Origin of the sequence: Pedobacter sp. WC2423, from assembly GCF_040822065.1 — a bacterium.
Taxonomy (GTDB): domain Bacteria; phylum Bacteroidota; class Bacteroidia; order Sphingobacteriales; family Sphingobacteriaceae; genus Pedobacter.
Genome location: NZ_CP162005.1, coordinates 4,208,737 through 4,266,407, shown reverse-complemented (window position 1 = coordinate 4,266,407; position 57,671 = coordinate 4,208,737). Strand labels below are relative to the sequence as shown.

Here is a 57,671-nt window from a genome sequence, read left to right as displayed (position 1 = left end):
CAATTACGCCTTCAGTCATGGTATCGCTTAACAATGGCATACGTACTACCGTTACTCCTTGTTTTTCCAGATCAGCATCAGTTACCGCAGCACCTTTTGCTTCAGCTTTCGGAGCTTCTTCAACAGGTTTTTCTTCAGCAGCTTTTTCCTCTTTTGCCGGTGCAGCAGCACCTTCTGCGTCAAGAGCAGCTTTATAATCTTCGCCTTCTTTACCAATAACTGCAATTACAGCATCAACAGGAACAGCTTTACCTTCTTCTACACCAATAAAAAGGATGGTGCCATCCCAGTAGGATTCCAGATCCATAGTCGCCTTATCGGTTTCTACTTCTGCCAGAACATCTCCACTTTTAACTTTATCGCCAACTTTTTTATGCCACTTCGCCATTACCCCTTCGGTCATGGTGTCGCTCATTTTGGGCATCTTAACTACTTCAGCCATTCTATAATATCAATTGAAAATAGGTTGTAAAATTAATCTTGGATATATGGATAGTCTTGTTGCACATAAACATCAGTATATAGTTCTGATGCTTCAGGCCATGGTGACTCTTCAGCAAATTTCACAGACTCATCCACGATCTGTTTCACTTTAGCTTCAATTTCTTCAATCCAAGCCTGATCAGCATACTTTTCGTTCAGAATAGTTTCTCTTACTGATTCAATCGGATCTTTAGCTTTATATTCTTCTAATTCGTCTTTAGTACGATATTTAGCAGGGTCAGACATCGAATGTCCACGGTAACGGTAAGTTCTCATTTCTAAGAATGTTGGTCCTTCACCATTACGTGCACGCTGAGCTGCTTCATCCATTGCGTTGTGAACAGCAACAGGGTCCATTCCGTCAACCGGAGCACATGGCATATCAAATCCTAAACCGATTTTGTAAAGATCTAACATGTTAGTCGTACGTTCTACAGAAGTTCCCATTGCATAACCATTGTTCTCACAAACAAAGATTACAGGAAGTTTCCATAACATGGCCATATTGAAGGCTTCATTTAATGCGCCCTGACGAACAGCACCATCACCCATATAGCAAACGTTAACATTTTTAGTCCCTTTATATTTTTCAGCAAATGCAATACCTGCACCTAATGGAATCTGACCACCCACGATTCCGTGACCACCATAAAAATTATGTTCTTTGCTAAACATGTGCATTGAACCACCTTTACCTTTGGAACAGCCGGTAGCTTTACCGTACATCTCTGCCATTATACTGTTTGCACTTACACCTTTCGCCAAAGCATGAGCGTGATCACGATAAGCGGTAATCATAGAATCTTCAGGTTGTAATGCAGAAATCGCTCCGGCAACAACAGCTTCCTGACCGATGTATAGATGACAAAAACCACGGATTTTCTGTTGTCCGTAAAGTTGACCAGTTTTCTCTTCGAATTTACGCATTAGTAACATCGACTCAAACCACTTCAGATAGGTATCCTTATTAATTTCTACTGCACTCATTTTTGGCTATTGATTTTTATTTATGAGAGCAAATCTACTTTTTTATTGTAATATATCGAAGGATTAGTGTAAAATGCATGTGAGCAATGACCGTAAAATGTTAATAACTCATACATTTCATCAAAATACATTTGGATAACATATCTTATTTACATAGTTTTGACAACCTGACAATAAGCCTTAGCTGGTGTACGTTTAAGTGCAAGTGCCTATTACCCAAACTTAACAGTGTAACATGATAAAAAAATTTTTGTTTTCTGCCCTTATTGCTTTGTGCAGCGTGACTGCTTTAAACGCGCAAACTAAAACAAAAGAAACCAACAAATTAGAGGATCCTGATAACTTAGCTTCCCAATATTTCTCCCAGGTTATGGGTATCGCAGTCGACGCGACATCTAACGTTAAGCTCTACAAATTCATTTATGAATGGATAGGAACACCTTACCGGTTTGGAGGAAATACCAAGAAAGGAATTGATTGTTCAGCGTTTACCAAGGCGATTTACGACAAAGTTTTCAACACTACATTGTTAAGAAATTCAAGAGACATCTTCAGCATGGTAGACCCGCTACCTAAAGATGAACTCAAAGAAGGAGACCTGGTATTCTTTAAAATCAGAAGTACAAGAATCACACATATCGGAATTTATTTAGGTGACAACCGCTTTGCTCATGCCTCTTCTTCAAGAGGAGTTGTAATCAGCAATTTAAACGAGCCTTATTATTCACGCTTCTTTTATAAGGGCGGCAGGATTCTTGAATCTGCTAAAAAAGATTTAATCGAAGAATAATATCTTCCATATTAATAGCTATACGATCCTTCTAAATTATTTTAGAAGGATTTTTTTATGAATGACAAGATGAACATAAAAATAACCGGCTTTATTCTGCTTGCTGTAATGACCAGCCTGATTTTACTGAGCTGCACAGGAAATGTGAATATGGCTGCTGAACAACACACAGCTGTTCAAAGAGATACGGCTTTAAGCTCAAAAAAGGATACACTGACCATTACCGCAGTTGGCGATATGATGCTGGGCTCTGCTTATCCCTCGAAATCTAATCTGCCTGCAGATGATGCAGTTGGAAGTTTTAAAAATGTAGCTTCTTTTTTAAAGGGAGATATTGTATTCGGGAATCTGGAAGGTTGTTTTCTGAACAGCGGGAAATCCACTAAGTGTAAGGATACCATTGGCAATAGCTGTTTTGCTTTCAGAATGCCGGAACGTTATGCAGGAATTTATAAGGAAGCGGGCTTTAATTTACTCAGTGTGGCTAATAACCATGTAGGGGATTTTGGCTGGAAAGGAAGAAAACGCAGTGCTGCAATTCTGGATTCACTGGGAATTAAGTATGCGGGCTTAACTTCTCATCCGTATACAATTTTTGAAAAGGACAGTGTTAAATATGGTTTCTGTGCTTTTGCGCCTAATGAAAATACAGTATCTATCAATCAGACAGATAGCGCAAAACAATTGGTTGCTTTCCTCAAGAAACAGGTCGATATTGTAATTGTTTCTTTCCATGGTGGTGGCGAAGGTGCAAGATTTGAACATGTACCAAGAGCAAATGAGATCTTTTACAAGGAAAACCGGGGAAATGTTTATGCGTTCGCACATGCCGTAATTGATGCCGGTGCCGATATTGTACTGGGACAAGGGCCTCATGTTACACGCGCAGTTGAGGTTTACAAAAATAAGTTTATTGCCTATAGTCTTGGAAACTTCTGTACTTATGGAATGTTCAGTTTAAAAGGCCCCAATGGATTTGCTCCGCTTTTACAGGTTAAGATCAATGGCAAGGGAGACTTTCTATATGCTGATGTAATTTCTGTAAAACAGGACAAAGTTCACCGTCTTACTTTAGATACAGCACAAACTGCTTTTAAGAAAATTGTTTCTTTAACAGCTGCTGATTTCCCTGGCCATCGTCTGAAGTTTACTGACCAGCAGATCCGGATGGAGGACTAAGCCTCATCTTTTGTATTTTTAATCAGCCCGATACCTGAGAAAAAGAAGATTATGCTAATTACCGCAGAAACTACAAGTTCACGTGTCATCATTGTATGTTTTACAAATCCAATACCCGCGTAGATCAGGCCAATAATGCCAAGGATAGTTAAGATTGTACCGAAAGTTCTTTTTACGTTCATGATGATTAAGTTAATTCAAATCTTCTTATACAATATCTGTGCCCGGAGTCTTTAAGTACAGGAAGATTCGCATATGATAGTTATTCCGTATCTTGAAAAAGTTTAACTTATTTAATTATTAATCATGAATTACGCCATGTACATTTTTTTCTTCTTTGTCCTGATCGTGCTCTTTAGCTCTTTTGTAACGGTAAAGCAAGGTACAATTGCAGTTGTTACGGTCTTTGGAAAGTATAGACGCCAGTTAAGACCAGGACTGAATTTTAAAATTCCGCTTATTGAGGTTATCCATTCCAGGATCTCTATACAGAACCGTTCAGTGGAGTTATCTTTCCAGGCAGTGACGCAAGATCAGGCCAATGTATATTTTAAGGCCATGCTGCTTTATTCGGTATTGAATCACGATGAAGAAACGATTAAGAACGTCGCTTTTAAGTTCGTAGATGCAACCAATCTGATGCAGGCACTGATTCGTACCATTGAAGGTTCGATCAGAGCTTATGTAGCGACTCAAAAACAGGCTAATGTTTTAGCGCAGCGAAATGAAATTGTAATGCATGTAAAGGAACAGATTGATATTGTTTTGGAATCATGGGGTTATCATTTACAGGATCTGCAATTAAATGATATTACTTTCGACGATGAAATTATGCGCTCGATGAGTCGTGTAGTAGCTTCGAATAACCTTAAAGCTGCTGCCGAGAATGAAGGACAAGCTTTATTAATTACAAAAACCAAGGGTGCTGAGGCTGATGGTAATGCCATTAAAATCGCTGCAGCAGCCGAACGTGAGGCTGCGCAATTGCGCGGGCAAGGTATTGCTTTATTCAGGGCTGAAGTTGCTCATGGGATGACTAAAGCAGCACAGGAAATGGAACAGGCCAACCTGGATATCTCCGTGATCCTGTTTACCATGTGGACTGAATCTATCAAGCATTTTGCAGAAAATAGTGATGGTAATGTGATTTTCCTTGATGGTTCTACTGATGGGATGAACAAAACCATGAAAGAAATGATGGCTATGCAAGTACAGAAGCCCAAAAATTAAGATCCATAAAAAAGGGCTGCTCAGATTGGACTGCCCCCAAAAGTTTAGACAAATTTAGTTATTAGATTTGTTATAATGAGCCCGATATTCCATCGGGCTCATTCCGTTTAAGTTCAATTTTATTCGTTCCTTGTTGTAGTACCAGATATAGTCATTTATATCTTTTTTGAGCTGATCTGTCGATTCATATTCATTTAAGTAGAAGAGTTCCGATTTTAAGGTTCCGAAAAAGTTTTCAATTATAGCATTATCTAAGCAATTACCTTTTCTGGACATACTTTGGATAATCCCATTTGCTTTTAGCAGTTGCTGATACTTTGGCATCTGGTATTGCCATCCCTGGTCAGAATGCAAGACTAACTGAGAAGTATTCCTAGCTTGTGGTAATACTTTTTTGAGCATGTCCAATACTCCCTTGAAAACCGGCCTGTCAGTGAGTTCATAGCTGATAATCTCCTGATTGAACAGGTCTATTATTGGAGAGAGGTACAATTTCTTTCCCTTGACTTTGAATTCTGTAACATCTGTGGCCCATTTTTGCATAGGTTGGTTAGCCTTGAAATTCCTATTAAGGATATTTGGAGCTATTTTCCCTAGCTTGCCCCTATAAGACCTGTATTTTTTTATCCTGATCAGGCTCTTCAACCTCATTTCTCCCATCAATCTAAATACAGTCTTATGGTTAATAGCCATTCCGACCCGTTTCAGTTGCAAGGTAATGCGCCGATAGCCGAAGCGACCTTTATGGGCATGATAGACCTTGTTGATCTGGATCTTGACCTGTTCGTATTTATCAGGCAAACTGGCCTTCTTAGAATAATAATAAAATGTACTTCTTGCCATGCTAATACAATTCAACAGGGTATCCAGGTCGAACTGATGCCTTAGTTCCATTATGGCTTGCGCTTGTTTTCGGCTTGAACTAAGGCCTGGAGCTTTTTTAGCAGGGCATTCTCTGCACGTAAATATTCATTTTCCCGTAAAAGCTCTTCCTCACGGGTAAGTGGCCTATCCGATTTTCTCGGTTTTCGCTTGTTTGCTGGATTCTCCTTATATGCCATCGGTAGTCTTCCTTTAGGTCGCGGTTCTAGTCCAGATGATCCAAACTTCTCAAATCGTTTCTGCCATTCGATAATTCCCGCATCACTTGAAAGCCCAAAACGTAGCACCGCCGCTCTCAAAGATAACTTTTCTTCACGAATTGACTTCAGGACTGCTAGCTTAAAGGATGGACTAAAAACTCTTTTCCCCTTTCTGGGAAGTAATCCAGGAGCTCCCAGATGCTCGTATATCCTAAACCAATCTTCGAAAAGAGAATAAGTAATCCCGTATTCCTCACCCAGAGATTTTGCAGAACGATAATGTTCCGACATCTGCTTCACACAGTATAACTTCAATTCAAAACTGTGTCTGTTTTTCTTTTTCATAATAATGCCCCCAGAAAGTGTCTAACTTTTTGGGGGCATTGCAGATTAATCTGAGCAGCCCTTTTTTATATTTATACCTTAAGCTTATGGCTTAAGCTGAATAAAATCTCCCATCACTCTCAGACTTTCATCCTGGAAAAAGTCAAAATCTTCATTCTTCTTGATCTTGTCTCCTTTTTTAACTGGTGGCAGACCTCTTGAAGCTCTCAGTTTATTGGTTTTTTCCAGCGATTTAGCTTCCAGGCTATCTCTTTCTGCTTTCAGTTTACCTTCATTTAAAGTAACAGAGGTTTCCTGATCACGTTTCTTCATATCAGCAATTCCCTGAATCAGCACCTTATAATCCAGCGATTTTTCCATTCTTGCCTCATGCAGTTTAATCAGTTCTGGTTTCACAGTGGCTAAGTTAGCAACTGCTATAAAGTTAGATTTTTGAACCTCATCCCATGGCAATGCCGATGTTTCAGTGTCTTCTCCTATTTTATCCATTGGATAGAAAGATGGCAGTGTAATATCAGGCATTACTCCTTTATGCTGTGTACTGCTACCGTTTACACGATAGAATTTAGCCATAGTCAGATTAATCTGTCCAAGCTGAGGAGTATCTTTTCCTCCTTTGATAGTTAAACCAGAACCTGGAGCACCTTTCTGTACTAAACTTGCCAGGCGTTGCAGAATAGAAGGATTAACCAGTTTGTTTAAGTCAATAGAAGATTGAACAGTACCTTTACCATAGGTTTGTGTACCAATAATAATTCCTCTTCCGTAGTCCTGAATCGCTCCTGCAAAGATCTCTGATGCCGAAGCACTCAAACGATCTACCATCACTCCAAAAGGACCAGACCAGGCAACCCCCGGATGTTCGTCATTGCTAACCTCTACATTTCCTTTTAAATCTTTCACCTGAACTACAGGGCCTTTATCTATAAATAATCCGGTTAAATCAATTGCTTCTAATAATGATCCGCCTCCATTTGCACGAAGATCCATCACAATCGCATCAACTTTATCCTTATTTTTCAGGGTATCAATTAATAGTTTTACGTCACGTGTTGTACTTTTATAATTCGGATCACCTGCATTAGCTGCTTTAAAATCTGCATAGAATGCCGGAACACTGATAATCCCTATTTTGTAAGATTTACCATTGGACTCAATAGTTTTGACTTCTTTTTTAGCAGACTGATCTTCCATCACGATTTTCTCTCTGGTCAGTTCCACGATTACTGGTTTAGAAGACATATCCTGACCTACAGGAATAATTTTCAACCTTACTTTAGTGCCTTTAGGTCCTTTTATTTTGGCGACAGAGTTATCAATTCTCCATCCGATAATATCTTCGAATTCTCCTGTCGCCTGTCCTACGGCAACAATTCTGTCACCAGAGTTTAGTAGTTTACTTTTAAAAGCCGGGCCGCCAGGAATGACCTCAGAAATTTTCAGTATATCATTTTCCAATTGCAGACGTGCACCGATTCCTTCAAAAGAACGTGCCATATCTTCATTAAACTGAACAGCTTTAGCCGGATTAAAATAATTAGTGTGCGGATCAATGGTTTCTGTAAAAGCATCCATGATCATCTGAAATACATCCTGATTATTCAATTTAGAGGACTGTGATTTCAGATTCTGATATCTTTTGGTCAGTGTTTCTACATTTTTAGCTTCAGCAGTACCTGCAATCTTTAAATTAATCAGTTCATATTTAACTCTCTTTTTCCAGATATCATTTAAGGCCGCTGTAGAAGTTACCCATGGCATTTTCTCTCTGTCAAATACATAAGTATCATTCTGGTTGAAATCATATTTGTCTTTGATATGTGCCATTGCATAATTCAGCGTCTCATTATATCTTTTAGAATAAACGTTGAAAATATAGAATGGAGCACTCAGGTCCCCTGCTCTGAAAGCGTCGTCCAATGTAGTACGGAATTGCTCAAAATCTTTAATGTCTGAAGCCAGAAAATAACTTCTGTATGGATCCAGTGCCTTGATATATTTATCAAGCACAAGAGAGGAAATAGAATCGTTTACTGTTAGTTTCTTATAGTTATAGTTCTCTATAAGTGCCACGATTTCCTTGCATACCAAACTCTGCTGCTCATCAGGCTTAATATTAGGGATACCTTCAACCAACTGTTGTGGTTTCGGAGCGGCCGAGCAGGCAAGTACAGCGGCGGTGAAGGTTACCAGTAATATTCTTTTTAACATCTCTTTAAATAATTTAAAATCCATTTTTTATAATAACAACCAATATGATACCAATTTCTCAAATAAACAGAAAAGAGACAGCATTATACTGTCTCTTTTCTGTAATCTTTACCAAAGATAATTAAATAGTATTCAATAAAATCTATATCAGCGTTTAATTATAAACACTAACACACACATAAACAGCATTTTTAACGGAAAGAAAATAAGAAGTGATTTTATTTTAATGTCGTCTTCTTTTCTGCAATAGAAGTTCTGGCCTGTTTAAATTGTCCTTTAAACTGATTTAAATTGGTCGTTTTAGCAAATAATTCTGCACGGTTGATATCTTTTAGTGCCAGAGAATATTCTTTTTTCTTCATTTTAACCTGTACAAGACCAAGTATAGAGTCAATATAAGCAGGGTTATTATTGACTTGCCTGGCTAAAATACCCTGTTGGGTAAAAAACCACATGGATTGTGTCAGCTTATTTGCCGCCAGATAAATTTTACCTAACTGGTTATAAGAAGCCATTTGTCCAACTCTGTTTCCAAAGCGCGAATAGGTTTTAAGTGCTACATTTAAAGTTACTTGTTCCGCTTCGGTATAGTGCTCCATCAGGTAATGAACATTGCTCAACCTTAACAGAGAAGCACCGTAACGGGAAAAATTCTTAGCATTATTATACTCAAAGGCAGCCTTTCCAAATAAGGTTATCGCCTCATTTAAATCACCGTTCTTTTCATTCTTCTCAGCCTGTTCAAAGTAGAAATCACCGTCTGCTCCAGATACAGCAATAGTGATCGAACCATTGTTTGAGAGTGGTTCTTGCTGAATAAAGGTATTTGTTTGTGCCATTGCTGACCCTGAGAATCCCAGACATAGCAAAGCGAAACAGAGTTTATACATATTACAAATATATATATATTTAGTTAAACACCTGTAAACTAACATCAAAAGAAGCCCATACCATATAAGGATGTGAATCAGTGTGGTAGACTTCTCCGGCTGCGGTAATACCAATTACTCCTGCAAAACCATTTATAGCTTTCAATTCCCGGAAAGATTTATCACAAGCTTCCTTTAAAGTAAAGCCGTCAGTAACCCTGGTTACAATCCTGGCTGATAGTGCTACACTCACAATATCTTCTCCTACTCCTGTACAGGAGATCCCGGCATATTCATTTGCATAGTTCCCGGCTACAGTTGCAGAATCACTAACCCTGCATGGAATTTCAAATCCTTTCCCTCCGGTAGAGGTCGCGGCTGCAAGATTACCAGCAGCATCCAGTGCTACACAACCCACGGTTCCTTTGTTATTCTGCTGATTAAGTTTTAATTCAAATTCGGCTAAGCGCTGAGGTATAATTGGATCAAAATAGGGGAATTTATGATTTCTGGCAAAATCTATTGCACCTTCTCCACTTAATACACTGTCTTCATAATTTAAGAGCAATGAAGCAATCCGGATAGGGTTCTGCACATCCTGAATATTAATTACTCCGGCAAATTTCTGCGTTTTTCCATCCATAATAGAGGCACTAAGTCTCACTTTACCATCACTCTGGATCTGTGAACCTGAACCTGCATTAAACAATATATTATCCTCCAGCAAATTAACTGCATAGGCTACTGTTTCCAGTGCGGTATGAGATTGCAGGTAGGTATGAGATAGTGAAGCAATTTCGGACAATGCGTCTTGCTTCGCTTTTTTAGTTTCCTGATTGGTGGAAGATTCACTAAAAAAACCACCGTGGATGATTAACTTCATACGAATTAAGGTGTAGGTATAACTTTTGGATGATGAATAGTTAACTGGTGCGCTGTCAGATCATAAATATCCCCGTCGCACATCACGTGTACTACCAAATTTTTGATGGAAACTGGCTGCCCCATTTCTACATCTGTCAAATTTGTATCCGACATGCTTCTTCCGTCAACAAGAATAACCATTCCTGAACCAATTGCTTCCATAGTATTGCCATTGGAGATATACAACCCTGTATCTTCTCCAAGCCCAATTCCAAGGATCCCCGGGCTGCTTGCTGTTGCATAAAGTAAACGCCCGATTCTACCGCGTTGCACAAAATGGGTGTCAACGATCACACCATCAATAAAACCCAGTCCGGCAGTAATTTTAACTTCTCCTTTTAACAGCGCGTCTTTACTATTACCCTGATAGATCATATTTTTAGAACTTGCCGCAGCTCCCGCTGAGGTACCTGCAATTACAACTTTCTCATTTGCATATTTATCAAGTAAGATTTCATGTATGGCTGTACCGCCAAAAATAGAGGATAACCGGAGCTGATCTCCGCCAGTGAATACCAATACATCAGCCGCTTTAACACGCTCACAATTGAGAAGATCATTCGCTTGTTCTCTATTGACAATATTAAGTACGCCAACATCATGTACATCAAGTTGAGCGAAAGCTTTAATATATTCTTCTCCAACTTTTTCAGGAACCAGCGATGCCGTTGTAATAATTTCGAAACGGGATGAAGTGTCTTTAACAGATTCAGTAGTAATACGTTTTAGAATACCACGCTCAAAGAAATTCATATTCTGAGGTAGTCCGAATTGTGTTTCAGTAAAACTTCCGGTATTTATTGCACCACCAATAATTATCAATTTACCTTTTGGAGCCATTTTATTTGTTTTCTTAGCCTAAAATCTCAAATATATATTCATTAGTTTAAATATTACCATATTTAATCAATAATCTGTGTGGAAACAACAAATATTCCTTTATTATTCAATTCTTTGATTAAATTTATACACGTTTATATTTTAAGTGTTTTTAAGCGGATAACTTCGGCTATTATTAAAAAACATTCATATATTGATTAACCGTTTAATAGCGTTTTTAACAAAAAACCTAAATTAAACAACAACGGAATTATCCATACACAACCTTTATTGAAACTTAAATTGAAATAATCCTGAAGTCAGGACAGTCCTCAGGGGCAACAGATTCATTGTTAAGGAAATATTACTAAAAAACAAATGAAGTATGAAAGTGGTTATATCATTGGGTTAAACCAAACCGAACGATTTAGCGCGCATAATTTATCAACTTAAAAAAACAATAAATAACATATGAAACCTGCCGGGGCTCTTCAGCCTGGCAAGCTTCATCACCTTAAAAAAACAATAAATAACATATGAAAATACTCGGCATTCAAGTGCTAAGGGGACCAAATATCTGGTCGGTCAACAGGAAAAAACTAATACAAATGAGATTAGATCTGGAGGACATGGAACAACGTCCAACAAATCTGATTGATGGGTTTGGTGATCGTCTGGAAAAAATGATGCCAAGCTTATTTACGCACAGATGCTCGAAAGGTGAACCCGGAGGCTTCTTTGCCCGTATTAAAGAAGGAACATGGATGGGTCATGTCATTGAACATATTGCCCTGGAAATTCAGACCCTGGCAGGTATGGATACAGGCTTTGGAAGAACAAGACAAACCAAAACAGAAGGCATCTATAATGTAGTATTCAGCTATCTGGAAGAAAAAGCAGGTATTTATGCCGCTGAGGCCAGTGTAAGAATCGCCGAAGCCCTGATCGATAACCTTGATTACGACCTTGAATTTGATATTCACCGGTTAAGGGAATTAAGACAGATGGAACGTCTTGGTCCAAGTACAGGGTCTATCGTAGATGAAGCGATAGCAAGGGACATCCCATGGATAAGATTGAACAAAAGCTCTTTAATTCAGTTAGGCTATGGTAAAAATCAGGTGCGCTTCAGAGCAACCATGACTGAAAAAACAAACAGTATCGCTGTCGATATTGCCGGAGATAAAGACGAAACCAAACGAATTTTAAAGGATTCTGCTATCCCTGTTGCTAATGGGGTCACCATCTCTGACATCAGTGAACTCGATGATGCCATTCAAAGAATTGGCTTTCCATTGGTCTTTAAACCATTGGATGGCAATCACGGTAAAGGTGCTTCCATAAACGTTAAAACACCGGAAGCCGCTAAACTTGCATTTGAACACGCAAAACAATATTCCAGAAGAATAATCATTGAAAGCTTTATTACAGGCTACGATTTCAGAATTCTGGTTATCGATAATAAAATGGTTGCAGCAGCTTTACGCGTACCAGCCCATGTTACCGGAAATGGAACCGCTACTGTTCAGCAGCTGATTGATAAAGAAAACGAAGATCCACGACGTGGTTACGGACATGAAAATGTTTTAACAGAAATACTTGTAGACCGGGACACGCTTGATTTGTTATCTAAAAAGAATTATACACTGGAAACCGTTGTGCCAAACGGAGAGCTTGTTTATTTAAAATCAACAGCTAACCTGAGTACAGGCGGGACTTCTATTGACGTGACCGACCTGGTTCACCCGCAAAACATTTTCATCAGTGAACGTATCTCCCGCATCATCGGTTTAGATATCTGTGGAATTGATGTCATGGCACAAAACCTGACGCAACCACTTACAGAAAATGGCGGTGTAATCCTGGAAGTTAACGCTGCGCCTGGATTCCGGATGCACCTTGCTCCAAGTGAAGGTTTACCAAGAAATGTTGCTGCGCCAGTGATTGATATGTTATACCCTCCTGGTAAAGCTAATAGAATTCCAATTATCGCAGTAACTGGTACCAATGGAAAAACAACGACAACAAGGCTGATTGCACATATCGTAAAAAGCAATGGAACAAGGGTTGGTTTCACGACTTCCGATGGTATCTACGTTCAGAATACAATGCTCATGAAAGGAGATACAACCGGACCAGTGAGTGCAGAATTTATACTGAGAGATCCTACTGTTGAGTTTGCCGTATTAGAAACTGCCAGAGGAGGTATTCTGAGGGCCGGACTTGGATTTAAACGTTGTGACATCGGGGTAGTAACCAATATACAGGAAGATCACCTTGGAATTGCAGATATCCATAGTTTAAAGGACCTGACCAGAGTAAAGGCGGTTGTTATTGGAGCGGTTAAAAGAGATGGATGGGCAGTACTGAATGCAGATAATAAATACTGCGTTAAAATAGCTGAAACTGCTGACTGTAAAGTAGCTTACTTTAGTATGGATGAGAACAATCCGGTTATTGTGGAGCATTGCAAAAAAGGCGGTTCAGCAGCAATCTATGAAAATGGATATATTACGATCAAAAAAGGAGACTGGAAGATCAGAGTAGATAAGGTAACCCATATCCCGCTAACTTTTGGTGGTAGTGTTGATTTCATGATCCAGAACGTTCTGGCAGCAACGCTGTCCACTTTCCTTTGGGGATATAAGATCGAAGATATACGTATGTCTCTGGAAACCTTTATTCCTTCTGCGGCACAGACTCCAGGCAGAATGAACATCTTTAAATTTAAAGAGTTTAAAATCCTGGTAGATTTTGCACATAATGCGAATGGATTTAATGGAATCAAAGACTATCTGAAAACGATTGAAGCGACAGAACATATCGGAGTAATTTCAGGAACGGGGGACAGACGTGATGAAGACATCAGAGAAACAGCGCGTATTTCTGCACAAATGTTTGATAAGATTATCATTTGTCAGGAAAAATATCTTCGCGGCCGTCAGCAGCAGGATATCATAGATATTCTGATCTCAGGCATAAGAGAAGTTAAACCTGATATGGAAGTCATCATTAATAATGACGCTTCAGACTGCTTGAAGTTTCTGATAGCTACAGCTAAATCAGGCTCTTTCATTACGATTCTGAGTGATACTATTGATAATGCAATAGAAAAGGTAACAGAATATCTGGATAAGGAATTTGGCATCTAACCAGCTCTTATCAAACAAAAAACCTGAGCATATGCTCAGGTTTTTTGTTTATATACTAAGATGGGGTCTGATCTCTTAGCCCTTTAATCTGATCATGAGATGCACGCAGCTCCGATTTTTGCTCAGTAATCAAGCTTCTTGTATCCGCAGAAAGACCTTCCTCTTCTAAAGCAGACTTATAGGCTCTTTGAGCTGCATCTTCTCCCGCTTCACAATTATTTAAGATTGTTTTACGGTCATGTCCTGTAAATACTGCCTTTACGTCCATCCAGGCACGATATATTTTACCTGATGTTGTAGTGCCAGTTTCCATATCAGTACCTGTACCCTGAACAGCCGAAGCTAATGCCAGTTTATGTTTATGACTTTCTGCTACCATTTTCACAAATAAATCTTTCAGATCACTGTCTTCTGGTGATAATTCCTGAATAGCTTTTTCATAACCAGCAATACGGTCATTATTAATTTGAATCAGGTCGTTCAGTGTTTCTGGGTTTACTTTAGTATTTTCCATATCTCTAAAAAATTAGTGTCAGGGAAGTAACGTGTACCCTACAGAAAAGTTTTACAAATTTTTCAAAGGAAGAGACCGCACTAATATTTGGTGTAATTTCAGCGGCTCCATTCTTTATTTCTTTAATTCTTCTATCAGCTTTTTTGCTCTCTCTTCGATCGTCAAAAAAACCGGATCAAATAGCTGATCATCAAAATAAGGGTCAGTAACTTCCTTTTCATCAGTTAAAAACAAGCTTACTTTTTGACGATGCTCCTCATTTGAGGCCAGTTTCAGTACGTCACGCAAGTTGTTTTTATCCATCACCAGAATATGATCAAATTCGTCAAACAGCTTCTGCTCAAAAAGCCGGGCGCGTTGTCTGGAAATATCATATCCATAATTTTTAGCTATAGATATACTTCTTTTATCTGCAGGCTGACCAGTATGCCAGTTCCCTGTTCCGGCAGAAGCGACTTCCCAGTCCAGGTTTTCATCGGCAATTAATTGCCTTACAATCCCTTCTGCAAGTGGAGAACGACAGATATTACCTAAACAAACCATCAGAATCTTCATCGGCCTATGAATAAATATCGTTAATGATCTGTGCTAAACGTACACCACCCTTTAATAACTGCTCATTCAGCAGGTCAATAAAATCAAAGTTATAACGGTAGCTTAATTTATCATCAGCTTTAGTCTTATCATATATTTTATTACAAGCTACATAAGATTCATAAACAGTTTCCTTTAAAGAATCATGACTCCATTTCATAAATTGCTCTTTCGAAGGATGATTAATTGCTGTTGCATACTCAGTATAACTTAACTGCTGTCTGTCAATCAGATCTTCATCCCATACGCGGTGAAGGTTTGAACGCTGACCAAACCACATTACACTGACCTTATTACCACCAAGATCTTCTTTTCTTGCCGTATGCATTGGCTGATGTACATCGCCTACCATATGTATCAATAAACGCATAGCCATTTGCTGCTGATCATGGGTACTTTGTTTATTCTTAAGAATTCTGATCATCTCAGGAATCTTGTTATAAACATTAGGCTCCTTACTTGTTTCCAGAAAGTTAAATACACCATTCTGATCCAGATCACCAGGAATATTTACATAATGCCAGCTGGTCAGGTAGTTATATGCCGTATCTGACTTGATAAAATCCGGCCAGTTACTTGCAATCGCCATACTTTCATTTCCCAACACCTGTTTTACAGCCTTGCGGGCTTTTGCTGTCAGATAATAGTCAGCAATCTGTCCGACAATCCTGTGTCCTGTTTGTCCCCAGGCTGCTGCATTCAACGGCAGGTAAGCAATCAATGCGACTGCAATACAAACCTTCTTTATATTTACTACTGAAATCATTGTTTTATTTTATAATTCTTGCGGTACACATTTGATTTTTTGTTTCAGGACAAGATTAACATCCCTTTGATCACTCAGGCTTTGTAAAGAAAGGTGAGTGGAATCCTTTGACTTGATCAGAAAACTTTTCCTGTATATTCCAACGGTATAACAACCGGAAACCTTTTGCTTATAGTTAGCTTTAGTATATGTTCCCTCTAAGAACAAACTATCTTTTCTTACCTGGTATACACCCTTTGCATACTCTTTCCAAACGCCATTATTGTAACAGGGATCTTCATAATAGTTAACTTTTGAATGTGTAGTCAGGTCAACATAAAATGAATCACAGGTAATTTTCACCTGATGGTGTGTATAGTTCATCAGTTTAGCCGCATTGGCAATGCTATCCTGACTCCAGACGCCCTGTAAAAAAGTTTCTCCATTCCCCTGAACGTTTGGGCGTCTCTCGCAACCGGGAAACGCCATCAAACAAAACAGGATAATTAGATAATGGTATCTATTCATGTTATTTTAAACTACCTACCATATCTTCTGGTCTCACCCACTCATCAAACTGTTCACTAGTCAATAACCCCAGTTCTACAGCAGCTTCACGAAGTGTTTTATTTTCTTTATGTGCTTTTTTAGCAATTTTAGCCGCATTCTCATAACCGATATGCGGATTAAGTGCTGTAACCAGCATTAAAGAATTTTCCAGATGTTTTTTAATTTCAGGTAAATTTGGCAAAATACCTACTGCGCAGTTATCATTGAATGAGACACATGCATCACCAATTAATCTTCCTGACTGCAATACATTCGCTGCAATAACTGGTTTAAAAACATTCAGTTCAAAATGTCCGTTGCTGCCACCAATACCTACAGTTACATCATTTCCCATTACTTGTGCACAAACCATAGTTAAAGCTTCTGGCTGCGTAGGATTAACTTTTCCAGGCATAATAGAAGATCCTGGCTCATTGTCAGGAATGATGATCTCACCAATACCCGAACGCGGACCTGAGCTCAGCATTCTTACATCATTACCTACTTTCATTAAAGCTACCGCTGTACGTTTGTAAGCAGCCGATAATTCAACCATGGCATCATGTGCAGCCAATGCTTCAAACTTGTTTGGCGCAGTTACAAATGGTAAACCTGTCAGTTCTGCAATTTTGCGTGCAACCAGTACATCATACCCATTTGGCGTATTCAGTCCTGTTCCTACGGCAGTACCACCTAAAGCTAATTCAGTAATCATCACCAAAGCATTTTTAACCGCTCTGATACTATTCGTGATTTGCTGCGCGTAACCTGAAAACTCCTGACCCAGGGTTAACGGAGTTGCGTCCATAAAGTGAGTTCTTCCTGTTTTCACGATCTGTGCAAACTCAACTGCTTTAGCTTTTAAGGTTTTTTCCAGTTTTTCTAAACCTGGTATAGTAATTTCCACAGCTTGTTTATATGCCGCAATATGCATAGCTGTAGGATAAGTATCATTGGAAGATTGTGATTTATTGACATCATCATTTGGATGAAGAATTTTCTTCTCATCTGTCAGGCTGCCACCGTTCATCACGTGTGCACGGTTTGCAATCACTTCATTGGAGTTCATGTTACTCTGGGTTCCAGAACCTGTTTGCCAGATTACCAGAGGGAACTGATCGTCTAAAGTTCCGGCGATTACTTCGTCGCATGCCTTAGCAATCCATTCTGCTTTATCACTTGCAAGCACACCAAGTTCCTGATTGGCCAGTGCTGCAGCTTTTTTGAGATAACCAAAAGCATGGATAATCTCTTTTGGCATTGAAGCCTCAGGACCAATTTTAAAATTATTACGTGAACGTTCAGTTTGTGCTCCCCAATACTTATCAGCAGGGACCTGCACTTCGCCCATGGTGTCGTGTTCGGTTCTAAAATTCATTTCTTTTGTTTTTTTTCAAAAATAAGCTTTTATCTCTATAGAAGAATGTAAAGTATATGATAATGTTTAAAACTCTTTTACGTTTAAAGGCTTAATATTGTTTATTTTTCAGCCTTCAAAAAAGACTAATCTAATTCATGACTTACCGTACCTTTTTCCCTGTGGCTTTACTGGCCACTTTTCTCATCAGTGCCTGTTCACATCCTAACAAAAAACATCCTGATCCGAAGATCAGAACCGTAAATGATGATAAAGCGGATAGCCTCCTCATTTCATATGACCCGGCTAAAGGAGACAAATGGATCGCTAATTTTGTAGACAACCTGCATAAGAAATTTGGATTTAATGGAAACATGCTCGTTGCCAAAGACGGCAAAATACTTTATGAAAAAGCTATCGGATGGGCCGATTACCTTCACCGTGACAGTTTAAAGATCAATTCGGAGTTTGAACTGGCCTCTATTACTAAAACATTTACGGGAGTTGCCATCATGCAGCTGGTGGAGCAGGGTAAACTTAAATTAACAGATAACGTTAAAAAGTTCTACCCCGATTTCCCTTACGAAGACATCACTGTAAAACTCTTGCTTACCCACCGCAGCGGAATGATGAATTATGTATATTTCAGCGATGGCGTATGGAAAGATAAAAAGAAACCAATGAGTAACCTGGATGTCATGAACCTCATTGCACAATACAAGCCGAACCGTTACGCTAAACCAGACACAAGATTCCATTACAACAACTCCAATTTCATGGTGCTTGGTGCTATTATTGAGAAAGTAACTGGCAAAAAATACTCAGATTATATGATGGAGTATGTTTTCAAACCTGCGGGCATGAAACATACACACGTATATTCTACCACTGCATATTCCAAAATACCTGTTGATGTTGTCGGCCATGACCGCACCTGGAAATATTCAGTAGTACAAAATTTCCTGGATGGACCTGTAGGTGACAAAGGGATATACAGCACTATTCATGACCTTGTTTTATATGACAACGCCTTAAAAAAAGGCAGATTATTAAAGCAATCCAGTCTTGATTCTGCTTATACAGGTCATAATAAAGCTGTCAACGGCCACTTTAACTATGGTTACGGCTGGAGAATGTATGATGGAGAAAATGGACGTAAAGTAGTTTATCATACAGGTTGGTGGCATGGTTTCCGCCACATCTATGTGCGCGATATACAAAAGAATATTGTAATTATTTTCCTGGGCAACCTGACTAATGGAAGTCTGATGCACCTAGATGACCTTTATAAACATCTGGGTGTTCCTGTCATCAGAAAAGGCGCCTATACAGGAACTGGCTCTATGCCGGGTAGTGACGAAGATTAAGAAAATCTGATTTTAAGATATTTTATCCAAAGCGATCCCTCTGCTTTTTTTATCGACAAAGCGCTTTAGTAAAGCATTTTCAGGTAAAGAAAGCGTAGGGTCTTGCTGAAAAACCTCAATCACCGTATTTCTGGCTTCATGTAAGATCTGCTGATCTTTCACTAAATCTGCCAGCTTCAGATCCAGCACTCCACTTTGCATGGTACCTGACAAGTCTCCGGGCCCGCGCAACTCCAGATCAATCTCTGAGATTTCAAATCCGTTATTGGTCATCACCATCGTTTCTAATCTCTTTCTGCCTTCTCTGCTTAGTTTTTCACCAGACATCAGGATACAAAAAGATTGCTCTGCACCTCTGCCCACTCTTCCACGCAGCTGATGCAACTGTGACAACCCAAACCGCTCTGCATTTTCTATAATCATCACAGAAGCATTAGGAACATTTACACCAACCTCTATAACTGTTGTCGCTACCATGATTTGCGTTTTACCATCTATAAACCGCTGCATTTCGTATTGCTTATCCTTATTAGGCATCTGCCCATGTACAATACTGATCTGATAATCCGGCAGCGGAAATTGATAGCGCATTTGTTCTATACCAGCTTCCAGATGTAGCAAATCGAGTTTTTCACTCTCTTTAATTAATGGATAAACTACATAAACCTGTCTGCCTTTAGCAATTTCAGTTTTCATGAATCCAAACATCCTCAGCCGTTGTCCTTCCAGTAAATGTTTAGTTTCAATTGGCTTTCTTCCGGCAGGCAATTCATCAATCATAGAAACATCCAGGTCTCCATACAAAGTCATGGCCAGCGTTCTTGGAATAGGCGTAGCAGTCATCACCAGGATGTGTGGAGGAGTACTATTCTTACGCCAGAGCTTAGCTCTTTGTTCTACTCCAAAACGATGCTGTTCATCAATAACTACCAGGCCGAGATTTTTGAAAACTACTTTATCTTCAATGAGTGCATGTGTACCCACCAGGATATCGATTTCTCCGGCTTCCAGCTGTTCATGTAAAAGTACTCTTTGTTTCTTGGTAGTGTTACCAGTTAAAATATCAACCTTAATCAGCCTTCCATCCAGTAAAGAAGAAATGGAGTGATAATGCTGACGCGCCAGAATTTCGGTTGGAGCCATCATACAAGCCTGATAACCATTATCATTGGCCAGCAGCATACTCATTAAAGCCACTACTGTTTTTCCACTTCCAACATCACCCTGTACCAATCTGTTCATCTGGATGCCGCGCTGCGTGTCCAGTCTGATTTCTTTGATCACCCGCTTCTGCGCACCAGTCAGTTCAAATGGCAGAATGTCCTTATAAAAAGTATTCACTCTTTCACCAACGGTACTGAACAGGTGTCCTTTAAACTTCAGTTCTCTGAATTGTTTATTACTTAATAACTGAAGTTGAATGAAGAATAATTCTTCAAACTTCAGTCTGCGCTGTGCATTTTGTAAAGCAGTTATATCTTTTGGAAAGTGGATATTTAATAAGGCTTCCTTGCGGTTAACCATCCGGTATTTATCCAGAATATAACCTGGAATTGTTTCCCTGATTTCTTGCAGACATTGTTCAATCACCAGCGCCTGCATTTTCTGAATTCCTTTACTATCCAGCGAAAACTTCTTCAGCTTTTCCGTAGAGTTATAAACAGGCTGTAAAGTCAGGTTTCCGGTGAGTGTGGCCGGCCTGGGATAACTCTCCATTTCGGGATGTGAAATACTGTAAGAACCATTAAAAACGGTCGGCTTGCCAAAGGCAATATAGACCTTTCCACGCATCACATTTTCATCTACCCATTTTAAACTTTGAAACCAGACCAGTTCAATAGTGCCGGTTTCATCAGTCAGTCTGGCTACAATTCTTTTTTTATGTTTTTCACCAATAGTTTCCTTACCGGTAATCCGCCCAAGGATCTGAACGTAGGGTAAATCACCGTCAAGCTCATTTATTTTATAAAAACGTGTTCTGTCGATATACCGGAAAGGATAACAGCCCAGTAAATCGGCATAAGTATATATACCTAATTCTTTCTGTAAAATTTCGGCACGCTTAGGGCCTACTCCTTTCAAAAACTCAATCGTTGTATCTAAATCAGAAGCAAACAAGTTGTTGGTTGTTAGGTATTAAATATTAGATAATGTCTTAGCAGAAAATATAGTTCTGATCAAATTCCAGTTAAACAAAATTACTGAAAATAATAACAGTACATAAGCATAAACCTGATGAACATCAATGGCCTCGCCAAAGTAAAACACTGCAATAGCGAAAGCAATAATCGGATTGATATAAATCAAAATTCCCAATGTGGAGGAAGGTATACCAATCAGCGAATAGAGACTTAAGAACAAGGGTATAATTGTAAATACAATAGCGATAATCAGAATATGTATCCAGAACCAGCTGCTTTGCGGAAATCCCTTATACTGATAGATGAAAAATGGCAGCAGAATCAGACAGGCTACTAAAAATTGAACAGCCAGTACATTAAGTTTATCAATTCCCTGCATTTTTCGTTGAATCACCAGATAACCGGCATAAAATGCAGCAATCACTACTGACCAGATCACATCTCTCAATGAGCCTGTCGCTAAAAAAACAACGCTAACCAGTGCAATGACCAGGGAAATCAGCTTTATAGGCGATAATTGTTCTTTAAGAATTACAAAGCCGCCAAAAGCAGTTAATAATGGACATACCATGTAAGCAAATGCCGCAGAGGTCAGACTTACATTGTTGACTGCATAGATGAATGTGTACCAGTTGAGCGTCAGGAACACTGTTGCACAGAGGATCTGCCACATATAGGTAATCCGCTGCTTTTTAGATACGGCCTTTACATAAGCAATATCTGTATTCAGTTGCTTTCTCCTGAAAAGAAGAATGACTGTCCAGATTAAAATCAGGGAGGTAAATATACGATAGTATAAAATTTCTTCAGACGGAAAACCTTTGATATTTCTTAAAGGAATAGCAAAGCATCCCCAAATTACAAAGGGGATGAATCCTGCCAGCAGGTAACGTACATTTGAACCCGCCAATTTATCCTTTATAAGCAATCACTGAAATTTCCACATTTACACCTTTAGGCAATCCTTTTACAGCAACGGTTTCACGTGCAGGAAAGTCAGACTCAAAGTAAGATCCATAGACTTCATTTACCTCTGCAAATAAGTCCATATCCGACAAAAATATGGTTGATTTAAGAATATGTGTAAACTCAAAACCCGCTTCCAGTAATACAGCATTCAGGTTACGCATTACTTGTTCAGTTTCATCTTTAATAGAAGACTGCGTAAGCTCTCCTGTTGCAGGGTTAATTGGGATTTGTCCGGATACATATAGAAATCCATTAGCTAATACAGCCTGGCTATAAGGGCCGATCGGAGCTGGTGCATTCGAGGTATTGATAATTGTCTTCATGATTTATATCCAGTGTAAAAGTTTCAGGGTAATTCCAATGATAAAAATTGAGATAGCAAGCGCATTAATGACATGCATGATTTTGATGTCAATACTAGTTGGCCTGTTCGGATCTTTTTTTCTAAAAAAGTACATAACACAAATGTATAAAATAATGCGCCATTCGAGTAAAGTCTTTAAATGAAATAACTGCATAAAAGAGAAGTTCCAACTAAGATCTTAAAAAGATTAATTAAATTAAAAAGGCTTAAAAAAGCGATAATATACCACTTTTTTAAGCCTTTTCAATTTATCAATGAACTGTTAATTAACGCGGAAAAGCGTAGAAACTAACTCCAAATTTAGCCCAGCCTGGGAACTGGCTTGTAATATTAGGTTCTGAAGTTGTATAATGATTCTTGCCACCGGCATTATAATATACATATATTGGAACTGTACCAGGAACTTGTGTTGGGTAAGCATAAAAAATAGTTCCATAAAACTGCCAATCATTGAAGCCATTCACCGAGCTTCTGTCAGCTGTAACAAAGTGGTCAAAACTTGGGTTATTATAAAATAAGTAAACAGGAACTGTTCCTTCTACCTGGCTTGTAAACGCTTTAAAATCTACACCCAAAAGTCCCCATCCGCCAGTATTACCATTTGTAGCATTTATATCTGGTGAAGCGTAATGATTACCGCCATTTTTACCGTTGTAAAACTGATAAATCGGATCAGCAGAAGCCTTAACCTTATTATCAGATAAATACTTATCTACATACTGATGAACAGCAGCTTTTTTACCTGGATCAGAGATTAGTTCATAAATTGCGATCAGACCATCTGGACTAATATCTATTAATTCTGCATTTTCAACTTTAGAACTACTCTGCCAATTCGCTACACTAACTTTAGGAGGTGTATTTTGATCCAGAGAAACTGTTGTAGGCATAAGGCTTATTGAAGGGTCTCCTCCATACGTCCTGTAATGTAACTTCTGAGAAGAGTTTCCTGACGTAGAGGCCTGATCGTATCCAAGTCCGGTATTTATACTAAATAATTTTCCAATACCTACATCCATACCAGCTGCTGCCGCGACTGTCCTATCCGATTTAGAAGTTTGTGCTTGATATAGTACTTCAAGTTTAGCTCCTAAAATAATATCTGAAAGCACATGAGTACCATATTTACGAACAATATACTCCGCAGAATTATTTTGAATATCCGCAGTAAATTCAGGAGTAATGTAATTTTTTAAAAGATCGATAGTTGAATTAAATTTAACCCTTTTTTCCTGAATCACTAAATTGTAACTTCCATATACATATTTTGAAGAGAAAGCACTTGCATCAGAATATGATGCTGATACAGATCCTTTGAAAAAGAGAAAACCTGTAGTTGCCTTAAGATTAGCAGATACCTTTCTAGAGTAGCTCTCCACATTTTCGCTGGTAATTAATTGATTATCCTGCTTCTTTGATAAGTCAGTCTCAACGCGATTAGGAGCGTCGGCTTTTAGTCGTGCAACATCTATAATTTTATAGGTAGCAGCACTTGAATTACCATATTCCCCGGTTACGTTATATCCATAACCTAACACATCAAACAAGCCGTCTGCCGCAGAGAAGGTTTTGCGTTTATCAGTCCCATTTTGTGACTGGGTAATTTCATTTTGTTTCTTACATGACCAAAGCGAGCATATGGCAAGCAGGACTAGAAGTTTTTTCATATAACTTGATTATCTTAAAATGTAATAAATATTTATTTTTTGCAAATGTAATACTATGTTTAAGAATATAATCAATAATTAATATAAAATATATAGATACAATTTGTTAATTAATCAAACAGTGCACCTATAATTAAAACAATAAATTACAACAAAAACATAAAAATCTCATTAAATACTAATTAAACAACTAGTAATCAGATAAATAAGAAACAATTAAAAACTCAAAAACTACCACAAAAATGAATTAAATTAAATTACTAAAAAGAAAATGATTGCAATTACCCTGAGGGCTATAGGCTATACCAGAAACAGAAAAGATATTGCTGAGCAACATCACAAAATCCAGCGCATAAAAAAAGGGCTCTGATAAATCAGAACCCTTTTCTATGTTGTTTAAGAAATACTAGTTTCTTGAAGTTTCAACACGACGGTTTTGGATACGACCTTCTTCAGTATCGTTAGAAGCGATTGGATTTGCTTCACCTAAACCTTTTGTAGCAACTTTGCTAGCACTAACTCCAGAGTTAACTAAGTAAGTTTTTACTGAGTTTGCTCTGTCTTTAGATAATTTCAAGTTGTAAGCAGCAGTACCTTCGCTAGAAGCATAACCTTTTACTAAGGCTTTACCATTGCTTTCTTTCAATACAGAAGATAATTTATCTAAAGTAGGGTAAGATTCAGTTTTTAAAACTGAAGAGTTGAATTCAAATTGGATAGTTTCGAAACCAGTTGCATTAGAAGCATTAACTACTGTAGCTGCTGCTGCAACAGGAAGTGGACATCCTGAACCATCAACTGCTGTGCCAGCAGGAGTTCCTGGGCATTTGTCGAATTGGTCAGAAACACCGTCTCCATCGCTATCTTTTTTCAAATCTTCAACAGATTTTTCAACGTTAGTAACACGAGTTTTAAGTGCTTCAACTTCTTGACGTAATGAAGGGTCTTTTAACTCATCATACATAATTGCAAGAGGGTTAACCCAGTCAAGGTTTGGTTTAGCTTTAGAACCTAATGAGAATTCTAATCCAGCATAACCGTATGAGAATTTATCTTTAGTTGTTCCTTTAGCGTAAACTCCATCAAAGTTATCGCCATCAATGAAGTGCATAGTGTAACCTAAGTTAAACGCAACACGGTCAGAAACTTTGAATTTCACACCAGCACCAACTGGGATGTAAGCTTCTTTAACGTATTTTTTATCGCGGCTATCACCAGCTTTGTCTTTCCAGTCAGTAACTGCACCACCAGCTGCTGTTACTTTAGGAGCATAAGCAACTAAACCGTAACCAACAGTAACGAAGAAGTTAACTGAGTTTTCACGACGTAAAAAGTCAACAGTAGCAACGTTAACAACACCTCTGATGTCAGCAGCATATCCGATTTGAGTTTCAAAGCTAGAAATACCATCAACCTGACCACCTGGCATGTCTTTGTTTGATCCAGAAACTTTTCCGCGGAAAATGTTACCTTCTAAACCGAAAGCATGACCTAATTGTTTTTTCAATGAAACACCGTAACCTAAGTTAACGTCTGCATTTTTGAAGTCATTTGATCCACCAATCGCAACGAATGGAGATAAAACACCAGCATTAACACCGATTGACCAAGTTCTGTACTGGCCTCTTCCACCAAATACTTTGGCTGAAGATGAAGTCATAGTAGAATCAGTTTGAGCTGAAGCAAGAGTAGTAACACCCATTACAGCAACAAAAGAAACCGCTAAGCCCTTCTTTAAAGTAGAATAATTCATAATTTTTCTTTTTTAAGGTTAAACAAATTTAAAAATGTATAATTTTTTTGTGTAGCAAAATTAAACAAATTTTTAATTCTCACAAGGTATATACAAACTCCGTTCCAATTTTAACAAATTTTAAGAATTCGATATATTTCCCTTTATTTGTCTACCGATAAAGCTGAATATGAAATATCAGAATATAGAAAAAGAGCTCTTTATTAACCACCGAATAAACTTCAATAAACACCTTAAAAACAACGCATTAGCTATATTCAATTCTAATGATGAGTTCCCAAGAAGCGGCGATCAGAATTTTCCTTTCAAACAAAATTGTGACTTATTTTATCTTACTGGAATAGACCAGGAGAATACAATTCTCTTGCTTTATCCTGATTGTCCTAACCCATTATATAGAGAAGTCCTGTTTTTAAGACAGACAAATGAGCAGATTAAAGTATGGGAGGGGCATAAATATACTCAAGCAATGGCAGAAAGTGTTTCGGGCATAAAAAAGGTATATTGGATAGAAGATTTTGATCATATTCTTCACAGCATTATAACTTATGCGGATCATATTTACCTGAATACAAATGAAAATGATAGCAGCGCACATACGATAGCTTACCGCGACATCCGTTTTATCGGAGACATGAAAGCTAAGTATCCCTTACATCATTACGAAAGGGCTGCACCAATTATGCGCAAACTGAGGGCCTCAAAATCTGCAGGAGAAATTCAGCTGATCCAAAAAGCTTGTGACATCACCAGAGATGCTTTTATACGGGTACTTAAATTTACTAAACCAGAGGTAACTGAATATGAAATCGAAGCAGAGATCATTCATGAATTTATTCGTCAGCGAGCTACAGGACATGCCTACCCGCCAATTATTGCTTCCGGTAACAATGCGAATATCCTTCACTATGGCGACAACAACCAAATCTGTAAAGATAATGAACTGATCCTGATGGATTTTGGTGCAGAATATGCAAACTATAATGCAGATTTATCACGCACAATTCCTGTAAACGGCAGATTCACAGCCAGACAAAAAAGCGTTTATAAAGCTGTTCTGCATGTAATGAAGGAAGCTAAAAAACTAATGAAGCCTGGTATTTCAGGAAACGACTATAATGAGAAAGCAGGCGAACTGATGACTGAACAGCTGGTCGGACTGAAGCTAATTTCCATGGAGGAAGTAAAAAAACAAAATTCGGGATATCCGGCTTACAGAAAATATTTTATGCACGGCATCAGTCATCATCTCGGCCTTGATGTTCATGATTTTGCCAACCGCTATACCCCTTTCCAGGAAGGTAACCTGATGACCTGTGAACCTGGAATCTATATTCCGGCAGAAGGATTCGGCATCCGTCTGGAAAACAATATATTGCTCACTGCCGATGGAAACATTGATTTAATGGCCAATATTCCAATTGAAGCTGAAGAAATAGAAGAAATCATGAACAGCTCAACTTTATAAGAAGACATGTCAATACCAAAAATCATACACCAGACTTTTAAAACGTCTAAGCTGCCCTTATTAACCCGATGGCATATTGCCAGGTTCAGGAAGAAAAATCCTGATTATATCTATGAATTTTATGATGACCAGCGAATTGAAGCCTTCCTGGCACAAGAATATGGCGCAGAGGTCTTATCACTTTATAAAAAAATAAATATAGGAGCAGCTAAAGCAGATTTTTTCCGTTATGCAGTTCTCTATAAGAAAGGTGGAGTCTACGTAGATATTGACAGTGGTATCAATGGAAGCCTGAATCAATTTATTGAACCCGGCGATGCCGCAATCATCACCAGAGAAGGAAATCCTGATTTATTTGCACAATGGGCATTAATTTATAGTCCTGAACATCCATTCCTGAAAAAAACAATGGAAATGGTTCTTGAAAATATCCGTCAGAACAAATATCCGCACGATGTACACCAAATGACCGGACCTACTGTATATACCAAAGCTATTGTGGAGTCTTTAAAAGACAATCCTGAAATTCCATACCGGATATTGGGTACAGATTATAATGGCTACTTAAAGGTAAAATATAAACTCGGAAAGTTTTTCTTATACGAGAAAGGCGATCACTGGAAAAAAAAGCAATTGACTACTCCTGTACTCAAACAGGATTAACAAGTTATTTATTTAGTATATACTTCTACAAACCGATAGAGATTAAAATCTTTCTGTTCAAGAACTTCAGCAATTTTCTGTTGAAGTTCTGCTTTCAGCACATCAGACATCCTGTCATTCTGTATTAATTTGAATGCCTTCTCAGTATATAAGAATATCTTTTTTTCATTCTTCTGAATTTCCAGCCCGGTAAGCCAGGTCAGTAATTCATCCACACCAGTTTGTTTAGCAGCAACCGTTTTAAATACCGGCACTGCATGAACACGCTGATGCAGCATTTTCTTGAGTTGATTGGCAAAACTATCTGCGCCTTCCCGGTCTGCTTTATTGACTACAAAAGCATCACCTATTTCCATCAGTCCCGATTTAATATGCTGAATTTCATCACCGGCTTCAGGGACTAAAATGACCATTGTTATATCTGCCAGACCTGCAATTTCAATTTCTGACTGCCCCACACCTACCGTTTCTACAATAATATAGTCAAAGCCCGATGCTTTTAGCACATCTGTCATCTCAATAATTTTTGCAGAAAGTCCTCCAACAGAACCGCGCGTAGCCACAGAACGAATAAAAACGTTTGGTTTATTAAAATGTGCAGACATCCGCACCCTGTCGCCTAATAAAGAACCCAGGTTGAAAGGAGAAGTAGGATCTACAGCCAAAACGGCAATTTTTTTATCTTGCATGCTTAGCCTGTCAATCATTGCATTGACCAGTGTACTTTTACCTGCACCCGGAGGACCAGTAATACCGATTACCGGGGTTTGCTGATTAATCACAAGTTCCTTTAATATTTCACTGCTGCCGGGAAGAGAATTTTCAATAAGCGTCAGTACCCTTGCTAAAGACAAATAATCACCTTCTTGTATGGCCGACAAATATTGCGCGATGGTTTTCATTGGCAAAAACTTAATCTATCTTTGTCTGCAAAGAACCAGAATATATATTCTTTGGCAAAATAAATAATTAGTAATTCTTCATCAAAGCGATCAAAATGAAAGTAAGCGGCTTCACATATATGCGAAATAGTTTCAAATACGGATATCCTGTAATTGAATCTATAAAATCTATACTCCCTTTGTGTGATGAATTTATAGCTGTGGTGGGTAAATCGGAAGACGGAACACGCGAGGCTATTGAAGCTATTGGTTCAGACAAGATCAGGATCATAGATACCGTTTGGGATGATGATTTAATCAAAGGGGGTAAAGTATTCGCTCAGCAATCCAACATCGGTTTGAAAGCTGTAACCGGAGACTGGGCATTTCATATTCAATCTGATGAAGTATTTCATGAAGATGACCTGTCCGAAATAAAAAAAGCTATGGAAGATAACCTCCATGACAAAAAAGTAGAAGGTTTTTTATTCAACTTTCTTCATTTCATAGGAGATTATAAACATAGAGGTACAACCAGAAAATGGCACCGCAGAGAAATCAGGATTATCAGAAATGATCCTTCTTATTATTCTTATAAAGATTCACAAGGTTTCAGAAGTTATCCGTCATTAGCAGATTACGAAAAAAACACGAACAGCAGAAAGCTAAAGGTTAAATTGCTGAATGCCCGTATATTTCATTACTCTTATTGCCGTAACCCGGATTTATTGCTGGGAAAAGTAAAGAGTTTTGGCAGTTATTATGCACCAAAGGAACACGTTCTGGAACACTATAAAAAATTCAAGACTTTCGATTTCGGAACTGTTGCTGATATCCTGGCACCTTTCGAAGAGCCGCATCCTGCAACGATGAAAGACACTATTGCAGCACAGGACTGGACTTTCAAACACAACCCCAATAAGATAGACTTATCCCCACGGAGAATGTTTCTGCACCGGATTGAAATGCTAACTGGATGGCGTATTGGTGAATATAAAAACTACATCATCATTAAATAGCCCGTAAATCCGTAACTTTGAAAAATTTTTAGATTTTAATGAAGACCTATTTTAGATTATTATCCTTTTCAAAGCCTATAGAAAAATATGCTATTCCATATGCTTTGGTAACTATACTTGCTATATTTTTCAATACACTCCTATTTACTTTACTGGGACCGTTACTGGAAACACTTTTTTCTTCCAAGGCAGCAACTGCCGGACCTACTTTACTGGAAAAAGCCTCAGCATTTGACTTCATCGGACACATTAACGCCTACATCAATTATACTATTGAGAACTATGGCAAACTATACACACTTAAAATTGTATGCGGAGCCATTGTAATCTGTGTATTTTTAGCGAATCTTTTTCGCTATCTCTCTCAGCGGTTTATGGAAGACCTGAGAGTACACACCCTGCTAAATCTGCGGAAATCGGTTTTTAACAATGTGATGGATCTTCATCTGGGCTATTTCAATAATGAGAGAAAAGGTGATATTATCTCAAAAGTCGCCTCAGATGTGCAAGTCGTGCAAGGCACAGTAACCAACACTTTACAGGTCGTATTCAAAGAGCCTGTTCAGCTTATATTTTACATCGTTGTATTGTTATCAATTTCGCTGAAACTTACTTTATTCTCACTTTTGGTGATCCCGGTTTCGGGCTTTATTATTAGTAAAATTGTTAAAAGATTAAAGCAGCAAGCCAGAGAATCTCACGAAAGCTTTGCAAGAATGATTGGATTTTTAGATGAAGCGCTGGGTGGAATCAGAATCATTAAAGCATTTAATGCAACGCTTAGAATCAAAGATAAATTCCATAATGAGAATCTTGTCTATTCAGATTTGAACAGAAAGATGGCACGAAGACAACAATTGGCATCCCCTGTTTCACAAACCCTGGGTGTATTGGTTGTTGTGTTTATAGTCCTTTATGGAGGAAGTATGATTCTACAGCATCAGGGAGATCTTACCCCTTCAAAATTTCTGGTATACATTGCTACCTTTTCACAGGTTATGCAGCCTGTAAAAGCACTATCTGATTCATTTAGCTCTATTCACTCAGGACTGGCAGCTGGGGTGAGGGTATTAGATCTTATCGATACTAAACCTGAATTGACAGATGCCGAAAATGCCATACAACTTCAGGATTTCAAAGAAACTATCCGTTTTGAAAACGTGTCTTTCAATTATGGTGAGAAAGAAGTATTAAAAGATGTCAGCTTTACTGTAAAGAAAGGTCAGAACATTGCACTTGTAGGTCCATCTGGTGGTGGAAAAAGTACAATGATTGATTTGATCCCACGCTTTTATGATCCTAAAGCAGGAAACATCTATTTCGATAACATTAATTTGAAAGACATCTCTCTGGATAGCCTGAGACACCAAATGGGTACTGTTAACCAGGAATCAATTCTTTTCAACGAGACCATTTTCAACAATATTGCTTTTGGTAAACCTGACGCAACCAAAGATGAAGTTATTGCTGCAGCAAAAATTGCTAATGCACATGATTTTATTCTGAATACAGAGAATGGTTATGAAACCAGTATCGGAGATAGGGGAAATAAATTATCAGGAGGACAGAAACAACGTATTTGTATTGCCAGAGCTGTGCTAGCAAATCCGCCGATTATGCTCCTTGATGAGGCTACATCGGCACTGGATACTGAGTCTGAAAGACTAGTACAGGATGCACTGAACAGATTGATGGAAAACAGGACATCTATTATAATCGCGCACAGGCTAAGTACAATTCAGCATGCGGATATGATACTTGTGGTTGATAATGGTAAAATTGTCGAATCCGGAAATCACTCTGCTTTACTTAATCAGAATGGTTTATACAGAAGATTAATAGATATGCAGACCTTTGCAGATTAATGATTTATATGCCTGTAACGTCACTTATAGTAGCTACATACAATTGGCCGGAAGCACTTAATTTATGCTTATTAAGCATTAAAAATCAAAGAGTACTTCCGGCTGAAGTTATCATTGCAGATGACGGATCAGGACAGGATACCAGATTATTAATTGAAAAATTCCAACTTAATTTTCCAGTCCCTTTGATTCATACCTGGCATGAAGATTCAGGGTTCAGAAAATCTATCAGCTTAAATACTGCCATTAAAAAGGCTCAAGGGAATTATATTGTTCAGGTAGATGGAGATGTTATCCTGGACCAGAATTTTATCAAGGACCATCAATCGCTTGCTGAAAAAGATGTTTTTGTGAGGGGTACGCGTGCTCATATTGCTCAAAAAATGTTGCCTGAAATTTATAGCACTGAAAAGATCAGCTTTAATTTTTTGTCTAAAGGGATAATTAACCGCTTTAATGCAATTCGTTTACCCTTGCTTGCATTTTTATTTGAGAAGAAAATAAAGAATTCAAATAGCGTAAGAGGAAGTAACTTAGCTTATTGGAAATCAGATTTTTTACTGATCAATGGATATAATAACGACCTTAAAGGCTGGGGACATGAAGATGAGGAACTTGCTGTAAGATTTATTAATAACGGGAAACTAAAGAAAGCAGTTAAATTCAAGGCTATTCAATTTCATTTGTCACATGGAGAAAGCTCGAGAACAAACGAACCAGTACATGCACAGGTGGTACAGAATACACTCCACAAAAAGATAAAAGCTTGTGATAATGGTATTGCACAGCTCTAATTCAATCAAATATGAATAGACCAGCACTTCCAGGTATTTCATTGATTGTTTCTACCTACAACTGGACTGAAGCTTTAGACCTATGCTTAATCAGCATTAGTAAACAACGCATACTGCCTGATGAAGTCATTATTGCGGATGATGGCTCTGCTGAGGAAACCAAAAACCTAATCACAAGACATCAGAAAAACTTTCCAGTCCCTTTAATTCATGTCTGGCAGCAGGATGACGGTTTTCAGCTCTCAAAAATCAGAAATAAAGCAATAGTTAAAGCTTCCAAACCCTATATCGTGCAGATTGATGGAGACCTTATCCTTGAAAAGGACTTTATTAGTGATCATATTAAATTCGCAAGACCCGGAAGTTTTGTTTCCGGAACCCGCGTGAATATGTCTTCTGCCTTATCAGCGAAATTAATCAAGGAAACTAATATTAAAGTCTCCGTTTTCTCTAAAGGAATAACCAATTTTTCGAATGGAATAAAGTTGCCCTTTCTTACCGATTTCCTTGCCGCCAGGTATAAAGCAGGTAATATTACTTATGTAAGGGGCTGTAACATGGCTTTCTGGAAAACGGACTTATTGAAGGTGAACGGATATAATGAAGCTATAGTAGGGTGGGGAAGAGAGGACAGTGAACTTGCTATCAGGCTTGTAAATGCTGGTATAAAGAAAAGGATTATTAAATTTGCCGCGATTACTTTTCATATTTATCATCCTGAGATAGACAGGACTCATTTATTAGTGAATGACGAAATTCTTAATCGTACTTTAAAAGATGCGATAAAAAGCTGTGACCTGGGCATTTCACAATACTATCAAGATTAATATCAAAAAATAAGTTTTTCATGGACAAAGTATCTATTGTTATCGTTACCTATAATGCAGTCCGGGATTTGCAAAACTGCCTGGACAGTATTAAAAAACAAACATACGCTCCATTGGAGGTCATTGTAGTTGATGGATTAAGCCAGGACGGAACAGTAGATATTCTGAAAAAAAATAGTGCTATAATAACGAAATGGATCAGTGAAAAGGATAATGGAATATATGATGCTATGAATAAGGCATTAAAAATGGTGACTGGAAATTGGATTTATTTTTTAGGTGCCGACGATCTCCTCTTACCCGATTTCTCCCCTATGTTAAATGGCCTTCAAGAAAAAAACGCTATATACTATGGAAGCGTACTGAAGGGCAAAGAAAAATATTTAGGCTACCTGAGCCCATATAACCAAGCCAAAATAGGGATCTGTCACCAATCTATGATCTACCCTAAAAGGGTTTTTGATAAATATCATTTCGACGAAAGATACCCCATCTCAGCAGACCATCATCTCAATATGAAATGCTGGGCTGACCCAGACTTTAAAATTCAGTTTGCCGATTTTGTAATTGCCGATTTCAACGAAACAGGTATATCTTCTTTATCAAAAGACGAACTCTTTGAGAAAGAAAAAAGTGGTCTGATGCTTAAATATTTTGGCTTCTCTATCTGGTCAAGATTTATGTTCAGAGAATTAAAATGGTGGTTATTTAATAGAGCTAATAAGTCTATTTCCAACTAAATCTGTAAGTTCCATCAGGATTATAAACTATTTTTGGAGGCATAGCCATAACTTTCATAGTAATCTTATTTTTTAATTTAAATAGGGGAACAAGCTTTGCGAAAAATTTTATAAAACGCATAAACCGAAAATAAGCTCTTGTATTTCCTATACTTAGTTCCCGTTGAATGACAGTACTGAGTTCCGCTATATATTCGTCCCTTTGATCTTTACTCTTTTGAATTCCACTTCTGAAACGGAATCCGGAAAGCAAAAGTTCCGTTGAATAAAGTTGATCATGTCTGAAGAACCTTAACCATAACTCAGCGTCACTAGCAAGAGAAAGATTTGTGTCTATATAAGCACCCGATTTTTCCCATAAACTACGTCTCCAGAAAACAGATTCCTGTTGAATATATTCACCATCCTGATCATACATTTTCCACTTCGACCACCTTTCATTAAACATATTAGTGCCATAAATAAACTCCCTGCCCTGCTCATCATAAAAGGTATTTTTTCCCATGATCCAGTTAATATCCGGGAAATCTTTAAAGAGTTCTGCTATAGTCATTAAGGATCTTCTATGATGCATATCATCAGAATTTATCCAACACATAATTTCACCCGTTGACCGCGCAAATCCTTTCTGCAAAGCATGGTATAAACCATTATCTTTTTCGCTTACCCAATAAGTTAAAAGGTGCTCATATTTTTTTATAATCTCTACCGAATGATCCGTACTACCACCATCAATAACAATATATTCCAGATTAGGATATCCCTGATTCAAAATCGAAGTTAGGGTATGCTCCAGATATGCTCCCTGGTTAAAAGATGGTGTTATTACAGTTATTTTAGGGTATTTCTCTAACATAATTTCAATGAAACTTCTATATTTCTTCAGTTAAAGGTCTGTTTAACTTGGCAAAGTTAGCAATTAATCGTCACAAGTGTAATCAGCCAATTAGATAGTTACACAGAAATGCGGGAATTAAAAATCATTATGTTTGATTACCATACCAAATCATTTATATTATTTTTCAAACGCCCGGTCCCATGATATTTAAAAAATCAGTAATTACAAAATATAACCTCTTCAGGAATAGATGTATTTTAAATGAACCAAAAAAAACATAATTCTAATCGGTTTGAATATCTTTTCACAAATTAAAGAAGTGAATTATGTAGCTTTGAAAACAATTATCAAATGGGTGCATTCAAACAAATCAGCCCATATCTCCATTTTTTCATAAAACCGTAGATTTAGTATTCGTGACAATACACTCAAATAAATTACTAAAAGATAGTAAAGGTTTAACTATTCTCATTTGCACTTACAATGGCTCTTCAAGACTACCTCAAACTCTTGCGCATCTCTCTGCCCAAATAGTAAGTACTACTATAAAATGGGAAATCATTGTGATAGATAATGCTTCAACAGACAACTCTTTAAGCATTGCCAGATCGGAGTGGGAGAAATATAATTTACCAGGTGTTCATTTTAATGCAATAACTGAGTCAAAGCCAGGAAAAATAAATGCATTGAAAGCAGGCTCTGCTTTAGCACAATTTGAATATCTTATCATTTGTGATGACGATAATTGGCTAGCTCCGGATTATGTTCAAAAAACCTATCATTTGCTCGAAGAAGATCCTACTATTGGAGCTGTGGGCGGGCAATCTATCATGGTAAACGATTCTGGGACATATCCGTCCTGGTTTGAGAATTATTCCGAGGGATATGCTATTGGAAAACAAGGAAGCATCATTGGAGACGTAACCTCATCAAGAGGTTATTTATGGGGGGCCGGATTAGGCACAAGAACAAATCTTTATAAGGATTTATTTAAATATTTCCCCTCATTGCTTGTCGGCCGGGAAGGGGAAAAGTTATCTGCCGGGGAAGATAGCGAATATTGTCAGCGGCTCATTTTAAGAGGTTATAAACTTATTTATGATCCAACACTAGTTTTTAATCATTATATACCCTCAAACAGATTAGAAGTAAGTTACAGAGAAGCATTATATGCAGGCTTTGCAGAATGCAGCATAATACTGGAAAAATATTATTTTCTTACTAAACTCAAACTACACTTAGATGCAGATGGGACAAATAAGTTCTTTGTCTTATTGCGCTCACTATTCAGAGCTATATTTATAAGTTCAAAAGAAAAGCGCAACCACGAAAAAAAAATAATCATGTATTTACTTCATTTTAAATTCAAAAAGGATCCAATTCTTCAGAAAATAATCGATTTTGAACGAAGAGATAACTTATAAAGTTATTTTAGGATGTAACAGACATGTGAGAGTTAATTAAAACATTATAGAACGTTATAATTATGATTAGAAAGATAAAAAGGATGCTCATAAAGCGGAAATTGAAATTAAATTTTAAGTATCAATATGATCAACTGCTTAACTTAGAAAAACAGAGTAAAAAGCGATTTATTCTTGATGAACGTAATTTTTTTCCATGTTTATATGATAATACACCCGAAACAGGTTTTGACAGACATTACGTTTACCATCCAGCCTGGGCCGCCAGAATTATTAAAAACAACAACCCGGCAAAACATATTGATATATCATCAACCCTTCATTTCTGCTCCATTTTATCAGCTTTCATTCCTGTCGACTTTTATGACTACAGACCTGCAGACCTACATTTATCGGATTTAAAATCACTAAGCGGAGACTTGATGAATTTACCTTTCAAGTCCGATTCAATTGAGTCGATCTCGTGCATGCACACCATAGAACATATAGGCTTAGGCAGATACGGAGACCCATTAGATTATGATGGGGATATCAAAGCAATTAATGAACTTAAAAGAGTTCTTGCAGCAAATGGAAGTTTATTTTTTGTAGTACCATTAGGGGCAAAAGATTTAATATGTTTTAATGCGCATCGAATATACACTAAAGAACAAGTTTTAAAACTGTTTTCAGATCTTGAACTCAAGGAATTTGCCTTTATACCTGAAGAAGGTAAAGATGGAGGTTTAATTGTAGACCCTGATCAACAATTGCTTGCGAGACAATTTTGTGGATGCGGTTGTTTTCATTTTATCAAAAAAATATCATCATGAAAATTATTCGTTTTTTAGGCGGGTTAGGTAACCAAATGTTCCAATATGCATGTTATAAAGCCCTAAGCAAGAAATTTCCAGATGTTAAAGCCGATTTAAATAGTTTTAATTTCGATACCGCACACAATGGCTACGAACTAGAAGATATTTTCCAATTAACCATAACCAAAGTTTCGCCATTTACAGGTGGTATCTATGATATAAAAAATAGAAAATGGATTTATCGAAAGATAAGAAGAGTGCTTAACTTAAAAAAGTATCATAAAGCCGAAGAAAAAGACTTCACATTTGATCCTGCAATTTTCTCTGATTCTAAATCAAGGTACTACTCAGGCTTCTGGCAAAATGAAGATTACTTTATTGATATTGCTGATGAGATAAGAAAAGATTTTAAATTCAGTGCATTAACAGCTCAACAAAACATTGATATCCTAAAAAAAATAGAACAAACAAACAGTGTTGGAGTACATGTAAGAAGAGGTGATTATGTTAATCATCCCGCATTTGGCGGACTTTGTGAGAAAAAATATTATGATCAGGCCATACAAATCGTACAATCAAGAACAAATGATGCAAAATTCTTTATATTCTCTAATGATATTGATTGGTGTGTTAAAAATTTGAATATTAACAATTGCGAATTTATTTCATGGAATAAAGGGACACAAAGTTACATTGACATGCAATTAATGAGTGCTTGCAAGCATAATATCATTGCAAACAGCAGCTTTAGCTGGTGGGCAGCATGGCTTAATAACAATCCGGAAAAGATCGTTATAGGCCCTGAAAAGTGGCTTCACGGAGATCAATACGATACTTCTACATTGTTGCCGGCAGGCTGGATAAAAATATAGATATCTGCCCCAAGTCTGTTCATAAAAAAGGCCCTGTCAAAAATCTTTTACAAGATTCATTAACAGGGCCTTTTGGTATATGTTATTTATAAACTTATAACTTTCTTTTTACTTCTACCTGTTCGTAAGCCTCAACGATATCACCAACTTCAATGTTATTAAAGTTCTGTATGTTCAGACCACATTCGTAACCTCTTGCTACTTCTTTCACATCATCTTTATAACGTTTCAGTGAAGCCAGTTCACCAGTGTAAACAACCACACCGTCTCTTACAATACGGATCTTACTGTTACGTGTAATCGTTCCATCCAATACCATACATCCGGCAATCGTTCCCACTTTCGTGATCTTGAAGGTATCTCTGATCTCAACGTTTGCAGTAATTTTCTCCTGGAATTCAGGAGCAAGCATACCTTCCATCGCAGCTTTGATCTCATTGATCGCATCATAGATAATTGAGTACAGACGAATATCGATTTGCTCAGCCTCAGCAAGCTTTCTTGCACCTGAAGAAGGACGAACCTGGAAACCGATGATAATCGCATCAGAAGCCGAAGCTAACAATACATCAGATTCTGAAATCTGACCTACCGCTTTACTGATGATATTAATCTGAATCTCTTCAGTAGATAGTTTCAGTAATGAATCGGCTAATGCCTCAATCGAACCATCCACGTCACCTTTAACAATCAGGTTAAGCTCTTTAAAGTTACCGATAGCTAAACGACGGCCAATCTCATCCAGCGTAATGTGTTTCTGTGTTCTCAAGCCCTGCTCACGCATTAATTGTAAACGTTTGTTTGCAATCTCTCTCGCTTCAGACTCATTCTCTACAGCATTGAATTTATCACCTGCTGTAGGTGCGCCCTGCATACCCAATACCTGTACCGGTACTGAAGGACCGGCTTGTTCTACTTTTTGTCCACGTTCGTTAAATAACGCTTTTACACGACCACTGTAGCTACCCGCTAAAATCGGATCACCTACTTTTAGAGTACCAGCCTGAACCAGTACCGTAGTCACAATACCACGTCCTTTATCTAAGGTCGCTTCAATTACACTACCAGTAGCACGTTTATTAGGATTAGCTGTTAATTCTAACAATTCAGCTTCTAATAATACTTTATCTAATAAAAGATCAACATTTAAGCCGCTTTTACCGGAGATTTCCTGAGACTGGAATTTACCACCCCAATCCTCTACTAAGATATTCATGATCGATAATTGCTCACGGATCTTATCAGAGTTTGCTCCCGGTTTATCAATTTTTGTGAAGGCGAATACCAAAGGAACCCCAGCTGCCTGAGCATGACTAATTGCTTCTTTAGTCTGAGGCATTACTGCATCATCCGCTGCAACAACAATAATTGCAATATCCGCTACTTTCGCACCACGTGCACGCATCGCTGTAAAGGCTTCGTGACCCGGTGTATCCAGGAAAGTTACTTTTTTACCAGTTGGTGTAGTTACCATATAAGCACCAATGTGCTGTGTAATACCACCTGCTTCACCAGCTACAACATTCGCTTTACGGATATAATCCAGTAAAGAGGTCTTACCATGATCGACGTGACCCATGATCGTAACTACCGGTGCTCTTGGTACTAAATCTTCAGGATTATCTGATTCTTCAATAATACTATCGCCTTCATCATCAGGTTTAACGAATTGTATTTCGTAACCAAACTCATCTGCAACGATCGTTAATGTTTCTGCATCCAAACGCTGATTGATCGAAACGAACATACCAAGACTCATACAAGTACCAATAATTTTGGTAACCGGTACATCCATCATGCTCGCTAATTCGTTTGCTGTAACAAATTCCGTTACTTTCAACACTTTAGACTGTAGTTCCTGTTCCATTGCAGCTTCTTCCGCAGAAAGAGCCACATCATCACGTTTACCACGACGCAGTTTTGCACGCTGTGCAAATTTACCAGATTTACCAGCTCCGCTTAAACGTGCAAGCGTTGCTTTAATCTGATCTTGTATTTCTTTTTCCGTAGGTTCTTCTTTAGAGCCCCCAGGTCCGCCTGGTTTGCTGTTTCTAAAGTTAGGCCTGTTGGCTGTATTGTTTGTATTGTTCCTGAAATCAGGTCTGTTGGTAAAAGTTGGTACGCCCGCAGGTTTTGCAGGTGTAGCAGGATTATTTCCTGCCTGCTGATTAGGCGCTGAAGGATTACCTCCCGATGACTGATTCTGTCCAGGTGCACCAGGAGTCTTTTTACGCTTGCGTTTCCTTTTCGCATCATTGCTGTCCGCTGAAGAAGCGACAGGTTGTGATTTACGTTCAGGTGTTGTCGGCAAGACAATTTTACCAATAATATTTGGTCCGGAAAGTTTTACAGAACGTGCTTTGATAACCTCAACTTCGTCAGGCTTATCTGCTTTCGGTGCAACAACTTCTTTAACCGGCTCTGCTTTAACAACAGGTGATTCCACAGGTTTTGGTTTTTCTTCTTTAACTTCTTCTTCCACAGCTTTAACTACTTCAGGTTTAATTTCAACAGGTTTAGCCTCAATAGGTTTTTCTACTGGCTTAACTTCCTCCTGAACTACCTTAGGTGCCTCCGGGATAACCGCTGCTGGTACAGGTGCTTCAACAGGAGCAGCCGGTATAACCGGAGCTTCCGCTTTTACAACTTCAGCAGCTGGAAGTTCTTCTTTTTTTGCAGGACGGGTCTTAGAGTTTAAATCGTCAAGATTAATTTTCCCTACAATTTTAACACCTTTCAATGTTCCTTCTTCAACCTTTTCAGGTTCCTTTTCCAATGCCGCTTCTTTTTCAGGAGCAGGGGCAGGAGATACTTCTTCCTTAGGTTTCTCAACTGTAGGAGGAGTATAGGAATGAAGGTTTTTGATTAAAATACCCTCGCTTTCGAATTCAACATTTTTTCTAGGTGCATCCGTAACTTTTTCAGTTACTTCAGGCTCATCACGACGAATTTTACCTATAACAATTTGATTGGCTTCTTCTTTTACGATTTTATCTCCCTGAAACTCTTTCAATAATGCATTATACATATCGCGGGAGAGTTTAGTAGTGGGTTTATTCTCAACAGAAAAGCCTTTCTTTTCTAAAAACTCAACGGCCGTAGCTATCCCTACGTTAAGTTCCTTAACTGCTTTGAATAAAATTATTGGTTTGTCGTCTGACATTGATATCCTATTTTTTCTTAATTCTTATACAAAAGTAACGTTTATTCTTGTTTTTTCTCATCAAGTCAACGCTTATTCAAATTCTGACTGTAATATACTGATAACTTCTTTAATAGTTTCTTCTTCCAGATCAGTTCTTTTCACTAATTCGTCTACTGACAGCGCTAGTACGCTTCTTGCTGTATCACAGCCAATTGATTTCAATTCATCGATAATCCAGCTATCGATTTCATCCGAGAATTCTTCGATATCCACATCTTCATCTTCTTCACCAGCTTCACGGTAAACATCAATTTCGTAACCAGTTAATTTACCGGCAAGCTTAATATTATGTCCACCACGGCCAATTGCAAGAGAAACCTGATCAGGCTTCAGGTAAACCGAAGCATGTTTAGTTACATCATCCAACTTGATTGATGTGATTTTAGCAGGACTCAAAGCCCTTGTGATATAAAGAGAAATATTATTAGTGAAATTGATTACATCAATATTCTCATTTTTAAGTTCTCTCACGATTCCATGGATACGTGAACCTTTCATACCAACACAAGCACCCACAGGGTCAATTCTGTCATCATAAGATTCCACTGCTACTTTAGCACGTTCTCCTGGCTCACGAACAATTTTCTTGATCGTAATTAAACCGTCGAAGATCTCAGGAACCTCAATTTCAAACAAACGCTGTAAAAACTCAGGAGCAATTCTTGAAATGATAATCTTTGGGGTGCTATTCATCATATCCACCTTTAAGATTACCGCACGTACAGTATCACCTTTTTTGAAATAATCTGCCGGTATCTGTTCAGTTTTAGGCATGATTAACTCATTTCCCTCATCATCCAGTACTAACGTTTCTTTTTTCCAAACCTGGTAAACTTCTCCCGTTACAATTTCTCCAACTCTGTCCTTATATTTCTTAAAGATCTCGTCTTTCTCTAATTCAAGTACTTTAGATACCAGTGTCTGACGTGCAGCTAAAATAGCTCTTCTTCCAAAACTCTCTAAAGTAATCTGCTCAATGTAGTCGTCTCCAACTTCCATATCTGCATCTAACTGTTTAACCTCAGCCAGTTCGATTTCAAGATCATCATCTTCAGAAAAGCCGTCTTCCATTACTTTTCTTGTACGCCAGATCTCTAAATCACCATTGTCGGGGTTAACAATTACATCACAATTCTCATCAGTACCATATTTCTTACGTAACATGCTACGAAATACTTCTTCCAGCACACTGATCACCGTAGGACGGTCGATGTTCTTGAACTCTTTGAATTCTTGAAATGAATCGATTAAATTAATATTGCTCATTTTTATTTAAATGAAATTAAAACCTTTGTTTCTATTATATTACTAAAGTCCAGACTGGTTTCAACCAATTGTGCTTTCTTTCCTTTTTCTTTTACTTTCGCTTCCATGGTGATCGACTGCTCATTGACATCCAGCAGCTTTCCTTCCATAATATCACCTCCGGTAACTTTAACACTCAATTCGCGTCCGATGTTTTTCTCATACTGTCTTTGAAGCTTTAAAGGTTCGCCAACACCAGGAGAAGAAACCTCCAGATTATATGCTTTCTCAATAGTATTTTCTTCTTCCAGATGAAATCCGACATGTCTGCTAATTGCAGCACAATCCTGAATACTGATGCCCTGATCACCATCCACATGAATGATTAACTTATTGCCAGGCAACAACTTCACCTCAACTAAAAATAACTCCGGTCTGTCCGAAATTTTTTCCTCTACTAATTCTGTTACTCTCTTCTCTACTTGCATAAACCAATTTGCGGATAAAAGAAAAGAGGGGACATCTGCCCCCTCTTGCCCCTCTATATCAGTGCAAAGGTAGGGATTTTATTTCAAAAATAAAAACAAATACCGCTTGTAAATCCATATGCCGTTTACCAGAACTAATTTAAAAAATTAAATAACAGCCTGAAACAGAAAATAAAAAAAAATAAAATGAAGACGAATTAAAGACTTAACGCTTTAGCACGACCTGCTGAGGCTTTACACTGTGATTTAGCCGGCCGCTGATTATCTTCTCCGTGCTGGCAAACTTCGCATTCATATAGGAGACGACTAAATAATTTTTTCCTGAAATAAATGATTCATCAGGCCTGAAAACCAAAGTACTGTCCGTTACTTCCAGTTTACCAGGTACATTATGTTCCATGCCGGTAGTATCCTCGTCAGCATTCGTCTCTAAAACAGTAATTAAATCAGCATGCGCAGTATCTACCCCGGGAATGTTTCTGATCAATCCTAAACCAGCAGGATCAATGTCTGAAAAGATAATTGCAGTGCTATCCGATGAAAACCGGATAGAAAGTGGCTTATTATTTGCTGAGGAACATGACATTAAATAAGCAATTCCAAACAGCACCGGAGCTAATTTTAATAAACGGCTGTACATTTTTTAAAACTAAACATTATGAAACTTATTATTGAAATTTTATTGATGGGTCTGGCTATGCTGCTGGGTTCCTATCTTGTTCCGGGCGTTCATATCGACGGGTTCGGTACTGCTATCATCGCTGCCGTGCTGATTGCACTGGCCAATGCGACTATTGGTTTTATTTTAAGATTGCTTACTTTCCCGATCAATTTTTTGACACTGGGCCTGATGTCTTTCATCATTACCGTGTTAATGATCTTATTAGTAGATAGTATGATGTCCGGATTTAATACTTCAGGCTTCTTTGCTGCTGCATTTCTGGCCATTGTAGTAGCTATAATCAAAGCTTTATTTGGTACGATTGCCGGTACTGATAACGATTAAAAAAAATAAAAGGCCATTTTCTACCTGGAAAATGGCCTTTTATTCAGATTTTATTTTTGATCAATTTGTTATCTTAATATCTCTCTTGAAATTACCATTTGCTGGATCTCAGAGGTACCTTCATAAATTTGTGTAATTTTTGCATCACGCATCAAACGCTCTACATGGTACTCTTTAACAAATCCATAACCACCATGCACTTGAACAGCCTCGACTGTCACATCCATAGCTACTTTAGAAGCATATAATTTGGCCATAGAACCTGCAAGTGTATAAGGTAAGCCCTGATCTTTTAACCAGGCAGCTTTATAAACCAGCATTCTTGCCGCTTCAATACTTGTAGCCATATCTGCTAATTTAAACGCAATCGCCTGATGTTCTGCAATTGGTTTACCGAATGATTTACGTTGTTTAGCATAAGCAAGTGCCAGTTCATATGCACCAGCAGCTATACCAAGCGCCTGAGCAGCAATACCAATACGGCCACCCTCTAAAGTTTTCATTGCAAATTTAAATCCGAATCCATCCTCACCAATTCTGTTTTCCTTAGGAACTTTTACATCATTGAACATAAGAGAATGCGTATCAGACCCCCGGATCCCCATTTTATTCTCTTTCGGACCGATGGTAAAGCCTTCCATTCCTTTTTCTACAATAAAAGCGTTGATTCCTTTATGCTTAAGATCAGGATGCGTCTGTGCAATAACCAGGTAAGTAGAAGCATTGCTTCCGTTGGTAATCCAGTTTTTTGTTCCGTTTAACAGATAATAATCACCTTTATCTTCGGCAGTGGTCTGCTGAGAGGTTGCATCAGAACCTGCTTCTGGCTCAGATAAACAAAATGCACCGATCTGTTGTCCTGAAGCTAAAGGTTTAAGATATTTTTCTTTTTGAAATTCAGAGCCATAAGCCTCTAAGCCATAGCAAACTAAAGAATTATTAACAGAAACCACAACTGAAGCCGAGGCATCAATTTTAGAAAGCTCTTCCATAACCAGTACGTATGAAACCGCATCTAATCCGCTTCCACCGAACTCTTCTGAAACCATCATTCCCAAAAAACCCAGTTCGCCAAGCTTTTTCACCTGCTCTGCCGGAAATTTTTGATGTTCATCTCTTTCAATTACACCAGGCTTTAATTCATGCTGCGCGAAATCCCTCGCAGCCTGCTGGATCATCAATTGTTCTTCACTTAGTTGAAATAGCATAATAATTATTTTTGGAAAATTACTTTTTGCCAAATTTAGTATTTCAAACTGAAAGATACTATGGTTGCATAGTATCTTTCAGAAAAATAATTATTTCAGAAGATGATTGTTATCATCAGGGAAGACCAGGATAGGCTTATACAATTTGGCTTCTTCAATAGGTAAAGAGCCATAAGAAATAATAATTAAAGTATCCCCAACCTGTACCTGCCTTGCAGCTGCACCATTTAAACAGACTGTACCTTTACCGCGCTCACCTTTAATCACATAGGTTTCAAATCTTGCCCCGTTATTATTATTGACAATCTGCACCTTTTCATTAGCAATGATATTCGCGGCATCCATCAGGTCCTCATCAATTGTGATGCTGCCCACATAGTTTAATTCCGCCTGTGTCACTCTGACACGGTGTATTTTCGATTTTAATATCTCGATAATCATGCTGTAAAGTTAGATAATATTATATTGATTCATTCTAATTCTTGTCAGTTCAGCATCATGTTATCAATCAGCCTGGTATCTCCGACTTTTGCTGCAACCAGCGCAACGAGATGCTGCGCTGCTTTATCTTTTTCAGGAAGAAGCGTCTCGCTGTTTGCAATAGTAAAATAATCGAGTTCTACTCCTTTTACACTTTGAATAATAGCTATGGCCTCTTTTAATAAATTTTCTATGCTTTCGGTTTGAAAATGATCTCTTACATAAATCAACGCCTTACTCAATACTAACGCATGCTCATGCTCTATAGCGGAAAGGTGAATATTTCTGGAACTCATAGCCAGCCCATCTTCTTCCCTGATAATCGGACAGGAAACAATTTTTAGCGGCAAATTGAAATGAGCAACCATGTTACGGATCATCAGCACCTGTTGAAAATCTTTCTGACCAAAAAATGCCACATCAGGATCAACGGCATCAAAAAGTTTCTTAACGATCTGCGTTACGCCCTGATAATGTCCTCTTCTGAACTCTCCTTCCAGCAGAAATTCTGCCGGTCCGAGGTCAATATGCCAATTTTCAGGCACAGGGTACATCTCTTTTACGGACGGCATGAACACATAATCACATCCCGCATCCTGCAACATTTCAATATCATGCTGGAGCGGCCTTGGATATTTTTCCAGGTCTTTAGGGTCAGTAAACTGCGTTGGATTCACGAAAATACTGCACACTACAACATCTGCATGTTGTTGAGCAATCTTGACCAGAGATACGTGTCCTTTATGCAAAGCACCCATTGTAGGCACTAATGCTATTTTTTGTTGAGCCAGTTTCAGTGGCTTCAGCAAGCTATTTAATCCTGCTATTGTATTTATAACTTCCAAACCGGGTTGTAAAATTTCAAAGTCCAAAGTTGGTTAATTATATAATCCCAACAAAACATCTAAGCAAGATATTGATAAATTTGAATAAATTGCTTACCTTTGCCCCTTGATTATCTTTTCTTTAACATAAATATTTATTCACAAATATGGAGATGGCAAAAACGAAGCTACTGATTGTTACACACGAGATGTCGCCTTTCCTGGAACTCACCAAAATTTCAGAGATTACCCGTCAATTACCTCAGGCTATGCAGGAAAAAGGATTTGAGATCCGTATTCTTATGCCAAGGTTCGGTAACATCAATGAACGGAGGAACAGGCTGCACGAAGTTATTCGTTTATCGGGAATGAACATCATGATTGATGACAATGACAACCCGCTTATTATCAAAGTCGCATCTATTCCAGCAGCCCGTATGCAGGTTTACTTCCTGGATAATGAAGATTATTTCCAGCGCAAGTATGTATTCAGAGATAAAGAAAACAAGTTTTATGCAGACAATGACGAAAGAACAATCTTCTTTTGTAAAGGCGCACTGGAAACTGTTAAAAAATTAGGCTGGGCACCGGACATTGTACATTGCCATGGCTGGATGACTTCACTGGTTCCTGTTTACATCAAAACTTCTTACAAAAACGACCCTACATTCAAGAACTCTAAAGTTGTTTATTCTGTTTATGAAAACTGCTTCACTGAAACTTTACATGCTGATTTGCATAAAAAAGCAGTGATGAACAACATGACAGCAGACGACACCAAAGTTTTCGAAAATGCAGACAGCAATACTTTGCATATTGGTGCAATTACTTACTCGGACGCTGTAGTTCTGGCTGATGAAAAAATTGATGCTGATGTGTTAAAATTTGTTAAAGATTCAAATAAGCCAACTTTAGCCTTTAATTTAACCGAAAATTTCGAGAACTTCTACGCTTTATATGAAGAAATCTCGAATGATGAATTGGTTTCAATAGCATAAACTCAGGTATTATTAAATTAATTATGAAATTTTCAAAACTAGACTTATTGACCCTGTTGATAAGTCTTTTTCTTTTTTCGTCTTGTAAAGACTCCAGTACTATCGGTTTAGATATTAATCCTGCTACCGCAGCTACAGGGATTCTTCTGGATACAGTTACGGTTACTTCCCGCACTGAATTAGATGACCCTGCCTCAACATATCCTCCTGCAACTGCAACTTCAGCGGTTGGATTGGTCAGATATCCACTTGGACAAATGACTGATCCGATTTTCGGTTCAACTACAGCAAATCTGGCTATGGCAGTTACCTTACCAGGCAGTACAGGGTATAGTTTTGGCAAAGCTGCTGAAATTGACTCGGCAGTGCTGGTAATGTCTTATGCAACAAATACCGCAGTTCCAGCTGCAGTTCAGGCAACTATCGGAAGTCAGCTTGCCCAGTTTTACGGAGACAGTACTTCAACATTCAATGTTAGAGTAACTCAGTTAAACTCGAACCTTTCCACTCAAAACGGCTTCCTGAATACTACGGATTACGCATCAACCGATCTTCTTGGTTCTGCAACAATAACACCAAGGCCGAACACCTCTGTGAGAGTTGTCAGAGTAATTGCTGGCGCAGCAGACACTGCATATAATGCTGGTCCTCAATTAAGAATTAAATTATCACCAGCATTGATCAAAAGTAAGATCATGGCACTGGACTCTGTAACTTTAAGTACAAATGCTAATTTAGCAGCTGCCTTTAAAGGCTTAAAAGTAACTGCAAGCCTGGCTTCAGGAAAACCTGGGGCAGTCATGTTCCTTAATTTTGCTGGCAGCAGCTCTAACCTGGAGATTTATTATAAAAAACAAAATGCAACAACGACAACGCTCAGAGATACAGTAGCAGCAATGTTCCCGATATCTGCACCTGCAGGGCCAGTTGCAGCAACTGTAAAACATGATTACACGAATACAGCAATTGCAGCCCAGGTAAAAACTCCCGCAGATTACGCAGTAACTTATTTGCAGGCGATGAGCGGAGTAAGGAACAAGATAACATTTCCTTACCTGAAAAACCTGAAAGCTTCCATTGGAAAAATTGTTATTAATAAAGCTGAATTAGTGATTGACATCAGCGACCCTACAGATTCAGTTCCATTTAAAATACCACCTCGTCTTTCTTTATACAGATTGGATCTTGCGAAACAAAGACAAAATTTACCGGATAATAATGTGGCCTCAACGAATAATCCATCAGGTGATCCGCGGGCATTATTACCATTCGGAGGGTTTTATGATAAAACGAAAAAAAGCTATACGTTTGTCGTAACCAGCTATATTCAGGATATTGTTGACGGAAAAACTGTAGATTACGGAACATATTTGGTACCGACAGCTACAACTGAATTTAATTTACAACCTTATGCAACCTCAGCAGGAAGAGCTGTTATCGGTTCATTTAATAACCCTGCGAACCGAAAAATAAGACTTAATATTTATTACGTTAAGAACCCTAATTAGTTTTTAGCACTCAGGATATAAAAGGCTGCCCCAATGGACTGCCCCCAAAAGTTTAGACAAATTTAGTTATTAGATTTGTTATAATGAGCCCGATATTCCATCGGGCTCATTCCGTTTAAGTTCAATTTTATTCGTTCCTTGTTGTAGTACCAGATATAGTCATTTATATCTTTTTTGAGCTGATCTGTCGATTCATATTCATTTAAGTAGAAGAGTTCCGATTTTAAGGTTCCGAAAAAGTTTTCAATTATAGCATTATCTAAGCAATTACCTTTTCTGGACATACTTTGGATAATCCCATTTGCTTTTAGCAGTTGCTGATACTTTGGCATCTGGTATTGCCATCCCTGGTCAGAATGCAAGACTAACTGAGAAGTATTCCTAGCTTGTGGTAATACTTTTTTGAGCATGTCCAATACTCCCTTGAAAACCGGCCTGTCAGTGAGTTCATAGCTGATAATCTCCTGATTGAACAGGTCTATTATTGGAGAGAGGTACAATTTCTTTCCCTTGACTTTGAATTCTGTAACATCTGTGGCCCATTTTTGCATAGGTTGGTTAGCCTTGAAATTCCTATTAAGGATATTTGGAGCTATTTTCCCTAGCTTGCCCCTATAAGACCTGTATTTTTTTATCCTGATCAGGCTCTTCAACCTCATTTCTCCCATCAATCTAAATACAGTCTTATGGTTAATAGCCATTCCGACCCGTTTCAGTTGCAAGGTAATGCGCCGATAGCCGAAGCGACCTTTATGGGCATGATAGACCTTGTTGATCTGGATCTTGACCTGTTCGTATTTATCAGGCAAACTGGCCTTCTTAGAATAATAATAAAATGTACTTCTTGCCATGCTAATACAATTCAACAGGGTATCCAGGTCGAACTGATGCCTTAGTTCCATTATGGCTTGCGCTTGTTTTCGGCTTGAACTAAGGCCTGGAGCTTTTTTAGCAGGGCATTCTCTGCACGTAAATATTCATTTTCCCGTAAAAGCTCTTCCTCACGGGTAAGTGGCCTATCCGATTTTCTCGGTTTTCGCTTGTTTGCTGGATTCTCCTTATATGCCATCGGTAGTCTTCCTTTAGGTCGCGGTTCTAGTCCAGATGATCCAAACTTCTCAAATCGTTTCTGCCATTCGATAATTCCCGCATCACTTGAAAGCCCAAAACGTAGCACCGCCGCTCTCAAAGATAACTTTTCTTCACGAATTGACTTCAGGACTGCTAGCTTAAAGGATGGACTAAAAACTCTTTTCCCCTTTCTGGGAAGTAATCCAGGAGCTCCCAGATGCTCGTATATCCTAAACCAATCTTCGAAAAGAGAATAAGTAATCCCGTATTCCTCACCCAGAGATTTTGCAGAACGATAATGTTCCGACATCTGCTTCACACAGTATAACTTCAATTCAAAACTGTGTCTGTTTTTCTTTTTCATAATAATGCCCCCAGAAAGTGTCTAACTTTTTGGGGGCATTGCACAACGGGCGGCCTTTTTTGGGATCAAGTTATAAACTTGCGGATTAGGGATTAAATTTCAAGTTTTAGGGGGAAGAAAGATCCTGATTTTTCCAGGCTTGCTACTTTTACGCAAGTGCTCTGATGCCTTTGCGTTTCCATTGTTTGTTTCCTTTTGCCCACTACAGAACTTTTGAAACAACCAGTACTCCAAACTGCTGCTTTAAAAATGAAATCGTCCTGGATTCCCTTTGAAAATTTACCCGTTAAACTTCCCATAATAAATAAATATCTTTCCACCAATGTAAGCTATTAGCGTTAAAGATTATCCTGATGCGTAAAAAATGTCCGCAATTGTCCGCAGCTGTCTGCAATTGTCCGCAGTTGTCCGTGGGTTAGTCAAAGGGAAAATTATAATTTCATTAATCTTCAACTATTTATGGTTTGGTTGTGCCTGAGTGATGGTCGGGATGACACCAGGTTGAGAACGGGCTGTAAGCATGTCGAGTGCATGTTGTTTCAACTAGTTGTTTTGACTTGGACTTGCCATGCTCTCACGTTACTTTAGCATTGCTCTTACCCTAACGAGTACTCAGGCAATACTCAGGCAGTACCCGGACGATATAGCTTTATGATTTAGCTATTTTGAATTTATTTACGAACAGCCCGGCCTTGTTTCCCCTGAGTCATTCCCAGGCAAATTGAAAGCTTTCAGCGCAACTTCCAGAAGCATAAGAGCATCCGTGACAGCAAAGACTTTCTGTTGAGCGTGTCAAAAATTTATGCTTAAAAAAGAGCCTGCTCCACAAGTTGATGACTTGATCCCTTTTTTGCTTGAAGTCATTTTCAGCCAGAAAAAAAGCCAGCATATTCCTGATCGGATATGCTGGCTTTTTATAAAATATTAAACAAAAAATTAGGCCATGCTATGAATGACTTTAAAAAGGCAAATCACCCGAGATACCATCTGCATCCAGGTAATCATTTTCACTTTTAGGCGTACTGTTAGTCGTTACCGGTGTATTTTCAAAATCGCTTTTCCTGCCCAGAATCGTAAAATTCTCAGCCACGACTTCAGTTACATATTTTTTTATCTTCTCCCGGTCTTCAAATGACCGTGTACGTAGTTTTCCTTCTATATAAACGAGTTTTCCCTTTTGCAGATACTTCGATGCCACTTCGGCTAATCCTCTCCACAACACAATGTTATGCCATTCTGTTTGTTCTATGCGTTTTCCATCTTTATTATAAGTTTCTGATGTAGCCAGCGGAAAGCTTGCAACGGTAACACCACCATCTAGGTGACGGACTTCAGGATCCTTCCCTAAATGTCCAACTAAAATTACTTTGTTAATACCTGACATGAATTTGGAGTTTACTATTTGTTAAAATAGAAGTTAATAAATTTGGTTAGAATTTTTGGTTGTGGCAGCTGATCCAAATCGGCCCATGTGACCCAATTCGCTTCTGCGCTAATATTAAAGTTAATGATATAATTATCTAAACCAAAAAATTGAACGTATATAATTTGGTGTGTCAATAAATGTTTCACTTGCATCAGCGGCCGGATAACAACAGCTGATCCAAAATTTTGTTTAACTTTTTCCACAAACTCCTCATGATTAACATCCGCTTCCGTTAAAGTTTCTATACTGGGGAAATCATATAAATGTTGCCACACATCCTCCAAAATCCTTTTATTAACGAGTACTTTATTGTCATCTTCGCAAATAAAATAATTTATATAGCGTGTTCTGACCTTTACTGTTTTAAGCTTAACCGGAAGTACCGGAATCAGCTTATTATTTTTAGCATAACAGGAAAGCATTAAAGGACAAATCTCACAATCAGGAGATTTAGGTTTACATTGTAAAGCACCAAATTCCATAATCGCCTGATTATACAAAGCAGGATCCTGATCACCGATTAAAGATTGTGCAAGTTCTGAGAATTGTTTTTTGCCCAAAGTACTATTAATCGGAGTACTGATTCCAAAATATCTCGAGAGTACGCGAAACACATTTCCATCTAAAACTGCCATTGCCTCACCAGAAGAAAAGGAAGAAATTGCTGCTGCTGTGTATTCACCAATACCTTTAAGTTTGATCAGTTCCCGGTAGCTGACAGGAAAAACCCCACCATATAAATCCATGATCTGGCGCGCTGTAAATAACATATTTCTACCGCGAGAATAATACCCCAACCCCTGCCAAAGCTTCAGAATCTGCGTTTCTGTAGCAGCTGCGAAATCTGAAACAGTAGGATATGCTTCCAGAAAACGGTTAAAATATGGCAATCCCTGCTCTACCCTGGTTTGCTGTAAAATAATTTCTGACAACCATATAATATACGGGTCTTGTGTATGTCTCCAGGGGAGATTTCTTTTATTAACCAGATACCAGCTGGTAAGCTCTTGCTGAAATGCCATAACCTCAAAAATACAAGTAATCCATTATTTTGCCGAGTTATAAATTATTATTTTTTCTTGCGCAAAATTCACCAATGTATATTTTGTTATAGCCTGCAGAAATACGCTGATCAGGTTAGATTATGTAAAACTTGCAATTCCCTGATACTATTCAAGATAAATAATTGATCTTTTATTTTCCTATCTCATTAAAAAGCAATACTTTTGCAACCCCAAATCACTTATAATATTAAACACACAACAATTAATAATAGAAAATATGACTAAGGCAGATATTATTTCAGAAATATCAACGAAAACAGGAATTGAAAAGGTAGATGTACAGGAAACCGTTGAGGCGTTTTTCAAAGTAATCAAAAGCAGTATGATCGGTGGCGAAAATGTCTATGTTAGGGGTTTTGGAAGTTTTGTTGTTAAGAAAAGAGCACAAAAAACTGCCAGAAATATTTCAAAAAACACTGCGATTATTATTCCGGAGCATTTTGTACCAAGTTTCAAACCAGCAAAAGTTTTTGTTGATAAAGTAAAAAACAATTCAAAAAAACTAAGCGTAGAAGCTTAATCTGCTTATGATGAACACTATCCGATCTAAACAAACACTAATTATTGCAGCAATAATTCTGCTGGCTGTATTTTTGTTTACAAGAGATATTAAAGGTTTAGTGAAGCCGAAGAAAGAAACATCTGGCGTTCCTGCCGGAGGGCAACTTACTTCAGCAGGCAGTACAATTAATTTAACAGAGGTCTCGACCGCTGCTAAAAATTCAATTAATGCTAACTTAGCTGCGGAAATCACTACATTGGAAAATGCGTATAAAACTGCATCTGAAGATCAGAAAGTGAACGCTGCGAAAGTTCTTGCAGAAAAATGGGATGATGTTGAACAAGCTGTTCCAAGCGCGTTATATCTGGAAATCATTGCTGGCAAAGAGCGAAACCTGAATAGCTGGTTAGCTGCTGGTGGCAGATTGATGAAAGCTTTTGACAATACACAGGATAGTTTAATATCTCCTGTATTATTACAGAAAGCAAATGCAGCTTATACGAATGCTGTAGCACTGGATTCAACAAATCTTGAAGCTAAAACCGGGTTGGGAATCACTGTTGTTAGCGGCATGGGTGCACCGATGTCGGGAATAGCAATGTTGCTGGACGTCATTAAAAAAGATCCTGATAACCTGAAAGCAAACATGAGCTTAGGAACTTTTGCAATAAAATCCGGACAATTTGACAAAGCAATAACCAGGTTCAATGGTATAATTGCTAAAAAGCCTTCACCAGATGCTTACTTCTATCTGGCTACAGCTTATGAGAACCTGGGTAAAAACAAAGAAGCTGTTGAGGCTTACCTGAACAGTAAAAAATTGGCGGCAAATCCAACCTTATCTAATTTCATTGATAAGAAGGTGGCTGAGCTAAAAACCAAAAACTAATAAACAGATTTATAAAAATATTTAAACCTTACAATTATGCCAAGCGGTAAAAAAAGAAAAAGACATAAAATGGCCACCCACAAACGTAAAAAACGTTTAAGAAAAAACAGACATAAGAAAAAATAGATTTTTCTTCATGATCAACGAATAATAGATACTAAGATTAGTTTTAGTATCTATTATTCGTTGATCTGTTTTTTATATATTCAGTCCATGTGTTTAATAAGGGATTCATCCCTTTAAATGTATAGCTTTTGGTAAAGGAATTAATTATCGATTCGTCTCCTACGGGAGTAACCATAGCTTTGATTGAAGATAAACAACTTGTAGAACTTCATAAAGAACACATCAACACAAATTACGCCGTAGGCGATATTTATTTAGGCCGCATAAAGAAAATTATGCCGGGACTAAATGCTGCGTTTGTTGATGTGGGTTATGAGAAAGATGCTTTTTTGCATTATTTCGATCTTGGTCCGCAAGTTCAATCTTTATTAAAGCTTACAAAAATTAAGCGGAATGGCACTGTTAGTGGGACGTTATTAGACAATTTAAAGCTTGAAGCCGATATTAATAAGGCTGGCAAAATATCTGAGGTCGTTTCCAAAAACATGCTTATACCTGTTCAAATAGCTAAAGAGCCTATTTCAACAAAAGGACCGCGTCTAAGCTCTGATCTTTCTATTGCAGGACGGTACATTGTATTAGTCCCATTTTCTAATGTAATATCAATCTCGAAAAAAATTAAGAGTAATACAGAACGTAATCGTTTAAAAAAGATTATTGAAAGTATTAAGCCTAAAAACTTCGGTGTGATCATCAGAACAGTTTCTGAAGGCAAAGGGGTTGAAGAATTGCAAAAAGACTTATTGGATTCTGTCTCAAAGTGGGAAAATTTCATTAAGAAATTACCTGAAGCTGAGCCTTCCAAACGTGTTTGGGGAGAGATGGACAGAACGTCAACGTTAATTCGTGACATTTTAAGTGTTGACTTCACTAACGTTTATGTGAACGATGCAGGCTTGTTTGAAGATATCCGTTCTTACGTGCATGAAATTTCTCCGGAAATGGAGAAAATAGTAAAACCTTACAAGCACAAGGAACCTATATTCGAGCATTTCGGAATTGAAAAACAAATTAAGAATGGCTTTGGCAAAACCGTAAATCTTGCCGGTGGAGCTTATCTTGTTGTTGAACATACCGAGGCTCTTCACGTGATCGACGTTAACAGCGGTAACAGAACAGCTAATAAAGAAAACCAGGAAGACAATGCCTTACAGGTAAACAAGGAAGCTGCAAAGGAAATTGCGCGTCAGCTCAGACTACGTGATATGGGTGGTATTGTAGTGATCGATTTTATCGATATGCACAAACCAGTAAACCGTAAAATGTTATTTGACTATCTGCGTGAACTGATGTTACTGGATCGTGCTAAACACACTATTCTGCCTCCAAGTAAGTTCGGCCTTGTGCAAATTACACGTCAGCGTGTTCGTCCTGAGATGAACATTGTGACCAGTGAAGTTTGTCCAATGTGTCATGGTACTGGTGAAATTAAAGCGAGTATCGTTTTAATGGATGATATTGAAAGTAATATGAACTACATTTTGCGTGAGCAGAATGAAAAAAACATTACGCTTTGTGTACACCCGTATATAGAAGCCTTTATCAAAAAGGGTGTTTACTCCCTGCAATGGAAGTGGTTCTTTAAATTCGGACAGAAAATTAAAGTTAAGGCAGTTCCGTCTTACTTATTAACAGAGTTTCATTTTATATCCTCTAAAGACGAAGAAATAAAGTTATAAAACTCGTGTTCAAAACATAATGGAAAAGCCTGGTACTTTAAATAGTAACCAGGCTTTTCTATTTTTATACCGAATTAAGTTAAATTCGTATTTTAATCTCAAATCAATTGGCTAAAACTAAATCAGCATATTTCTGTCAGAGTTGTGGGTATGAATCAGCCAAATGGCTTGGAAAATGCCCATCTTGTAATTCCTGGAATACTTTCGTAGAGGAAGTTATTGAAAAACCAGGAGCCAGTGTTCCTGCATGGCAAACATCCGGTTCTACGAAAAGATCCAATAAACCCAACAAGATTACCAACATTGCGTTTTCTGAGGAAAATAAGCTCTCCACCAATGATCTTGAACTCGACCGGGTACTGGGTGGTGGTTTAGTGGCCGGATCTGTAGTTTTAATCGGAGGTGAACCGGGTATAGGTAAATCAACACTGATGCTGCAACTTGCATTAAACATTACTGGCAAAAAAGTACTCTATGTTTCAGGCGAAGAAAGTGAACAGCAGATTAAAATGCGCGCAGAAAGGATTACCAGTAATCCAACCGCAGACTGTTATATCCTTACTGAAACCTCCACACAAAACATCTTTAAGCAAATTGAGGTGCTTGAACCCGATATTATTGTAGTGGATTCCATCCAGACACTTCATTCTGCACATATTGATTCTACACCGGGCAGTGTTTCTCAAGTAAGGGAATGTACTGCTGAATTGCTGCGTTTTGCCAAAGAAACGGATACTCCCGTCTTTTTAATAGGTCATATTACTAAAGATGGAGCGATTGCAGGTCCTAAAATCCTGGAACACATGGTAGACACCGTTTTACAATTTGAAGGCGACAGACATCATGTTTACAGGATTCTCCGTTCTATTAAAAACAGATTTGGTGCCGCAGCAGAATTAGGCATTTATGCCATGCACAGCGGCGGGCTCAGACAAGTTTCCAATCCTTCGGAAATCCTGCTTTCTCAAAGAGATGAGGAATTAAGTGGTATTGCCATTGCCGCGACTCTCGAGGGGGCAAGGCCAATGTTAATTGAAACGCAGGCCTTGGTTAGCACTGCAGCTTACGGAACGCCTCAGCGGTCAGCTACGGGCTTTGATACCCGAAGAATGAATATGCTCCTTGCTGTACTGGAAAAACGCTGTGGCTTTAGGTTAAGTACAAGAGATGTATTCTTAAATATTGCTGGTGGGATTAAAGTGGAAGATCCTGCAATTGACCTTGCGATTCTTGCGGCCATTATTTCATCGCATGAGGATATTTTCATCTCTTCAAAAATCTGTTTTGCAGCAGAGGTTGGCTTATCAGGAGA

General features: G+C 38.1%; 56 protein-coding genes (2 of these 56 only partly in view). 22 read left to right on the top strand and 34 right to left on the bottom strand.

The genetic code is table 11. From position 1 onward, the window contains the following. Positions 1–442: the 5' portion of a pyruvate dehydrogenase complex dihydrolipoamide acetyltransferase gene (locus AB3G38_RS17810; RefSeq protein WP_367865159.1), read on the bottom strand. 1,229 nt of this gene lie to the left of the window's left edge; the window shows 442 of its 1,671 coding nt (coding positions 1–442); its start codon is at positions 440–442; its stop codon lies off the left edge, out of view. A gap of 32 nt (positions 443–474) precedes the next feature. Next, on the bottom strand, positions 475–1,470 hold the full coding sequence (gene pdhA / locus AB3G38_RS17805) for a pyruvate dehydrogenase (acetyl-transferring) E1 component subunit alpha (RefSeq protein WP_068404218.1): 996 nt from the start codon (positions 1,468–1,470) through the stop codon (positions 475–477). Positions 1,471–1,705: 235 nt separating this feature from the next. Between pdhA and AB3G38_RS17800 the strand changes: the two genes are divergently transcribed. Together AB3G38_RS17800 and AB3G38_RS17795 are read left to right on the top strand one after the other, a co-directional pair. Then, the gene (locus tag AB3G38_RS17800; protein ID WP_041878629.1) at positions 1,706–2,260 is read left to right on the top strand and encodes a C40 family peptidase; all 555 of its coding nucleotides are present in this window, start codon (positions 1,706–1,708) and stop codon (positions 2,258–2,260) included. A 69-nt stretch (positions 2,261–2,329) separates the two neighbouring features. After that, entirely contained in the window at positions 2,330–3,439 is a 1,110-nt protein-coding gene (locus AB3G38_RS17795; protein ID WP_367865158.1) for a CapA family protein, read from the top strand. On the opposite strand, the gene AB3G38_RS17790 is transcribed toward AB3G38_RS17795, so the two are convergent. Then, a complete protein-coding gene (locus AB3G38_RS17790; protein WP_367865157.1) occupies positions 3,436–3,621 on the bottom strand; it encodes a hypothetical protein in 186 nt (61 codons plus the stop codon). The two genes, AB3G38_RS17795 and AB3G38_RS17790, sit on opposite strands and share 4 nt — an antisense overlap. Before the next feature lie 124 nt (positions 3,622–3,745). Between AB3G38_RS17790 and AB3G38_RS17785 the strand changes: the two genes are divergently transcribed. After that, a complete protein-coding gene (locus AB3G38_RS17785; protein ID WP_367865156.1) occupies positions 3,746–4,669 on the top strand; it encodes an SPFH domain-containing protein in 924 nt (307 codons plus the stop codon). A gap of 54 nt (positions 4,670–4,723) precedes the next feature. On the opposite strand, the gene AB3G38_RS17780 is transcribed toward AB3G38_RS17785, so the two are convergent. The 6 genes from AB3G38_RS17780 to AB3G38_RS17755 all read right to left on the bottom strand — a co-directional run bounded on the left by AB3G38_RS17780 (position 4,724) and on the right by AB3G38_RS17755 (position 10,940). Continuing rightward, positions 4,724–5,563: an IS3 family transposase gene (locus AB3G38_RS17780; protein ID WP_367865122.1), complete on the bottom strand. Its 840-nt coding sequence runs from the start codon at positions 5,561–5,563 to the stop codon at positions 4,724–4,726. Beyond that, positions 5,563–6,042: a helix-turn-helix domain-containing protein gene (locus AB3G38_RS17775; RefSeq protein WP_367864486.1), complete on the bottom strand. Its 480-nt coding sequence runs from the start codon at positions 6,040–6,042 to the stop codon at positions 5,563–5,565. The genes AB3G38_RS17780 and AB3G38_RS17775 overlap by 1 nt, the downstream gene beginning before the upstream one ends. A 138-nt stretch (positions 6,043–6,180) precedes the next feature. Next, complete coding sequence (locus AB3G38_RS17770) at positions 6,181–8,331, bottom strand: carboxy terminal-processing peptidase (protein ID WP_367865155.1); 2,151 nt, start codon at positions 8,329–8,331, stop codon at positions 6,181–6,183. A gap of 194 nt (positions 8,332–8,525) precedes the next feature. After that, entirely contained in the window at positions 8,526–9,197 is a 672-nt protein-coding gene (locus AB3G38_RS17765; protein WP_367865154.1) for a hypothetical protein, read from the bottom strand. A 19-nt stretch (positions 9,198–9,216) separates the two neighbouring features. Further along, positions 9,217–10,059 carry an isoaspartyl peptidase/L-asparaginase gene (locus AB3G38_RS17760; protein ID WP_367865153.1) on the bottom strand — a complete coding sequence of 281 codons (843 nt, stop codon included), beginning with the start codon at positions 10,057–10,059 and terminating at the stop codon, positions 9,217–9,219. Positions 10,060–10,064: 5 nt separating this feature from the next. Then, a complete protein-coding gene (locus AB3G38_RS17755; protein ID WP_367865152.1) occupies positions 10,065–10,940 on the bottom strand; it encodes a cyanophycinase in 876 nt (291 codons plus the stop codon). A gap of 515 nt (positions 10,941–11,455) precedes the next feature. Here AB3G38_RS17755 and cphA point away from each other — a divergent pair. Next, a complete protein-coding gene (gene cphA / locus AB3G38_RS17750; RefSeq protein WP_367865151.1) occupies positions 11,456–14,071 on the top strand; it encodes a cyanophycin synthetase in 2,616 nt (871 codons plus the stop codon). Between the two features lie 55 nt (positions 14,072–14,126). On the opposite strand, the gene AB3G38_RS17745 is transcribed toward cphA, so the two are convergent. The 5 genes from AB3G38_RS17745 to fumC form a co-directional block, all read right to left on the bottom strand. Next, complete coding sequence (locus AB3G38_RS17745; protein WP_367865150.1) at positions 14,127–14,585, bottom strand: PA2169 family four-helix-bundle protein; 459 nt, start codon at positions 14,583–14,585, stop codon at positions 14,127–14,129. Positions 14,586–14,699: 114 nt separating this feature from the next. Continuing rightward, entirely contained in the window at positions 14,700–15,140 is a 441-nt protein-coding gene (locus tag AB3G38_RS17740; RefSeq protein WP_367865149.1) for a low molecular weight protein-tyrosine-phosphatase, read from the bottom strand. A gap of 4 nt (positions 15,141–15,144) precedes the next feature. Further along, entirely contained in the window at positions 15,145–15,945 is an 801-nt protein-coding gene (locus AB3G38_RS17735; protein ID WP_367865148.1) for a S1/P1 nuclease, read from the bottom strand. A gap of 9 nt (positions 15,946–15,954) precedes the next feature. Continuing rightward, positions 15,955–16,452 (bottom strand): fumarate hydratase, encoded by a 498-nt coding sequence (locus AB3G38_RS17730; RefSeq protein ID WP_367865147.1) that lies wholly within the window; start codon positions 16,450–16,452, stop codon positions 15,955–15,957. Position 16,453: 1 nt separating this feature from the next. After that, positions 16,454–17,851, bottom strand: coding sequence for a class II fumarate hydratase (gene fumC / locus AB3G38_RS17725; RefSeq protein ID WP_354300021.1), 1,398 nt, complete (start codon positions 17,849–17,851; stop codon positions 16,454–16,456). A gap of 137 nt (positions 17,852–17,988) precedes the next feature. On the opposite strand from fumC, the gene AB3G38_RS17720 reads away from it, so the two are divergent. Then, positions 17,989–19,197, top strand: coding sequence for a serine hydrolase domain-containing protein (locus tag AB3G38_RS17720; protein ID WP_367865146.1), 1,209 nt, complete (start codon positions 17,989–17,991; stop codon positions 19,195–19,197). A gap of 12 nt (positions 19,198–19,209) precedes the next feature. Here the strand turns inward: AB3G38_RS17720 and recG are convergent, their stop codons facing one another. The 6 genes from recG to AB3G38_RS17690 all read right to left on the bottom strand — a co-directional run bounded on the left by recG (position 19,210) and on the right by AB3G38_RS17690 (position 26,091). After that, positions 19,210–21,315: an ATP-dependent DNA helicase RecG gene (gene recG / locus AB3G38_RS17715; protein WP_367865145.1), complete on the bottom strand. Its 2,106-nt coding sequence runs from the start codon at positions 21,313–21,315 to the stop codon at positions 19,210–19,212. A gap of 18 nt (positions 21,316–21,333) precedes the next feature. After that, positions 21,334–22,248 (bottom strand): EamA family transporter, encoded by a 915-nt coding sequence (locus AB3G38_RS17710; protein WP_367865144.1) that lies wholly within the window; start codon positions 22,246–22,248, stop codon positions 21,334–21,336. A 1-nt stretch (position 22,249) separates the two neighbouring features. Further along, positions 22,250–22,630: a RidA family protein gene (locus tag AB3G38_RS17705; RefSeq protein WP_068404253.1), complete on the bottom strand. Its 381-nt coding sequence runs from the start codon at positions 22,628–22,630 to the stop codon at positions 22,250–22,252. 3 nt (positions 22,631–22,633) lie between these two features. Then, on the bottom strand, positions 22,634–22,765 hold the full coding sequence (locus tag AB3G38_RS17700; RefSeq protein WP_354300011.1) for a DUF6728 family protein: 132 nt from the start codon (positions 22,763–22,765) through the stop codon (positions 22,634–22,636). Between the two features lie 172 nt (positions 22,766–22,937). Next, positions 22,938–24,338: an MAC/perforin domain-containing protein gene (locus AB3G38_RS17695; RefSeq protein WP_367865143.1), complete on the bottom strand. Its 1,401-nt coding sequence runs from the start codon at positions 24,336–24,338 to the stop codon at positions 22,938–22,940. Between the two features lie 406 nt (positions 24,339–24,744). Then, a complete protein-coding gene (locus AB3G38_RS17690; RefSeq protein ID WP_367865142.1) occupies positions 24,745–26,091 on the bottom strand; it encodes an OmpA family protein in 1,347 nt (448 codons plus the stop codon). Between the two features lie 169 nt (positions 26,092–26,260). Between AB3G38_RS17690 and AB3G38_RS17685 the strand changes: the two genes are divergently transcribed. Continuing rightward, entirely contained in the window at positions 26,261–27,559 is a 1,299-nt protein-coding gene (locus AB3G38_RS17685; RefSeq protein ID WP_367865141.1) for an aminopeptidase P family protein, read from the top strand. A 6-nt stretch (positions 27,560–27,565) separates the two neighbouring features. Next, positions 27,566–28,222 (top strand): glycosyltransferase family 32 protein, encoded by a 657-nt coding sequence (locus AB3G38_RS17680; RefSeq protein ID WP_367865140.1) that lies wholly within the window; start codon positions 27,566–27,568, stop codon positions 28,220–28,222. An 8-nt stretch (positions 28,223–28,230) separates the two neighbouring features. Here AB3G38_RS17680 and meaB read toward each other — a convergent pair whose 3' ends face one another. Beyond that, positions 28,231–29,124, bottom strand: coding sequence for a methylmalonyl Co-A mutase-associated GTPase MeaB (meaB, locus tag AB3G38_RS17675; protein WP_367865139.1), 894 nt, complete (start codon positions 29,122–29,124; stop codon positions 28,231–28,233). Positions 29,125–29,219: 95 nt separating this feature from the next. On the opposite strand from meaB, the gene AB3G38_RS17670 reads away from it, so the two are divergent. From AB3G38_RS17670 to AB3G38_RS17650, 5 genes are read left to right on the top strand one after another with little or no spacing between them, the layout of a single operon-like run. After that, a complete protein-coding gene (locus AB3G38_RS17670) occupies positions 29,220–30,122 on the top strand; it encodes a glycosyltransferase (protein WP_367865138.1) in 903 nt (300 codons plus the stop codon). Positions 30,123–30,160: 38 nt separating this feature from the next. Beyond that, entirely contained in the window at positions 30,161–31,987 is a 1,827-nt protein-coding gene (locus AB3G38_RS17665) for an ABC transporter ATP-binding protein (RefSeq protein WP_367865137.1), read from the top strand. An 8-nt stretch (positions 31,988–31,995) separates the two neighbouring features. Beyond that, positions 31,996–32,781 carry a glycosyltransferase family 2 protein gene (locus AB3G38_RS17660; RefSeq protein WP_367865136.1) on the top strand — a complete coding sequence of 262 codons (786 nt, stop codon included), beginning with the start codon at positions 31,996–31,998 and terminating at the stop codon, positions 32,779–32,781. Between the two features lie 11 nt (positions 32,782–32,792). After that, positions 32,793–33,608, top strand: coding sequence for a glycosyltransferase family 2 protein (locus tag AB3G38_RS17655; protein WP_367865135.1), 816 nt, complete (start codon positions 32,793–32,795; stop codon positions 33,606–33,608). A 20-nt stretch (positions 33,609–33,628) separates the two neighbouring features. After that, complete coding sequence (locus AB3G38_RS17650; protein ID WP_367865134.1) at positions 33,629–34,348, top strand: glycosyltransferase family 2 protein; 720 nt, start codon at positions 33,629–33,631, stop codon at positions 34,346–34,348. On the opposite strand, the gene AB3G38_RS17645 is transcribed toward AB3G38_RS17650, so the two are convergent. Further along, positions 34,335–35,204, bottom strand: a complete 870-nt coding sequence (locus AB3G38_RS17645) for a glycosyltransferase family 2 protein (RefSeq protein ID WP_367865133.1) — start codon at positions 35,202–35,204, stop codon at positions 34,335–34,337. The two genes, AB3G38_RS17650 and AB3G38_RS17645, sit on opposite strands and share 14 nt — an antisense overlap. Before the next feature lie 398 nt (positions 35,205–35,602). Here AB3G38_RS17645 and AB3G38_RS17640 point away from each other — a divergent pair, with 398 nt between their 5' ends. From AB3G38_RS17640 to AB3G38_RS17630, 3 genes are all read left to right on the top strand, one after another. Beyond that, positions 35,603–36,610 (top strand): glycosyltransferase, encoded by a 1,008-nt coding sequence (locus AB3G38_RS17640; protein WP_367865132.1) that lies wholly within the window; start codon positions 35,603–35,605, stop codon positions 36,608–36,610. Positions 36,611–36,672: 62 nt separating this feature from the next. Further along, positions 36,673–37,422 (top strand): DUF268 domain-containing protein, encoded by a 750-nt coding sequence (locus AB3G38_RS17635; protein ID WP_367865131.1) that lies wholly within the window; start codon positions 36,673–36,675, stop codon positions 37,420–37,422. Continuing rightward, positions 37,419–38,276 (top strand): alpha-1,2-fucosyltransferase, encoded by an 858-nt coding sequence (locus tag AB3G38_RS17630; RefSeq protein WP_367865130.1) that lies wholly within the window; start codon positions 37,419–37,421, stop codon positions 38,274–38,276. The genes AB3G38_RS17635 and AB3G38_RS17630 overlap by 4 nt, the downstream gene beginning before the upstream one ends. Before the next feature lie 94 nt (positions 38,277–38,370). Here the strand turns inward: AB3G38_RS17630 and infB are convergent, their stop codons facing one another. The 4 genes from infB to AB3G38_RS17610 form a co-directional block, all read right to left on the bottom strand. Further along, the gene (infB, locus tag AB3G38_RS17625; RefSeq protein WP_367865129.1) at positions 38,371–41,439 is read right to left on the bottom strand and encodes a translation initiation factor IF-2; all 3,069 of its coding nucleotides are present in this window, start codon (positions 41,437–41,439) and stop codon (positions 38,371–38,373) included. 72 nt (positions 41,440–41,511) lie between these two features. Further along, positions 41,512–42,747 carry a transcription termination factor NusA gene (gene nusA, locus AB3G38_RS17620; protein ID WP_111635455.1) on the bottom strand — a complete coding sequence of 412 codons (1,236 nt, stop codon included), beginning with the start codon at positions 42,745–42,747 and terminating at the stop codon, positions 41,512–41,514. Between the two features lie 2 nt (positions 42,748–42,749). Further along, a complete protein-coding gene (gene rimP / locus AB3G38_RS17615; protein WP_367865128.1) occupies positions 42,750–43,214 on the bottom strand; it encodes a ribosome assembly cofactor RimP in 465 nt (154 codons plus the stop codon). Positions 43,215–43,419: 205 nt separating this feature from the next. Then, on the bottom strand, positions 43,420–43,854 hold the full coding sequence (locus tag AB3G38_RS17610) for a hypothetical protein (protein WP_367865127.1): 435 nt from the start codon (positions 43,852–43,854) through the stop codon (positions 43,420–43,422). A gap of 18 nt (positions 43,855–43,872) precedes the next feature. Between AB3G38_RS17610 and AB3G38_RS17605 the strand changes: the two genes are divergently transcribed. After that, on the top strand, positions 43,873–44,220 hold the full coding sequence (locus tag AB3G38_RS17605) for a phage holin family protein (RefSeq protein ID WP_111635458.1): 348 nt from the start codon (positions 43,873–43,875) through the stop codon (positions 44,218–44,220). A gap of 68 nt (positions 44,221–44,288) precedes the next feature. On the opposite strand, the gene AB3G38_RS17600 is transcribed toward AB3G38_RS17605, so the two are convergent. The 3 genes from AB3G38_RS17600 to panC all read right to left on the bottom strand — a co-directional run bounded on the left by AB3G38_RS17600 (position 44,289) and on the right by panC (position 46,780). Then, on the bottom strand, positions 44,289–45,428 hold the full coding sequence (locus AB3G38_RS17600) for an acyl-CoA dehydrogenase (protein WP_367865126.1): 1,140 nt from the start codon (positions 45,426–45,428) through the stop codon (positions 44,289–44,291). Positions 45,429–45,518: 90 nt separating this feature from the next. Then, entirely contained in the window at positions 45,519–45,869 is a 351-nt protein-coding gene (gene panD, locus AB3G38_RS17595) for an aspartate 1-decarboxylase (RefSeq protein WP_111635459.1), read from the bottom strand. Positions 45,870–45,913: 44 nt separating this feature from the next. Further along, on the bottom strand, positions 45,914–46,780 hold the full coding sequence (gene panC, locus AB3G38_RS17590) for a pantoate--beta-alanine ligase (protein ID WP_367865125.1): 867 nt from the start codon (positions 46,778–46,780) through the stop codon (positions 45,914–45,916). A 125-nt stretch (positions 46,781–46,905) separates the two neighbouring features. Here panC and AB3G38_RS17585 point away from each other — a divergent pair, with 125 nt between their 5' ends. Both AB3G38_RS17585 and AB3G38_RS17580 read left to right on the top strand, forming a co-directional pair. After that, positions 46,906–47,730 (top strand): glycogen/starch synthase, encoded by an 825-nt coding sequence (locus AB3G38_RS17585; RefSeq protein WP_367865124.1) that lies wholly within the window; start codon positions 46,906–46,908, stop codon positions 47,728–47,730. Positions 47,731–47,753: 23 nt separating this feature from the next. Then, complete coding sequence (locus tag AB3G38_RS17580; RefSeq protein WP_367865123.1) at positions 47,754–49,238, top strand: DUF4270 domain-containing protein; 1,485 nt, start codon at positions 47,754–47,756, stop codon at positions 49,236–49,238. A 62-nt stretch (positions 49,239–49,300) separates the two neighbouring features. Here the strand turns inward: AB3G38_RS17580 and AB3G38_RS17575 are convergent, their stop codons facing one another. The 5 genes from AB3G38_RS17575 to mutY all read right to left on the bottom strand — a co-directional run bounded on the left by AB3G38_RS17575 (position 49,301) and on the right by mutY (position 53,121). Continuing rightward, complete coding sequence (locus AB3G38_RS17575; RefSeq protein WP_367865122.1) at positions 49,301–50,140, bottom strand: IS3 family transposase; 840 nt, start codon at positions 50,138–50,140, stop codon at positions 49,301–49,303. Continuing rightward, a complete protein-coding gene (locus AB3G38_RS17570; RefSeq protein WP_367864486.1) occupies positions 50,140–50,619 on the bottom strand; it encodes a helix-turn-helix domain-containing protein in 480 nt (159 codons plus the stop codon). Before AB3G38_RS17570 ends, AB3G38_RS17575 begins: the two co-directional genes overlap by 1 nt. A 146-nt stretch (positions 50,620–50,765) precedes the next feature. Beyond that, a complete protein-coding gene (locus AB3G38_RS17565) occupies positions 50,766–50,972 on the bottom strand; it encodes a hypothetical protein (protein ID WP_367865121.1) in 207 nt (68 codons plus the stop codon). 659 nt (positions 50,973–51,631) lie between these two features. Further along, positions 51,632–52,057: a single-stranded DNA-binding protein gene (locus AB3G38_RS17560; RefSeq protein WP_041883024.1), complete on the bottom strand. Its 426-nt coding sequence runs from the start codon at positions 52,055–52,057 to the stop codon at positions 51,632–51,634. A 14-nt stretch (positions 52,058–52,071) separates the two neighbouring features. Then, positions 52,072–53,121, bottom strand: coding sequence for an A/G-specific adenine glycosylase (gene mutY / locus AB3G38_RS17555; protein ID WP_367865120.1), 1,050 nt, complete (start codon positions 53,119–53,121; stop codon positions 52,072–52,074). A 259-nt stretch (positions 53,122–53,380) separates the two neighbouring features. Between mutY and AB3G38_RS17550 the strand changes: the two genes are divergently transcribed. The 4 genes from AB3G38_RS17550 to radA form a co-directional block, all read left to right on the top strand. Next, positions 53,381–53,683 (top strand): HU family DNA-binding protein, encoded by a 303-nt coding sequence (locus AB3G38_RS17550; protein ID WP_041883022.1) that lies wholly within the window; start codon positions 53,381–53,383, stop codon positions 53,681–53,683. A gap of 7 nt (positions 53,684–53,690) precedes the next feature. Next, complete coding sequence (locus tag AB3G38_RS17545; protein WP_367865119.1) at positions 53,691–54,554, top strand: tetratricopeptide repeat protein; 864 nt, start codon at positions 53,691–53,693, stop codon at positions 54,552–54,554. Between the two features lie 254 nt (positions 54,555–54,808). Next, entirely contained in the window at positions 54,809–56,359 is a 1,551-nt protein-coding gene (locus tag AB3G38_RS17540) for an Rne/Rng family ribonuclease (protein ID WP_367865118.1), read from the top strand. Positions 56,360–56,466: 107 nt separating this feature from the next. Continuing rightward, positions 56,467–57,671, top strand: the 5' portion of a protein-coding gene (radA, locus tag AB3G38_RS17535) for a DNA repair protein RadA (RefSeq protein WP_068404300.1). Its footprint extends 172 nt past the window's final position; the window shows 1,205 of its 1,377 coding nt (coding positions 1–1,205); it begins with the start codon at positions 56,467–56,469; its stop codon lies beyond the right edge, outside the window.

What these genes read in the sequence shown, in the direction of transcription:
- AB3G38_RS17630 (WP_367865130.1), top strand. Translation starts at nt 37,419, where the DNA reads ATGAAAATTATTCGTTTTTTAGGCGGGTTAGGTAACCAAATGTTCCAA.
- AB3G38_RS17565 (WP_367865121.1), bottom strand. Translation starts at nt 50,972, where the DNA reads ATGGGAAGTTTAACGGGTAAATTTTCAAAGGGAATCCAGGACGATTTC.
- AB3G38_RS17770 (WP_367865155.1), bottom strand. Translation starts at nt 8,331, where the DNA reads ATGGATTTTAAATTATTTAAAGAGATGTTAAAAAGAATATTACTGGTA.
- rimP (WP_367865128.1), bottom strand. Translation starts at nt 43,214, where the DNA reads ATGCAAGTAGAGAAGAGAGTAACAGAATTAGTAGAGGAAAAAATTTCG.
- AB3G38_RS17660 (WP_367865136.1), top strand. Translation starts at nt 31,996, where the DNA reads ATGCCTGTAACGTCACTTATAGTAGCTACATACAATTGGCCGGAAGCA.
- AB3G38_RS17775 (WP_367864486.1), bottom strand. Translation starts at nt 6,042, where the DNA reads ATGTCGGAACATTATCGTTCTGCAAAATCTCTGGGTGAGGAATACGGG.
- pdhA (WP_068404218.1), bottom strand. Translation starts at nt 1,470, where the DNA reads ATGAGTGCAGTAGAAATTAATAAGGATACCTATCTGAAGTGGTTTGAG.
- AB3G38_RS17780 (WP_367865122.1), bottom strand. Translation starts at nt 5,563, where the DNA reads ATGGAACTAAGGCATCAGTTCGACCTGGATACCCTGTTGAATTGTATT.
- cphA (WP_367865151.1), top strand. Translation starts at nt 11,456, where the DNA reads ATGAAAATACTCGGCATTCAAGTGCTAAGGGGACCAAATATCTGGTCG.
- AB3G38_RS17545 (WP_367865119.1), top strand. Translation starts at nt 53,691, where the DNA reads ATGATGAACACTATCCGATCTAAACAAACACTAATTATTGCAGCAATA.
- AB3G38_RS17800 (WP_041878629.1), top strand. Translation starts at nt 1,706, where the DNA reads ATGATAAAAAAATTTTTGTTTTCTGCCCTTATTGCTTTGTGCAGCGTG.
- AB3G38_RS17655 (WP_367865135.1), top strand. Translation starts at nt 32,793, where the DNA reads ATGAATAGACCAGCACTTCCAGGTATTTCATTGATTGTTTCTACCTAC.
- AB3G38_RS17690 (WP_367865142.1), bottom strand. Translation starts at nt 26,091, where the DNA reads ATGAATTATTCTACTTTAAAGAAGGGCTTAGCGGTTTCTTTTGTTGCT.
- mutY (WP_367865120.1), bottom strand. Translation starts at nt 53,121, where the DNA reads ATGGCATTTCAGCAAGAGCTTACCAGCTGGTATCTGGTTAATAAAAGA.
- AB3G38_RS17735 (WP_367865148.1), bottom strand. Translation starts at nt 15,945, where the DNA reads ATGATTTCAGTAGTAAATATAAAGAAGGTTTGTATTGCAGTCGCATTG.
- AB3G38_RS17575 (WP_367865122.1), bottom strand. Translation starts at nt 50,140, where the DNA reads ATGGAACTAAGGCATCAGTTCGACCTGGATACCCTGTTGAATTGTATT.
- AB3G38_RS17670 (WP_367865138.1), top strand. Translation starts at nt 29,220, where the DNA reads ATGAAAGTAAGCGGCTTCACATATATGCGAAATAGTTTCAAATACGGA.
- AB3G38_RS17600 (WP_367865126.1), bottom strand. Translation starts at nt 45,428, where the DNA reads ATGCTATTTCAACTAAGTGAAGAACAATTGATGATCCAGCAGGCTGCG.
- AB3G38_RS17695 (WP_367865143.1), bottom strand. Translation starts at nt 24,338, where the DNA reads ATGAAAAAACTTCTAGTCCTGCTTGCCATATGCTCGCTTTGGTCATGT.
- AB3G38_RS17650 (WP_367865134.1), top strand. Translation starts at nt 33,629, where the DNA reads ATGGACAAAGTATCTATTGTTATCGTTACCTATAATGCAGTCCGGGAT.
- AB3G38_RS17730 (WP_367865147.1), bottom strand. Translation starts at nt 16,452, where the DNA reads ATGAATAGATACCATTATCTAATTATCCTGTTTTGTTTGATGGCGTTT.
- panD (WP_111635459.1), bottom strand. Translation starts at nt 45,869, where the DNA reads ATGATTATCGAGATATTAAAATCGAAAATACACCGTGTCAGAGTGACA.
- AB3G38_RS17740 (WP_367865149.1), bottom strand. Translation starts at nt 15,140, where the DNA reads ATGAAGATTCTGATGGTTTGTTTAGGTAATATCTGTCGTTCTCCACTT.
- AB3G38_RS17755 (WP_367865152.1), bottom strand. Translation starts at nt 10,940, where the DNA reads ATGGCTCCAAAAGGTAAATTGATAATTATTGGTGGTGCAATAAATACC.
- AB3G38_RS17685 (WP_367865141.1), top strand. Translation starts at nt 26,261, where the DNA reads ATGAAATATCAGAATATAGAAAAAGAGCTCTTTATTAACCACCGAATA.
- AB3G38_RS17585 (WP_367865124.1), top strand. Translation starts at nt 46,906, where the DNA reads ATGGCAAAAACGAAGCTACTGATTGTTACACACGAGATGTCGCCTTTC.
- AB3G38_RS17720 (WP_367865146.1), top strand. Translation starts at nt 17,989, where the DNA reads ATGACTTACCGTACCTTTTTCCCTGTGGCTTTACTGGCCACTTTTCTC.
- AB3G38_RS17790 (WP_367865157.1), bottom strand. Translation starts at nt 3,621, where the DNA reads ATGAACGTAAAAAGAACTTTCGGTACAATCTTAACTATCCTTGGCATT.
- infB (WP_367865129.1), bottom strand. Translation starts at nt 41,439, where the DNA reads ATGTCAGACGACAAACCAATAATTTTATTCAAAGCAGTTAAGGAACTT.
- AB3G38_RS17665 (WP_367865137.1), top strand. Translation starts at nt 30,161, where the DNA reads ATGAAGACCTATTTTAGATTATTATCCTTTTCAAAGCCTATAGAAAAA.
- AB3G38_RS17570 (WP_367864486.1), bottom strand. Translation starts at nt 50,619, where the DNA reads ATGTCGGAACATTATCGTTCTGCAAAATCTCTGGGTGAGGAATACGGG.
- AB3G38_RS17610 (WP_367865127.1), bottom strand. Translation starts at nt 43,854, where the DNA reads ATGTACAGCCGTTTATTAAAATTAGCTCCGGTGCTGTTTGGAATTGCT.
- fumC (WP_354300021.1), bottom strand. Translation starts at nt 17,851, where the DNA reads ATGAATTTTAGAACCGAACACGACACCATGGGCGAAGTGCAGGTCCCT.
- AB3G38_RS17645 (WP_367865133.1), bottom strand. Translation starts at nt 35,204, where the DNA reads ATGTTAGAGAAATACCCTAAAATAACTGTAATAACACCATCTTTTAAC.
- AB3G38_RS17705 (WP_068404253.1), bottom strand. Translation starts at nt 22,630, where the DNA reads ATGAAGACAATTATCAATACCTCGAATGCACCAGCTCCGATCGGCCCT.
- nusA (WP_111635455.1), bottom strand. Translation starts at nt 42,747, where the DNA reads ATGAGCAATATTAATTTAATCGATTCATTTCAAGAATTCAAAGAGTTC.
- AB3G38_RS17560 (WP_041883024.1), bottom strand. Translation starts at nt 52,057, where the DNA reads ATGTCAGGTATTAACAAAGTAATTTTAGTTGGACATTTAGGGAAGGAT.
- AB3G38_RS17580 (WP_367865123.1), top strand. Translation starts at nt 47,754, where the DNA reads ATGAAATTTTCAAAACTAGACTTATTGACCCTGTTGATAAGTCTTTTT.
- AB3G38_RS17745 (WP_367865150.1), bottom strand. Translation starts at nt 14,585, where the DNA reads ATGGAAAATACTAAAGTAAACCCAGAAACACTGAACGACCTGATTCAA.
- AB3G38_RS17700 (WP_354300011.1), bottom strand. Translation starts at nt 22,765, where the DNA reads ATGTACTTTTTTAGAAAAAAAGATCCGAACAGGCCAACTAGTATTGAC.
- AB3G38_RS17605 (WP_111635458.1), top strand. Translation starts at nt 43,873, where the DNA reads ATGAAACTTATTATTGAAATTTTATTGATGGGTCTGGCTATGCTGCTG.
- meaB (WP_367865139.1), bottom strand. Translation starts at nt 29,124, where the DNA reads ATGAAAACCATCGCGCAATATTTGTCGGCCATACAAGAAGGTGATTAT.
- AB3G38_RS17550 (WP_041883022.1), top strand. Translation starts at nt 53,381, where the DNA reads ATGACTAAGGCAGATATTATTTCAGAAATATCAACGAAAACAGGAATT.
- AB3G38_RS17785 (WP_367865156.1), top strand. Translation starts at nt 3,746, where the DNA reads ATGAATTACGCCATGTACATTTTTTTCTTCTTTGTCCTGATCGTGCTC.
- AB3G38_RS17795 (WP_367865158.1), top strand. Translation starts at nt 2,330, where the DNA reads ATGAACATAAAAATAACCGGCTTTATTCTGCTTGCTGTAATGACCAGC.
- AB3G38_RS17680 (WP_367865140.1), top strand. Translation starts at nt 27,566, where the DNA reads ATGTCAATACCAAAAATCATACACCAGACTTTTAAAACGTCTAAGCTG.
- AB3G38_RS17765 (WP_367865154.1), bottom strand. Translation starts at nt 9,197, where the DNA reads ATGTATAAACTCTGTTTCGCTTTGCTATGTCTGGGATTCTCAGGGTCA.
- AB3G38_RS17635 (WP_367865131.1), top strand. Translation starts at nt 36,673, where the DNA reads ATGATTAGAAAGATAAAAAGGATGCTCATAAAGCGGAAATTGAAATTA.
- AB3G38_RS17760 (WP_367865153.1), bottom strand. Translation starts at nt 10,059, where the DNA reads ATGAAGTTAATCATCCACGGTGGTTTTTTTAGTGAATCTTCCACCAAT.